This is a genomic window from Pseudoalteromonas sp. APC 3355, assembly GCF_030407615.1.
Taxonomy (GTDB): Bacteria; Pseudomonadota; Gammaproteobacteria; order Enterobacterales; family Alteromonadaceae; genus Pseudoalteromonas; species Pseudoalteromonas distincta.
Window position 1 is genome coordinate 1 of record NZ_JASDDB010000020.1, and the last position, 57,671, is coordinate 57,671.

The following is a 57,671-nucleotide window of genomic DNA, read 5'->3' on the forward strand; positions in this document are numbered from 1 at the left end:
GTCGCTTTAGCGTCTCAAGGGATGCGAATAATACACCCTTTATTTTTCGAGTCAACACTTTGTTTTAAACTTTCTTTCGATAATTTAAAACCGAAGTTTTATTTAACTCTCTGAGTAGTTCATGCCTCGCTATGCTTCAGCGTTTCCCGTCTCAGTGGGGTCGCATTATAGGGAGAACAGATTTTTACGCAAGTACTTTTTTAAAGAAAAAGTAAAAAAAGATGCTGTTCGGTCAGTATCTGAACTAAACCCCCTGAAACTGATAGTTTTGTAACCAAACGGTGCCTTTTATGGTACAAAAATAACCTTGCTGATACACTCAAAGCTAATAACTATTATCTAAAAGGTACTAAATATGGCAATCCGTTCTTATAAAGGTGTAACTCCTTCGTTTAATTCGTCTGTTTATATTGATGAGTCATCAGTTTTGGTTGGTGATATTACTTTAGGTGATAATAGTAGTGTTTGGCCTTTGGTAGCTGCCCGAGGCGATGTTAACTATATACGTATTGGTAAACGCTCCAATATACAAGATGGCAGTGTATTGCATTTATCTCGTGCAACTAAAAGCAATCCAGATGGTTATCCACTTATTATAGGTGAAGATGTAACTGTAGGTCATAAGGTAATGCTGCACGGATGTATATTAGGAAACCGTATACTTGTAGGTATGGGCGCTATTATTATGGATAACGTGGTTGTTGAAGATGATGTAATTATAGGTGGGGGATCTTTGGTACCACCAAACAAACGCTTAGAGTCTGGTTACTTATATGTAGGGAGTCCGGCTAAGCAAGCCCGCCCTCTAACGGAGCAAGAACTTGCCTTTTTAAAAATATCTGCCGATAACTACGTATCACTTAAAGATGAGTACTTAGCTGAAATAGCTAATTTAAGTTAATAAGCTTACTTCAATTTGGCCTGCCGAGTTATAGCTCTCTTCTTCGATAAGCTCCTCGGCACGTTCTTCGTAATCAAAACGATACTTTTCAAAATACTCTGTTGCATGGCTTTCGTCTGTTAATTTAAGTGTATTTACTTCTATTACACACTCCACCAGCATGCCACTAACTTGTGCAAAAAATACTAACTGATGATCGGGCTCTCTAAACTCTAGCCTATCTATAAATTGTATTGCCTGATTCATTTAAGCGTTCCTTGTTTGAGCGCATCAACGACGGGAAGTATTTTTGGCATTTTATTACGCCATACATAATATGCTTGAGCAGCTTGGCCAACTAACATGCCACTGCCATCTAAAAGCTTAGCGTTAATATTATGCTGTGCAACCCAATTCATAAAAATGGTATTTTGCAGTGAATAAAACATGTCATAAGCGACTTCACAGTTAGTTATGTGTTTTTTATCAAGTGCTGGAAGTTCGTTATTCATACTGCTAGAGGTAGAGTTTATAATTAGTGAGTAATCGCTTACTGGTAAATCATCAAAACCAAAACCAGATACTGGTCCATATTGGGTAAACAGCTCTGCGAGTTCTGTGGCTTTTTGTGCTGTGCGATTAACTATTATTATTTCCTGAGGGTTATGCTCTAACAAAGGCAAAATAACCCCTCGAGCAGCACCGCCCGCACCTATGATTAAAATGCGTTTATTAGTTATGGCTACTTCATTAGCGAGTAAATCATTTACAAAGCCCACACCATCGGTGTTATCACCGAGTAATGAGCCATCATTTCGTTTTTTTAATGTATTAACAGCCCCTACTATTTTGGCTAATGGGGTAAGCTCATCAGCCATTGCATAAGCTTGCTCTTTAAATGGCATTGTAACGTTAGCACCCACACCGCCTTGCTCAAAAAAAGACAATACTGTTTTTTCAAAGTTATCGATAGGTGCTAATATTGCGCGATAGTCGATTTGCTCACCCAGTGATACAGCAAATTGTTTATGTATCGCGGGGGATTTTGAATGTTTAATTGGATTTCCAAAAACCGCATATTTGTCCATTTTAAAGCAACCTCTTTGCAGCTATAAACTGCCTATTAACAATGATAAGTAATATGATTAAACGACTTTTTTCTAAATCTAAGCCGGCTCCCGAGCAACAGGCTCCTACTCCTGAAAAAACACCGTATGAAATAATAGGTGGAGAGAAAGGCGCGCGAGCTATCTCCAATCGATTCTACGACATAATGGAGTCAGATGAATACGCTAAACCGTTATATGATATGCATCCTCTGCCATTAGATCGAATTCGCCAAGTATTTTTTGAATTTTTATCTGGTTGGTTAGGCGGGCCAAACCTATTTACTGAAAAACATGGCCAGCCAATGCTACGTAAAAGACATATGCCTTTTACTGTAGATAAAGCATTGCGCGATCAATGGATGTACTGCATGAATAAAACGCTGGATATAGAAATAGACAATCCGTTGTTACGTGAAGGCTTAAAGCAATCATTCTCTCAACTAGCAACGCACATGATCAATCAGCATTAAATTTGTATTTAGCCACAATGCAAAAAGGCGCTAATTAGCGCCTTTTTGATTACTGTGTAACTGTTATAGTTGCCACTCTCTGGGTATCAGCTCACTTGGTTGACTCGTTAACCACTCTTGCGGGCGTAAGTAATACTGATATAGGTTAGCTTCTGGGCTACTTGGCTCTGGTTTATAGTTATATTCCCAGCGTGCAAGTGGTGGCATAGACATCAATATAGACTCAGTGCGCCCGCCACTTTGTAATCCAAATAAAGTGCCCCTATCCCATACTAAATTAAACTCAACGTATCGCCCGCGACGATAAAGCTGAAAATCACGTTGTTGCTCTGTGTATTCGTCATTTTTGCGACGTTCAATAATAGGTAAATAGGCATCTAAAAATCCATTACCCACCGATTGCATAAACGCAAAGCTTTGCTCAAAACCAAGTTCGTTTAAATCGTCAAAAAATAAACCGCCTACTCCGCGTGTTTCATCGCGGTGTTTGAGATAAAAATATTCATCGCACCATGTTTTATATTTTGGATAAACTTCACTACCAAATGGCGCACAAATGTCGTGAGCAACTTGATGCCAATGCTGTACGTCTTCTAATACTGGATAAAAAGGGGTGAGATCAAACCCGCCACCAAACCACCATATTGGCTCTTCGCCTTCTTTTTCGGCTATAAAAAAGCGCACATTGGCGTGACTTGTTGGTACATGAGGGTTTTTAGGATGAATAACTAACGACACACCACACGCATGAAAGCTGCGCCCTGCAAGCTCTGGCCTGTGCGCTGTTGCCGAACCAGGCATTGAAGCGCCAAATACATGAGAGTAATTAACTCCGCCTTGCTCTATCACAGTACCATTAGTGGTTACACGTGTGCGACCACCACCGCCTTCTGCTCGCTGCCAGTTATCTTCTATAAATTTAGCACTGCCATCTGCAGCCTCCAAACCTTGGCAAATAGTGTCTTGCAAAGCCATAAAGTATGCTTTTACTTGATTTAATAATTCGCTTTGCATATTAACCTCTAAATATTTTGCCAGTCATGGCATCTTTTATTGTGCTTGGTTGAGTATTACCACCTAACGGCTCGTCAACGTAAAAGCCAACTTGTTCTGCAAATTGCGCTTTGGCTTGCTCAATACTAATTACCGTTTCTTGACCGGTTAAGTTTGCACTGGTTGATACTAATGGCTTACCAAACTCTTGGCACAAACGCTTTACTGTTGGATGGTTTGTTACTCTTACCGCGATGGTATCAAACTGCCCTGTGAGCCATTTAGGCGTATTTTTAGATGCAGGCATAACCCATGTAATTGCAGCAGGCCAACTCGAAAAAATATCAGCGCGTTTATCCATTGGTATTTTTGCATCATCTACGTATTTTAATAATTGTCCGTAGTTATCAGCGATTAAAATAAGCCCTTTTTCAACCGGGCGCTGCTTAATAGCTAATAGTGCCTCAACGGCTTGTTGATTATCTGGATCACAACCTAAACCATATACAGCTTCTGTTGGGTATAAAATAACTTCGCCTTGCGTTAAGCATGTTATTGCAGTGGGCGTATTTGAAAGGTCTGACAAAGTAGTCTCCAGATATAATTAAACGTTATTCAGTTGGGGTGAGCTTATGCATGCAGCTTTTTTGTGGGCATTGCAATAATATGCCGTTTGCCATATTTCTTTCTATGACGATAGGCCAGTCACATTCAGGACACGGATGTTCAACCGGTTTATTATTAAGCGTGTATTTACAACTTGGGTAGCAATCACAAGAATAAAATACTTTACCAAACTTATTACTGCGCGCGACTAAATGACCTTTTTTGCATTTAGGGCAACTAGGCAAAGTATCTTCGCTTTGCTTTTCTTCATTTTCGTTAGCAATATAATGACATTCTGGATAACCCGTACACCCAATAAACATACCATAGCGGCCATTTTTAACCACCAGCGGTTTGCTACACTCAGGACATGCTGAATCTTCTAATATCTTGATTTCGTTACTGTCGTGGTGTGCCAGCGGCCTAATAAAGTCGCATTTTGGATAACTTGCGCATCCTAAAAAAGGGCCAGATTTACTATTGCGGATCACTAACTCTGAACCACACTGTGGGCATATCTCGTATTCTTTTTCGAGGGCGTGCTTGTTCGCCGAGAAAAGCGAATGGTCGATTTTACTCATGGTGATCCTAATAGGTTGGTGAATTTTCGCCTAATATACCCAAACCACTTAAAGATACAAGCAATGCCGTGCTTATCCTTTTAAGTAATTTGAGTACAATTAAGATAATTATCTCTAATGAAGAAGTTCGCTGGGTTCATCAAAAATCAAATCTTCCATTTGCTCATATGCTTCTTCAGAGCCAGGAACGTTAAACAAGATCATAAGTACAATCCACTTTAAGTCTTCTAGGCTTATAGTTGGTTTATCGAGAGAGGCTAAACAGTCCATTACCATTTCACGTGTTACATTGTTAATTACGCCTATTTGTTCAATAAACATTAAAAAGCCACGACACTCAGTGCTGAGCCTTTGGCATTCACTATCGGTAAATATACGCACAGCATCTTTAGGGTTAGCAATAAGATAAGGAGACTCATCGCTGTGTTGTAAATCGGCTAGTTGCTCTAACCAATCAAGAGCTTTAAATATCTCAGGCTTATTAAAGCCCGCACGCAGTAGCTCATCGGTTAACTCATTTTGCTCTGCAAATATATCCGCTTCGCTATGAATGTAATTTTCAAAAAGATACAAAAGAATATCAAACATATTACCTTCCTGCGCTTAACTTGATGTAACCATCTAACACTCGCTCAATCTGATCGTCTAATTCTAAATCGAGCAACCTACTGAGTACTTTATCTATTGGCCACTGCGCACGACGCACAATGTCATCTACACTGGTTACTTCAAAGCCAATACTATTTAAAACCTCACATTGAGAATTGGCTTGAATCGGCTGCTCTTTATTACATACATTATTGTCGTAAGTGAAACTCACCTCATCAAGAATGTCAGCCACGTTTTCTACCAGCTTAGCACCTTGCTTTATTAAAAAGTGACTTGCCTGCGCTAACGGGTTTTTAATAGAACCCGGTACTGCAAATACCTCTTTATTTTGTTCAAGCGCATAGCGTACTGTAATTAACGAACCACTTTTAATTTCAGCTTCAACAATAAGCACTCCTAACGATAACCCAGAAATAATACGATTACGGCGCGGAAAGTTGTGCGCATGAGCAGCTGTGCCTGGTAAAAACTCACTCACCAGCAAACCGCTTTCTAAAACTTGGTCTGTTAATAGTTTATGGCGTTTGGGATAGTAAATATCAACCCCAGTACCAAGCACCGCTATGGTTTTACCTGTACCAGCAAGAGAGCCTTTATGTGCTGCACCATCTATTCCCCGCGCCATACCTGAAGTAACTGTAATACCCGCCAAAGTTAACTCGTATGCAAATTCTGAGGCTATTTCAAGCCCGGTAGGTGTAGCATTACGGCTGCCAACAATTGCAATCTGTGGAGTTGATAATAACGAGACATCTCCCCTGCAAAATAGTAATAAAGGCGCACTGGCAATCTGCCGGAGATCTTCTGGGTAAAGCGCATCAAAAATACAGACAACAGTAATGTTGTTCAGCGCTATTAATTGCTCATAATGGCTGACTTGTTGCCAATTGGTGTTGAGTAAATTACTCGCTTGATTAGCGGTTAACCCAAGCTGTAAAAGCTTGTCATGAGATAAGTCGAATAACGACCCAAGGGAATAGTTTGTAGATAGTGCTAAAAGGGTTTTTATACCCAACCCTTTACACATATAAAAGGCAAGCCAGTGGGCTAGCTTGCCAGATGACTGATCCATGCTCTCTCCTAGAGCACCGACTCGCTACTTCTTAATGAATAACTGCAATATCTCCAATGCGAATTGGGTGCTGGTTTTTAGTTATTAATGCATAACTTACTTTGTCATACACTTTGAAGACAATTAGCTCACCAACTTTTTCTTTAGGCATGGTCCACGTTGTGTTTTGTTCGTCAGACTCATCACCAAATAATTGGCTCACATCAGATAAAAGCTTCTCATATTTACTAGAATCTTCTGGGTAACGAGGGCCACGAGGACCATCAATAACCGTTGGCGATTGACGCTCTAGATCTAATACATGACCCGCTTCTATATTTTGTTCACTGCCTAAGTTTAGCACCACAACATCCATTGTGCTGAATTCTCTAACTTCGCGTGGTGAAGCAATAATATTACCTGTTACAGGTTCTGAAGGACGGTGTATATCAAAGTACGCAGGAAGCATTTGGCCTTCCATTGCCGGCATTAAAAAATCACCTTGCTGAATTTCTCGTTTAACAGACTCAACACGTAATGATGAAGGCACGCCATTTTTCTCATCGCCCGCTCTAAAAGCACGTGCTATACCCACATAAGATGCACGCGTTGCTAACACTTCACCGGTTAAATCAGTGTAGGGGTCACCTTTATGGTAAATGGCATATGCTTTATGTACTTGTAAGTCGCCTTTAACATATAAAATATGGCCTAGCGTTTGTGTTTTAGTATTTTCGTTTGCACCTAAAATATAAGGTTTACCTTTAATATCGTCACTGTTCATTGCTTGCTCGTAACTGATATAAGGTTTGATCATTTCAAGCGGCAAAGTAGTTATAGCATCACGCCCTTTTGGTGTAATACGACCCTGAGGAGATAGCTTTCTATATCCTTTATTTATCACTAAACGTGGGTTTCCATCTGCATCGTATATCAACGCTAATGCATCACCGGGGTAAATTAGGTGTGGGTTGTCAATTTGTGGATTCATTTGCCAAAGTTCAGGCCATAGCCAAGGCTCATCTAAATAGATGCCAGAAATATCCCAAAGTGTATCGCCTTTTTTTACAACATACTGTTTTGGTGCGTCTTTTTTTATTTTAAGTACATCAGCAACTGCGGGAAACGCAGCGCTTAACGTAAGCATGATTGCAAGTAGTGGAGATTTCATCGAGCTTCCTTGTATTGTTTTTTCATTATTATTGCCCAAAACCTGTTAAAGGTGAACGCGAATGGCTAAAATAAGAGCATACAATACCCTAAATTAAGCACAAGTGAAAAAGGTAACTATGGCTAGGTTAGAAGTTTTAAGATTTCCAGATGAACGTTTACGTACTGTAGCAAAAGATGTTGTACAAGTTGATGACACAGTACGCCAAATTGTAAAAGACATGCTAGAGACAATGTACGATGAAAATGGCATTGGTCTTGCGGCCACGCAAGTAGATATTCATCAACGAATCGTTGTTATTGATGTATCAGAAGAGCGCAATGAGCCACTGGTATTAATTAATCCACAAATCATTAAAAAAGACGGCTCTACCGTTAGCGAAGAAGGCTGTTTATCAGTACCTAACTCGTATGCAAAAGTAGATCGCGCAGAAACAGTAACAGTCGCTGCACTTAACGAAAACGGTGAAGAATTTGTACTAGATGCAGATGAATTATTGGCTATTTGTATTCAACATGAACTAGATCACCTTCAAGGTAAGCTATTCATTGATTACTTATCTCCATTAAAGCGCCAACGTATTCGTAAAAAGCTTGAAAAAGAAGCCAAGTTTGCAGAACAGTAATAAGCACCTTAGGAAAACTCAGTGACTCAACCATTACGCATTATATTTGCCGGTACGCCGGACTTTGCCGCACGTCATTTACAAGCGCTGATACAAAGCGAACACCAAATAGTGGGTGTATATAGCCAGCCAGATCGCCCTGCAGGTCGTGGTAAAAAATTAAAAGCCAGTGAAGTGAAAGAGCTCGCGCTTGAGCACAACTTACCGGTTTTTCAGCCACAGTCATTAAAAAATGATGAAGCACTAGCTGAGCTAACAAGCTTAAATGCCGACATTATGATTGTTGTAGCATATGGCTTAATTTTACCTAAAGCTATTTTAGAAGCGCCACGTTTAGGTTGTTTAAATGTGCATGGCTCTATATTACCGCGCTGGCGCGGCGCTGCACCTATTCAACGCGCAATTTGGGCAGGTGATGAACAAACCGGCGTAACAATAATGCAAATGGATGAAGGGCTAGATACCGGCGATATGCTACATATAAGCCGCTGCCCTATTAGCACAACAGAAACTAGCGCAAGCTTATATACAAAGCTTGCTGAGCTAGGTCCAGATGCGTTAATTGAAACCATTAATAAATTAGCTAATGGTGAGATCACCCCTGAACCTCAAAACGATGAACTTGCTAACTACGCTAAAAAGCTTTCTAAAGAGGAAGCTTATATCGACTGGTCCATGAGTGCGCTTCAAATCGAGCGAAACATTCGCTCTTTTAATCCATGGCCAATGTGCTTTACCCAAATGGGTGGGCAAACAGTAAAGATTCATCAAGCGCAGGTTCTGCTGCAATCAGGTGATCCTGGGCAAATTTTATCAAGCGACAAAAATGGCGTAGTAGTGGCGTGTGGCGAACACGCTTTATGTATTACGCAATTACAGCCGCAAGGTAAAAAACCAATGGCAATTAACGACTTTTTAAATGGTCGTAGTGACTGGGTTACTCCTGGCACAATATTAGGCGAAAACAATGAGTAATGTTCCAAACGTACGAGCGCTTGCCGCTGAAACTTTATATAACGTAGTTGATAAAGGCGCATCGCTTAATCAAGAACTTCCATTTGCAAGCCAAGGCTTGCCGCCTAAAGATAAAGCGTTGCTACAGCAAATTTGTTATGGCGTTTTACGCTACTTACCGAGCCTTGAAAATTACTGCCAACACTTAGTAGAGCAGCCATTAAAAGGTAAACGTAGAATATTTCAGTTTTTATTATACGTAGGTATTTATCAACTGCAGCATATGCGCGTACCACCTCATGCTGCCATTTCAGAAACGGTTAACGCATTGACTCAACTACGCGCTTTAGGATTAAAAGGGCTGATAAACGCCATTTTACGTAGCTTTCAGCGTCAACAAGCTGAGCTTGAAGAAAAAGCGAAGCTTATTCCGGTATGTTTATACAACCATCCAAATTGGTTTATTAAACAGGTGCAAACAGCCTACCCAGATAGCTGGGAAGCACTACTTGAAGAAAACCAGCAACAAGCGCCAATGTGGCTTCGTGTCAATCAAGCCCAATTTAGCACGCAAGAATACAGCGACATGCTTAGCGCTAACGATATTGAACACACCTTAAACCCTGATTTTATTGATGGGATTAAGCTTGCCAAACCACGTGATGTATTTTCATTGCCTGAATTTGATACAGGTGCATGTTCAGTACAAGATGCTGCAGCACAGTTGGCAGCTCGCTTTTTAGAACCTAAAGCAGATGACTATATTTTGGATGCCTGCGCAGCCCCTGGCGGTAAAACATGTCATATTTTAGAGCTTGCTGATGCAGATGTACTTGCACTTGATAGCGACTCAACTCGTCTTGAACGTGTTAAGCAAAACTTAACTCGTATTGGCTTAGGTGCAGACCTACAATGTGGCGACGCATCACAACCACATACTTGGTGGGATGAAAAATTATTTGATCGTATTTTGCTTGATGTGCCTTGTTCGGCCACTGGCGTAATTCGCCGTCACCCTGATATAAAATGGTTACGTCGCGCATCAGATATCGAAGACTTAGCTAAGTTACAAAGCGATATTCTTGATAGCATTTGGCCACTGTTAAAACCAGGTGGCACATTGGTATATGCTACGTGTTCGGTTCTTCCACAAGAAAACCAACAGCAAGTTGCTAAGTTTTTAGCTAATAATGATGATGTAGAACATATACCTCTACACGAAAACGATACCGTAACAACGCCAGGTTTGCAGTTACTGCCCGGTGAAAGTGATGGATTTTATTACGCTAAGCTAGTTAAAAAAGCCTAATAGCCGTACACTAAATAGTTAGCCATTTATGAAACATTAAATGGCTATTTTTTTAATTAAATTATGATCAATACCACGGGTAAATAATGAAAATAATTATACTCGGTGCCGGGCAAGTTGGTGCTACGCTTGCTGAAAACTTAGTTGGCGAACAAAACGAAATTACCGTTGTTGATATAGACGGTAACCGATTACGTGAACTTCAAGATAAGTACGACTTACAAGGGGTTATGGGCCACAGCGCGCATCCTGATGTATTACGCCGTGCAGGTGCTGAAGATGCCGATATGATTATAGCGGTAACCAGTTCAGATGAAGTGAACATGGTTGCATGCCAAGTGGCATACAGTATTTTTAAAACGCCCACTAAAATTGCTCGTATTCGCTCAGAGCAATACTTAAAATACCGCGAAAAACTTTTTCAAAACGATGATTTACCAATCGATCATTACATTGCTCCCGAAGCACTGGTCACTAAGTATATTCGCCGTTTAATTGACTACCCTGGTGCTCTGCAAGTATTGCAGTTTGCTGATGGCATGCTCTCCTTAGTAGCCGTAAAAGCTTACTATGGCGGTTTACTTGTAGGTTATGCGTTATCTGCACTTAAAGAACATATTCCTAATGTAGAGACTCGTGTTGCCGCTATTTATCGTCAAGGTAAAGCAATAAAACCATTGGGTACCACCGTTATTGAAGCCGATGACGAAGTATTCTTTATTGCCGCTACAAAACATATACGCGCAGTAATGAACGAGCTACAAAAACTTGAGCGTTCGTACAAAAAAATTATGATAGCTGGTGGCGGTAACATTGGGGCAGGCCTTGCCCGCTCACTTGAAAAAAACCACACCGTTAAACTAATTGAACGCAGTAAAGAACGTGCCGAGCAACTCTCAGAAATGCTCGATAATACGGTCGTTTTTTGTGGTGACGCATCTGATCAAGAACTGCTCTCAGAAGAGCATATTGAACAAGTAGATGTATTTATTGCCGTAACCAATGACGATGAAGCAAACATTATGTCAGCCATGCTTGCAAAACGTATGGGCGCACAAAAAACCATGGTGCTTATCCAGCGTGGTGCTTACGTTGATTTGGTACAAGGCGGCGAAATAGATATTGCCATATCGCCACAACAAGCAACTATATCAGCGTTATTAACGCACGTACGCCGTGGTGATATTGTTAATGTGTACTCACTGCGTAAAGGTGCGGCAGAAGCCATAGAAGCGGTAGCTCATGGTGATGAAAACACATCTAAAGTGGTTGGTCGTGCGATTGCCGACATAAAACTACCTGCAGGTACAACTATTGGCGCAATAGTACGTAATGACGATGTACTGATAGCCCACGACGATACAATTATTATGTCGGGCGATCATGTCATTATGTTTTTAATCGACAAAAAACATATTACCGTTGTAGAAAAACTATTCCAAGTAAGTGCTATATTCCTTTAACTAGTTACGCTAATTAGTTAATTTAAAATACAAAAAAGCCGCTGACTAAGGCGGCTTAAGTGAAGTATCTTCGAATATTGATTACTGTACTTTTGAAAACTCTTCTTTAGAGATTTCACCATTTCCATCAGTATCTAAATCATCAAAAATCTTTACAAGTTGAGGGTTAACCTTCGCTTCTTCCATTGTAATCGCACCGTCGCCATCTGCATCAAAAGAGGCAAAATCTACTGCGGCATATGCTGCTGATGAAGATGCTAAAACGATAACTGCAAGTGTTGTATTGAATGTTTTCATAATAATATTCCTAGTAATATGGGAAGTCCTTTTCAAAGATCCCTGACTGTGAAAAATGTTTAATCTGAAAAAGGTTAGTTAACCTGTACTCTGGTTAAGAGATTTACTAATGTATTGAATCATGGTGATATTTAAATTTATTTTCTCTAGCCAGAGATTTTCAGTGAAAACAAGGCGAATTTACGCGTCAATAGCTGGCCTATTGCAAGTAAATTCAACGCAGTTAGCGCTGAAAATAGCTGCTAGAGATAGATTTATTATCCAGAGTTCAGGTTAGTTAGTAATTAGCGAATTCTTCTTTAGAAAGCTCGCCGCTACCGTCGGTATCTAGCTCAATAAATTCAGCCATTAAATCTGTATCGACTGCCGCTTCGCTTGGGCTAATTGTGCCGCTACCATCGATATCAAGGCTGTCAAAATCTGATGCTGCAAATGCAGCGGAAGAAGATGCTAGTACTATAAGTGCTAATGCTTTATTTAAATGTTTCATAACTTAATCCTTCAATGTTCTATCAAAAAAATTGCTTCGTTTAACTTAAAACGTAATTTTTAACTTCCTTGTTATCCTCTTTCGTAAGCTCCCTTGCCTACTTAGGTTGTCTTTGGCAACTCAGGATAAATACTTTTTAATTAAGCTTCTGAAAATTCTTCTTTTGATAACTCACCATTTTGGTCAGTATCAAGCTCAGAAAACATGCTCATTAATTTTGCGTCTACTGATGCTTCTGCTTGGCTAATTGTGCCACTGCCGTCTACATCAAGTGTGTCAAAATCTGTTGCTGCAAAAGCGGCTGAAGAAGATGCAATAGCGATAAGTGCTAAAGTTTTATTAATGCTTTTCATAATATGTATCCTTCAAATTTATGTGTGTGCGATTAAGTGTTTCACTTTGAATCACGATTTCGTTCAGTACACCCTGACTATTACAACTTAAATGCCAACATTGAAAAGCCATTAAATTTCAACAAGTTAAAAATAAAACATACAATAAGTAGGAGTTTTCAGAGTCATTACTGTTGCCTTTTCGCAACATGCTTTAGAGGTGAAAAACTAAAGTCATTAAAAACAAATAGTTATGTTTATATAAAAAGATACATTTTAAAATGTAGAGCTATAAAAGGAGGGATTTTAAAAAATAATTAAGGTTAATTTTAACGAAGTAGCTATAACAACAAAAAACAAGTCATAACAAAAAACACGTAAAGCATTGTTTTATTTGAATAATATTTTTAATTATATAAAAACAAAAAAATACTTTATAAATACCTCACGTAAAACGCCATTTTGTTGCAAATAAGCGAAAAACGATTTAGTCAACGGTGGGCTCAAGCGCAGATGGGTCTATAAAATGCTCTTTCATAAAGGTTTTCATTTCATCCTCGCTTGCTAGTAGCTTAATTCCGCAGTGCACACCTGCAGCATGCTCTTTAACACTGCAAATTTCACCTTCAAAATCTTTATCACTACTATTGAGGACGACAGTGCATTGCATATCTTTTATACCTTCAGCTTGCTGATCGCCTCTAATATCAAACATTACACCAGTGAGTGAAATGTCCTTAATAAGGCCTTCAAGCACTCTATCGTCACTTAGTTTTAGCTTTGCAGGTAATAAGGTAGGTATGCGTGTTTGCGAGCGTAGCGCAAATAGCTGCACTTGCTTAGGAAAATTAATAAAGACGAGTTTAGCAGGATGCGAGGCTACTGACATAATTTGCTGGCGAAACGCAATAACTTGCCCACCACTGCCTTCAATCAATGCTCTTACAACAACCATTACGCCATCACGTAAATAGTCACTCGCCGCAGGTAAACGCTTAGCATTGGGATAATTTAAAATAATAAACTGCTTATCGAGTAAACCAACTAATTCAGTTTTAACACGCTTACTGCTTGTAGGTGTTAATATTTCTAGGTCGACTAAGCTGCCTACACTTATATGCTTTAGCTTTTCTAAATTTGTTGGCATATCCCTTTCCCAATAGTTCGTAATTTAAAACTTAAGCCGCTCGTTTATCCACGCCAAAAAGTAGGCGTAAATAACACTAATAAAGTAAATATTTCTAGGCGACCAAATACCATTGCAATAGTAAGCAACCATTTAGCACCATCGGTTATGGCGCCATAATGCGACGCTACATCTCCTAAGCCAGGCCCTAAGTTATTTAAACAAGCAGCAGTGGCTGAGAACGCAGTTATGTTATCCATACCCGTGCCCATAAGCGCTAACATGATAATAATAAATACCAGCGCATAAGCAGAGAAAAAACCCCACACAGCTTCTACTACTTTATCTGGCAACGCCTTACGACCCAGCTTGATTGAATATATAGCCCGTGGGTGCACCAAACGATTAAGCTCACGCACGCCCTGCAAATAAAGTAAAAATACGCGCACTACTTTCATACCACCACCAGTAGAGCCTGCACAGCCACCAATAAAGCTCGAAAATATAAGTAAAATAGGTAAAAACAAAGGCCATGTTGAAAAGTTATCAGTAGCAAAGCCTGCTGTTGTACTCATTGAAACAGCTTGAAATAACGCCTGATCGAGGGTTTCATCGCCATTAGCAAATATTTCGTTAGAGGAAAGTACAGTAAAACAAATAACCACCAGCGCTAATTGAATACACAAAAACACCTTAAACTCAGGATCTCGAATATAAACTTGTATGTTTCGGCTCGCCACTGCGGCGTAATGCAGGGAGAAGTTAACAGCGGCAATAATTAAAAAGAACACACAAATAAAGTTAATTACAGGGCTGTCGAAGTGCCCCATGGAGGCGTCGTAAGTAGAAAAACCACCTATCGCCACCGTTGAGAATGCATGACATATAGCATCAAACCACTCCATTCCTGCAGCCCAATAAGCCAGCATACAAGTAATAGTCAACGACACATAAATATACCAAAGGTGCTTTGCAGTATCGGCAATTCGCGGGGTCATTTTAGAATCTTTTACAGGCCCTGGTATTTCAGCGCGGTACAACTGCATACCACCAACACCTAGCATTGGGAGTATAGCAACAGCGAGTACGATTATACCCATACCGCCAAACCACTGGAGTTGCTGGCGATAAAACAATACCGACTTGGGTAAATACTCAATACCGGTAAGCACTGTAGCGCCGGTGGTTGTTAAGCCAGAAAATGCTTCAAATACCGCATCGGCGAGCGATAAGTTAGGTTCTTGTAAAAAGATAAGCGGCAAGGAGGCAAACGCCCCAAGTACCAGCCAAAACAAAACAACAATTAAAAAGCCTTCACGTGCTTTTAAATCACCGTTTTCATGGCGGTTTGGGTAATAAGCCATCATGCCAATAACAACACTAAAGATAAATGCTAAAACAAAAGGAACACCACCACCGTCTTTATATATTAAAGACACCAGTGCCGGAGGCACCATGGTAATACTAAACAGCGCAACAAGTTGGCCAAGAATTTTTATGATGGTACGAAATTGCATTTAGCTTGTCGCTTTTATTATTAGTAAATTCAGGCTGAGTAGTATCAACCAAATTAAATAGGGTCAGTATGCATTATATGCAATTTGTGTAGGTTATTACTCTTTAATAGTTAACTCAACTGCGCCGTGACTTAAATCAAAAATATCTTTGATTGCTTGCTGAGCTTCACGGCTATCGATTGTAATCACCCACTCAATATTAGCAGTAAATTGCTTATCAATATTAAGCACTTGATACTTTGTTTTTAATAACTGCTCAATCGCGCCTTGCATGCTGTACTCGCTACTCCCTGTAATTTCAACACTGGGAACTTTAAGCACCGTTTGCAATTTTACTAGTGCATTATTTAATGAGCCACCATAAGCACGTACTAGCCCGCCGGTGCCTAATTTTATGCCGCCAAAATAACGTGTCACCACGGCAGTGATTTCGCCAAGGCCTGAACCCACCAGCACATTTAACATAGGTTTCCCCGCAGTGCCATTAGGTTCACCATCATCCGAAAAACCATAAACATGGCTGCCACCAGGGTTGCCTGCCACATGTGCCCAGCAGTTATGACGTGCATCGCTATACTTTTCTTCAATGCTTTTAATAAATGTTTTTGCTGAATTTAAATCGGGGGTATGTGCAATGTGAACTATAAACGTACTTTTTTTGATTTCTTCTTGATGAAAAACGTCAGCAGCGGGATATTTATATTCAGACATATTAAAAGCTCAATTAAAAATGGGGCCTAAAGGCCCCGTTCATATGCATATTTTAACGTTTATTCGCTAACTCGTCTTTATAGAAATTAATCGAGTTCTAAATTACGCGTCATATTCTCTAGGCTATCTTCGTGAACAATAATGTTATCTTCAATACGAATGCCGCCAAATGGTTTAAATGACTCTACCTTTTCCCAATTAATAAACTGCTTATTATCGGTTTGCGCTAAATCACCTAGCAGTGAATCAATAAAGTATAAACCTGGCTCAATAGTAAACACTTGGTTTTTTTCGATCAGGCGAGTACAACGCAAGAACGGATGCCCTTCAGGCGATGGTTGATGTGTGCCCTTTTCGTCACTCATAAAACCACCCATATCATGCACTTGTAAACCTAGGTGATGTCCTAGTCCATGCGGGAAGAAAGTAGATGTAATTTTACGCTCAACAATTTCCTCCGCGGGTAGGTTAACAATTTTAAAGTCACTAAGTATTTGTGCGATACGATTATGACATTCAACGTGTAAATCACCATAAAGCATACCCGGCTTTAAACCTTTACCTAACTCGATTTGTTGAACAGTCATCGCTTGTACAAGCTCAGCAAACTCACCCTGCTTTTTAAAATCATACGTACGAGTAATATCAGCAGCGTAACCATTAAAGTTTGCACCGGCATCAATTAAAAATGAGTTGTGGGTGTGTGGCACTTTTGGATCAAAGTGCGTGTAGTGCAAAATAGCGCAGTTTTCGTTAAGCGCAACAATGTTGCCGTACGGCATTTCATTTTCGCTTTGACGTGTCGCCATTAAGTACGCTTGTTGAATGTCGAACTCGCTACCACCATTAAAGAATGTATCGCGTGCAGCTTTATGCCCATCTACTGCAATACGGTTAGCGTTGCGTAAACATTCAAGTTCGTACTGCGTTTTATAAGCGCGGTGGTAATGAAAATAGTTAAGTACAGGCTCAGGGTTCATAATACTAAAACCAAGAGCTTGCGCTACTTCAATGTATTCACCCATGTAAGCATATTTAGCTTTATCGTATGGTAATAACTTTTCTACTTGATCAGGCTGAAGTAGTAGCTCTATATCAAAGTACTCAGCCCAAAAGTCGCGAGGCTCGTCTGGTACTTTATGCCAAAAATCTACTGGACGATAAAATATTAGCTTTGGTTTGTCGCTGCCATTTACCACAATCCAGCAATGAGGATTGTCAATAACCGGTAACCACGCTTTAAACTGTGGATTAACTTTAAATGGATAATACATATCATCTAAAAACTGGCGCTTAGCTTGGCCTGAATGAATTACTAATCCTTCTAACCCTTCGCTATTACAAATTGTACGAGTACGCTGTTGCAGTGTTGCAATATGTTCGGCGTATAAAACGGCTAATTTATCCATTGTTAATCCATCTGTTAAATTTAACTTGCTATGAGTCTATCACTTATACCAATTGCATTAAATTAATGATCTATTATAGCGATAAGAAAATAGCTTAATAACAAGGCTAAAATTATGATACATAGTTGTTCTATATAAATAATTTTTAACGCAGTTATTGAGTTATTTAATACGCTAGAATGATCATGTTTTTAATAAAATTGGTATTACCCTCAGCGCTCAAAAAAGGGGGATATTTAACATGTAAACATCCCCCTTATTAATACCTATAACTATCGTGTTAAGTTATTGGTCGATTGGTATCATATATTCAACCGCCCATTTTCATTTCGAGCAGCGGCGCTAATACATTACCTTCTCGGCCCATTCTTGTATGGTAAACCTGCCTGTACGCAAATACATTTTTTACGTAATCGCGGGTTTCGCGATACGGAATAAGCTCTACCCATAACTCAGCCGGAATAGCGTCATCAGGTAACCAACGCTTTATACGATGATAACCCGCATTATAAGAAGCCGTAGCCAGCACTTCATTGCCATGGTTTTTCTTTTTTAAGTATTGTAAGTAACTAGTACCTAACCTAATATTTGTTTTAGGTTGATATAAACGACTACTTGTCACACTGCCTTTATTTACATACTCAGCAGTACTAGGTAATAACTGCATTAAACCACGCGCATTAGCATGCGAGCGTGCATCTGGCGCAAAAGAGCTTTCGCGCCTTGCAATAGCAATACTCCAAGCAACATCTATCTTGCTACGTTTACTGTAGCGCTCAAAAACATCTTGAAACGCAAACGGAAAACGTTGCTCTACATTATCCCATGCTTTAATTTTTGCTAAAGTAAAAATAGTACTGTCGTGCCAACCTAAATCGGTAGATAACTGTGATGCTGCCAGCTTTTCTTCATCGCTGGAGGTATCCGTTAAGTAATTCCATTCACGGCGCGCCGACGTAAAGCGCTCAATATCATAAAGTGCTTTTGCACGCTTAAAGCCTGGTGCATTACTCACTTTATCTACAAGTACCTTATCGACTGCTAAAGGCTGATTATTTAAATCAACGGGCAACCCCAAACGTGCTGCGGCTAAAAAGCCGTAATAATCACGATTAGCCGCTACTTTCTTCCAAATGTCGTCTGCTTTTTGTTGCTCGCCACGTTGTGCATAGCTATAAGCTAACCAATATTGCTGACCAAGGCTTAAATTTTCTTTACCTGTAAAAAATGCAGCAATCCCTTCCCAATCTTGGGTTTTGAGCATATTGCCCAGTTGCCACTGAATAAGCTTGCTGTCTAGTCGCTCTTTTGGCACTTTATTTAGCCAAAAGCTCGCTTGTTTATGCCCGCTAGAGGCAAGTGACAATGCAAAGGTGTAATACACATCCGCTTTTTCTTCATCGCTGTACTTAAATATTTTTTCTAGCTTTTCCCATGCTTTTAAAGCTAGCTCTTTATCGCGCCAAACCAAACGCTTAACACCATAAATAGCTATTTGCCCTTCTTTAGCCGACTTGTTTTTATATCTATATAATCCAGCGGCTGCGCTTGGATCTTTTCGCACTTTTAAATATAAGTCAGCTAAGTAACGCTCCTTACTTGGTAATAAAGTTTTTAAGTAAGGTAATAAGCTTTGCGTTCCGCCTTGTGCAGCAAGTGTTACACGCTTCCAAACCGTTTCTTCTTTCATGTAGCCTTTTTTACGCCACGTAGAAAATAAACTATCACAACCATTAGGTTGCGATTTACCTACAGCCCATAAGTCGGTCACCTGATTTAGAATTGCCTTTTCGGGCGCACCTAAATCAAGCTGAAAATCTAAATAAGTACAAGTAAGCTCCGTATTAGACGTTTCACGATAGTTGCGGATATACGCCGCCTTTTCGTTGTTATCTTTTAAATACTCTAACCACGCTTTGCGCACCGGCCACTCAAGCGGCGTATGCTGGTATATATTTAAATATTCTTCTATTTCTGCCTGATGTTTAATGCTCGGATGGCGTTGCCAATACGTTTTTTCAACATAAGGTTTTAACGGATGATTTAGGTTACTAACCGCTTGTTTAAAGTCTTGGTAACTGCCGTACCTTACTTTTTTTTCGGCATCTAAAAATGCATCGTTATCGTTACTTGCCTCGGCAGAATGAAGAGGAAAAATGAATGCAGCTGCCGCAACACTTAGTAAATATTTTTTCATAATGTCCTTTAATAAAAATTAAAGTTGTGAATAAAAACTTTTCAACCACCTTAGCACCAAACCAGCTATATTTTAACCAGTCGATTGTAACCGAGTTAAATTTTTCGTTGCATTTTTAATTTAAAGCAAGCACACTGATTGAAATGCAAACTCATCGTACCAGTCTTAGTTCGTCAACTAGGGAGAATAATAATGTTATATAAAAGCGATTCCTTTGAAGTTAGCTTCCTGAAGGAAAACATCGCCGAGTTTAAGTTTTGTGTTGCAGGTTCTGTAAACACACTATCTCAAAAAACTCTTTCAGATTGCGCAGCAGCATTAAAAGAATTAGCCGCCAATACTGATATCAAAGGCATGATTTTTACCAGTGATAAAGACCACTTTATTATTGGTGCCGATATCTTCGAATTTTTACCTACATTTACTAAACCTGAAGAAGAATTAGTAGTGTGGATCAAAAACGCAACCGACGTTTTTGATGCAATTGAAGATTTACCATTCCCAACTCTAAGCGCTATAAACGGTATGGCACTTGGCGGTGGTTGTGAGTGGGCACTTGCTACCGATTATCGTGTGGCAAGCGAAACAGCTAAAATGGGCCTACCAGAAGTTAAACTTGGCATAATGCCAGGGTTTGGTGGCACAGTGCGCTTACCACGTATCATTGGCGCCGATAACGCGATGATGTGGATTACCTCAGGCGCAGAAAACCGCGCAGCAGATGCCCTTAAAGTAGGTGCGTTTGACGCGGTAGTTAGTGCTGACAAACTTCTAGAGTCAAGTGTATCAACACTTGAACTGGCGATTGCTGGCAAGCTAGATTGGCAAGCAAAACGCAACGTAAAACTACAGCCACTTAAATTAAACCGTGTTGAGCAAGGCATGAGCTTTGCTATGGCAGAAGGTATGGTAATGGGTAAAACCAAAGGCCACTATCCTGCACCGGTTATGGCTGTACGTACTATTAAAGCAGCGGCAAACTGTACTCGCGATGAAGCAATGGCAATCGAAAACGCTAACTTTGCTAAATTAGCACGTACACCAGAAGCAGCTGCACAAACTGGTATATTCCTAGCTGACCAATACATTAAAGGTAAAGCACGTAAATTTGCTAAGCACAGCGATGTAGAAATCAAACAAGCCGCAGTATTAGGTGCTGGTATTATGGGTGGCGGTATTGCATACCAGTCTGCTTATAAAGGCACACCTATTATAATGAAAGACATCCAACAAGATGCGCTTGATTTAGGTATGGGTGAAGCATCTAAGTTATTAGGTGCAAAAGTTAAGCGTGGTCACATGCCAATGGAAAAAATGTTGGCAACACTTAGCAAAATTAAGCCAACACTTAACGAGTCAGACCTACAAAGTGCCAACATCATTGTTGAAGCCGTTGTAGAAAACCCTAAAGTTAAGCAAGCAGTACTCGCTGATCTTGAAAAGAACATGCCAGAAGGCACTGTACTTACTTCAAATACATCGACTATTTGTATTGATTTACTAGCACAAGCGCTAGATAAGCCAGAAAATTTCTGTGGTATGCACTTTTTCAACCCTGTGCCAAAAATGCCATTAGTAGAAATTATCCGTGGTGCAAAAACCTCAGATAAAACAATTAATGCAGTAGTTGATTACGCGCTTAAATTAGGTAAATCGCCAATTGTTGTTAACGATTGCCCAGGCTTTTTTGTAAACCGTGTTTTATTCCCTTACTTTGCAGGTTTTAGCAAATTAGTGGTTGAAGGCGCTAACTTTGCAAAAGTAGATAAAGTAATGGAAAACGTATTTGGCTGGCCTATGGGTCCGGCTTACCTACTTGATGTTGTAGGTATTGATACAGCGTTCCATTGTACTGGCGTAATGGCTGACGGTTTCCCTGAGCGTATGGCTCGTGCTGATAAAGACCCTGTGACTATTTTTGCCAACGAAAAACGTTTTGGTCAAAAGAACAAAGCCGGTTTTTACAAGTACGAAACAGATCGTCGCGGTCGTCTTAAAAAGTCTCATGACGAGACAGCAATTGAGCTACTAAGCCCAATTACAGACGCACCAAAAGAATTTGATAAACAAGAAATCATCGACCGTTGTATGATTCCAATGATCAACGAAGTGCTACTGTGCTTGCAAGAAGGTATTGTTGCCTCACCGCAAGAAGCAGATATGGCATTAGTTTACGGTGTTGGTTTCCCTCCATTTAGAGGCGGCGCGTTCCGTTACTTAGATCAAACTGGTTTAGCTAACTTTGTTGCAGCAGCAGACAAATACGCTCACCTAGGTGCGATTTACCAAGTATCTGAACAAACTCGCAAGTGGGCCGAAGAAGGTCGTGTTTTCTATAAGGTGGAAGGTTAATATCATGAATAATCCAGTAATTGTAGATTGTATCCGCACACCAATGGGTCGCTCTAAAAGTGGTGTATTCAAACATAAACGTGCAGAAGACTTAAGCGCACATTTAATGAAAGGCTTACTAGATCGCAACCCAGCAGTTGATCCAGCATCAATTGACGATATTTATTGGGGTTGTGTACAGCAAACATTAGAGCAAGGCTTTAACGTAGCGCGTAACGCATCATTGCTTGCCGGTATTCCGCACAGCGTTCCTGCTGTTACGGTTAACCGTTTATGTGGCTCTTCTATGCAAGCATTGCATGACGCAGCACGCGCAATAATGACAGGCGCTGGCGACACTTACCTAATTGGTGGTGTTGAGCACATGGGTCACGTACCTATGACTCACGGCAACGACTTTCACCCAGGCTTAGCAACATCAATTGCACAAGCGTCTGGCTCTATGGGCTTAACAGCAGAATACCTTGCTACGCTTCATGGCATTAGCCGTGAGCAACAAGATGAATTTGCTTACCGTTCACATCAACGTGCACAAGCTGCAACTGTTGAAGGCCGCTTCCGTCGCGAAATTTTAGCAATGGAAGGTCACGATGCAGATGGTTCGCTTATCTTAGTTGAAGACGACGAAGTAATTCGCCCAGAAACAACAGTAGAAGGCCTATCAAAGCTTCGCCCTGTATTTAATCCTGCATCGGGTACGGTAACAGCCGGTACGTCTTCAGCACTTTCTGACGGCGCATCTGCAATGTTAGTAATGAGCGAAGAGAAAGCAAAAGAACTTGGTTTGCCAATTCGTGCGCGCATTAAAGCAATGGCAGTCGCTGGTTGCGATCCATCAATTATGGGTTACGGCCCAGTACCAGCAAGTAAAAAAGCACTTGCACAAGCCGGTATTACAATTGATGACCTAGGCGTAGTAGAACTTAACGAAGCTTTTGCAGCACAATCATTACCTGTAATGAAAGATTTAGGGTTAATGGATGTTGTTGACGAAAAAGTGAATTTAAATGGCGGCGCAATCGCACTTGGTCACCCACTGGGTTGTTCGGGTTCGCGTATTAGCACATCGCTTATTCACTTAATGGAAGACAAAAATGTACGATACGGTTTGGCAACTATGTGTATAGGTTTAGGCCAAGGCATTGCCACTGTATTTGAACGTGTTCAAGACTAATTAGTTTAAACATGTAAAACCATCTTGGTGATTAAAAAGGCGAACTGATTTTATTCAGTTCGCCTTTTTTATTAGCATCAATTTATAAAAACGTCCTTTTATCAAACAAGCATGTAACAGCGTAATTATGTGATCGGGCGTATTATTAAATAAAGCATTTTGAAACTGCTAAAAGCATTAAGTAAAATAGTTAAATTACACATAAAATTGCGTTAAACTGCCAAACTTATTAATTGCTATACCTAAGCACTCGCGTACACAGCAATCACTTTAATTAAACAGGCCAATTTATTATGAGCTTTGATAATCCCGATCACCAATTAGATGCTATAGGCCTTCGCTGCCCAGAGCCAGTAATGATGGTACGTGCTGCTATTCGCAAAATGAATGATGGTGAAACGTTATTAATAACCGCAGATGACCCATCAACCACACGCGACATTCCGAGCTTTTGTACGTTTATGGATCACACGCTGGTGGCTAAAGATGCAGAAGAAGCACCGTATAGATATGTGGTTAAGAAAGGGCTTTAAAATAACGTAGGTTGGGTTGAGTTTTACGAAACCCAACGTATCTTATAATAATCGAAATAATTTCACTCATCGTATATATCGTTTAACTTATAATCACTCCCTCAGTTACTCGGTAATTTTGAATCTTTGACATATCGATGAAAACTCGAAAAAGGCCAATTACTGGCTTTAGAAACATATTTATGTTTCACAGGGTTGTAGTGGATATAATTAATATGGTTATTTAAGTCTTCTTCATCTCTAATTTTATGCTCCCAATAACGGCGCTGCCAAATTCCACGCTCTCCCTTCGCTATTCGACTTTTATTACAAAATTCTGTTGCTGGAAGCTCTCGAGAAAAGCCTGATTTTATAAGCCGCCAACGCATTGCATAATTATTATCGCCTTTTGGTAATTGCCAAATAACATGAAGGTGATCGGGCATGATAACGATTGCAATCGTCTTTATTGGATGCTTTTTTGCCACCTTTGAATACACACGACGTAATAACTCTATATTTTCCACGAGCAAATGCTGAGATCTATCTTCTAAATTTACCGTAAAAAAATAACATGCGCCCGCCTCTAACATACGTTTATAACGCATATTTTTACCTATAGAATAAACAGATAAATAAGAGTATAGATTAGTTTTGTTAATTATAATCAAGACAATTTTAAGTCAAACTTATCCATGATATTGTTGCACGCTTATAGCAACCACATAAACTTGTGTCTGGCGTAGGTTGTTTAATAACCACCAAAATAGTTTTATTCGCCACACATGTTGGGTTTCGTTTCACTCTACCCAACCTACGACCCCCCCTTGGTGTTAATGCTGAATAAACACTACAACGTCCTTGTCACAAATCCATTAATTCACTCGGGCTGCTTTAAAAATACAGCTATCACTTCTTCGTTATCGTCACTTGTGGCTTATCGTAGTCACTGTAATCAATACTTACTATGTACGTGCCTTTTATTGCTGGTGTGAAACTAAAGTAGTTATAAATAGTATTACAGTCTGCGATAGCTGGCTGGCCGAGTGTTAGTTTTTGCCCTGCTGGTTGTGCATCGCTGTAACCACAGTTATAACCTTCACTAAAATCGGCATCGGCTATTTTAAATTCGTACACTTTACCTGGCGTACTAAATTTAACTTGTGCTTGATAAAGCGCAGGGCCAACTGGCGCAAACTGATACTGGGGTTCTGCATCCCACAATGTAAAGTCGCCACGTAAGTAAATTGTGCGGTCAAGCTCTTGCTGTGGCAATACATCGTTAATCGAAATTTGGCTTGTACAGGCAGTAAGTAAACCAGCAATTGCTAAGGTTAAAATTCGTTTCATAGAAATCATCAATGGGTATCCTTTGCATACAGTGAAAACTAAAAAGCCAGCAAAACGCTGGCTTTTAAAATTGCTAATCGGTGTTATTTTTGTAAAACAGAAATATCTGCAATACCTAAAAACAATCCGCTTAGCTGGCTTAATAGCGCAAGACGATTTTGCTTAACAGCTTCATCGTCGGCCATAACCATTACGTTGTCAAAAAAGTTATCAACACTTTCGCGAATACCTGCCAATTGGCTTAATGCTTCTTGGTAGTTTCCATCTGCGTAAAGTGGTGCAAGGTCAGTGGCAAATTTTGCTACTTGTGATGCTAATACTTTTTCAGCGTCGTCGCTTAATAAGCTCTCATCAACACTACCTTGGCTGGTAATGCCGTTTTTAGCCAGAATATTACCTACGCGCTTATTAGCCGCTGCAAGCGCTTCTGCTGCGTCTAATGTACGGAAGTGGCTTACGGCTTTAACACGGCGGTCAAAATCAACAGGTTTAGTCGGACGACGTGCAAGCACTGCTTGAATTACGTCTACTTCAATACCTTCGTCTTGATACCAAGCACGGAAGCGCCCTAGCATAAACTCAAATACGTCAGTTGATACATTTAAGTTAGTTAACTTGTCGCCAAACAATGTTTGCGATTTAGCTACTAGGTCTAAAATATCAAGTGGTAGTTCTTTTTCTACCATGATGCGCAGTGCACCAATAGCAGCACGACGAAGAGCAAATGGGTCTTTGTCACCTTTAGGTGCTTGGCCTATACCAAAAATACCCACCAGCGTGTCAAACTTATCAGCAATCGCTACTGCGCAGCTAATTAAGTTTGTTGGTAAGTTATCCCCTGCAAAGCGTGGCATGTACTGCTCGTTTTGCGCTACGGCTACATCTTCGGCTTCACCATCGTGGCGAGCGTAATGCATTCCCATTACACCTTGCACGTCGGTAAATTCCATAACCATTTCAGTCATTAGGTCAGTTTTACTTAATAAGCCTGCACGCTGTGCTAGGTCTTTATCAGCACCTAATTGCTCAGCAATATAACCTGCAAGTTCACTAATGCGCTCAGACTTATCTTTAAGCGTACCAAGTTGCTTTTGGAACAATACGCTATCAAGCGACTCTAATCGGCTTTCTAGGGTTTTCTTTTTATCTGTTTCAAAGAAGAACTGTGCATCGGCTAAACGCGGGCGCACTACTTTCTCGTTACCAGAAATAACCACACTTGGATCTTTACTTTCGATGTTAGATACAAACAAAAACTTATTTAAAAGTTTGCCGTTTTGATCTAATAACGGGAAGTATTTTTGATCGTCTTTCATGGTGTAAATTAACGCTTCGGCTGGTACATCTAAAAATGCTTCTTCAAATGTTGCCGTTAAAGTAACTGGCCACTCTACAAGTGATGTTACTTCTTCTAGTAAATCTTCATCCATTGCAACAACAGCGTTAACTGCGCTTGCAGCCTCTTCTATTTGTGCTCGAATTTGCGCTTTACGTTGTTCGTAATCAGCAATAACGTAAGCAGATTTAAGTACGTCAAAAACGTCATCTGCATGGTTAATGCTAATTTTTTCTGGGTGATGAAAACGATGACCCTGAAGCTGGTTAGTTATTTGCTTACCAAGAATTTCGCCTTCAAGTAGCTCATCACCAAATAAAATAGTGACTGTATGCACAGGACGAATAAATTGTGTTTTATTCGCGCCCCAACGCATTGGTTTAGGGATTGGTAATTTACTTAACGCTTTAGTGATAGCATCTGTCATTAGGGTTTTAGTTTCTTGCCCTGCTACTTTAGCAATGTGCAATAACCAAGCGCCTTTATCGGTTTCAAGTGTTTGTGCGTCTTTTACTTCAATACCACAACCACGTGCCCAACCCATTGCTGCTTTTGTTGGGTTACCTTCGCTGTCAAACGCTGCCTTTGTTGCTGGACCACGCTTTTCAACTTCTTTGTCTTGTTGCTTAGCTTCAAGCGCTTTTACTTGTAAACCCAAACGACGAGGCGATGCATACCAGCTTACGCCTTGGTGTGCTAATTCTAATGTTTCTAGCTCTTGAGTTAAGTTTGCAGCAAAGGCTTCTGCTAGTTTACGCAGTGCTTTTGGTGGTAACTCTTCAGTGCCAATTTCTACTAATAAATTTTGTGCTGACATTTTACTTATCCTTACACAGCGGGAAACCAAGCGCTTCACGTTTGTCATAGTAACTTTGTGCACACGCTTTTGATAACGCACGAACGCGTAAAATATAACGCTGACGTTCGGTTACCGAAATTGCGTGGCGTGCGTCTAGTAAGTTAAATGCGTGCGATGCTTTCATTACTTGCTCGTATGCAGGTAGTGGTAAGTTAGCTTCAATTAACTTTTGGCTTTCTGCTTCACACTTATCAAACTGTGCAAATAAGTCTTCTACGTTTGCATGTTCAAAATTATAAGTAGATTGCTCTACTTCATTTTGATGGAACACGTCGCCGTATGTTACGCGCCCTAGTGGACCGTCTGCCCATACTAGGTCGTAAATGCTATCTACGCCTTGAATGTACATTGCTAAACGCTCTAGGCCGTAAGTAATTTCGCCTGTTACTGGTGAGCACTCTAAGCCACCCACTTGTTGAAAGTAGGTAAACTGCGTTACTTCCATGCCGTTTAACCAAATTTCCCATCCCAAGCCCCATGCGCCTAGCGTAGGTGATTCCCAGTTATCTTCTACAAAGCGAACTTCGTGAGTAAGGGTATCAATACCCATTGCCGCTAATGAGCCTAAGTAAAGCTCTTGGATGTTATCTGGCGATGGCTTTAAAACTACTTGGAATTGGTAGTAATGTTGTAGGCGATTTGGGTTTTCACCATAGCGGCCATCCGTAGGACGACGACACGGCTGAACGTACGCGCTCGACATTGGCTCTGGACCAATAGACTTTAAAAATGTTTGTGGGTGAAATGTCCCGGCGCCCACTTCCATATCAAGTGGTTGAATAATGACACAGCCTTGCTGCGCCCAATAATCCTGTAAAGCCAGGATCAAACCTTGAAAGGTTTTTACGTCATATTTTTGCATATTTGGCTTTTTACTATCTAAGAAGTAGCGTGAAAATTACCCTTAGTATACCGTGTGTACACTCAGGTTTTAAGCAGTTTGTGTAATTGAAAAAATAAAAAAGGAGCCATTAGGCTCCTTTTTCGGTGTAAGTAAGATTTTTACACGTCTAGATTAACTACGCGTAGAGCGTTAGTTTCGATAAACTCTCTACGAGGCTCTACTTGATCACCCATTAAGGTGGCAAATAATTGATCCGCGCCAACAGCATCTTCAATCGTTACTTGTAACATACGACGAGCACTAGGATCCATTGTCGTTTCCCAAAGCTGGCTTGGGTTCATTTCACCCAGTCCTTTATAGCGTTGAATGTAGATCCCACGCTTAGATTCTGTGATCAACCATTCCAAAGCATCCACAAAGTTATCAACAGGTTTTGTTTTCTCACCACGTTGAATATAAGCACCTTCTTTTAGGATGTTTGCAATGTTAGTACCAGTCACAGCAATGCGTTGGTAGTCACGTGATGCAATAAAGTCATAATGAAGTACATGTGCTTTATCAACACCGTGCTGACGAATATTCACAACCGGGTAATACATATTACGCTCAGCGTCAAACTCTGTGCCTGCATGGAAAATAGTTGCATCTTCATCACGTGCAATCAGGTCATCAACTAACTCTTTTGTCCAAGCAATTACTTTAGCTTCGTTAGAAAGGTCATCAGTTTTCAACTCTGTTTGGTAGATTAAGCGTTCCATTACCGTGTTTGGATATTTACGCTTTAAACGCTCAATAACTTTAACTGTATTTTGGTAATCGTGAACGACTTTCTCTAGCGCTTCACCTTCTAGCGCAGAAGCATCTGCACTTGGATATAAAGCAGCATTATTAAGCGCAAGCGACGTTAAGTACTCTACTAATGCTGGATCATCTTTAATATAACGCTCTTGCTTACCTTTTTTCACTTTATAAAGTGGTGGTTGAGCAATATAAATATAACCGCGTTCTACAATTTCAGGCATTTGACGATAGAAGAATGTTAGTAGTAACGTACGAATGTGAGAACCATCCACGTCCGCATCGGTCATGATGATGATACGGTGATAACGTAATTTCTCAGGGTTATATTCGTCACGACCAATACCACACCCTAATGCAGTAATTAGTGTTGCTACTTCTTGCGAAGATAACATTTTATCAAAACGTGCTTTTTCTACGTTTAATATTTTACCTTTAAGCGGAAGAATAGCTTGGTTTTTACGGTTACGTCCCTGCTTGGCTGATCCGCCAGCAGAGTCCCCTTCCACTATATATAGTTCAGATTGGGCTGGGTCTTTTTCTTGGCAATCAGCTAGCTTACCTGGTAAGCCTGCTAAGTCCATTGCACCTTTACGTCGTGTCATTTCACGGGCTTTACGCGCCGCTTCACGTGCACGTGAGGCATCAATAATCTTACCTACAACAATTTTGGCATCAGTTGGGTTTTCTAGTAAAAACTCAGTGAATTTTTCAGCCATTGCTTGTTCAACAGCAGATTTAACTTCACTTGATACTAGCTTGTCTTTAGTTTGCGATGAGAACTTAGGATCAGGAACTTTAACACTAACAACAGCCGTTAAGCCTTCACGGGCATCATCACCGGTAGCATTGCTGGTTGTTTTAGCTTTTTTGTTAAAGCCTTCTTTTTCCATGTAGTTATTAAGTGTACGTGTTAGCGCTGATCTAAAACCGGCTAAGTGAGTACCACCATCACGTTGTGGAATATTATTTGTGAAACAGTAAATGTTTTCTTGGTATGCATCATTCCACTGCATTGATACTTCAACACTAATACCATCTTCTTCACGTTCGTGAGTAAAATGGAACACACCTTTATGTATAGGTGTTTTATTACGGTTTAAGTATTCTACGAAAGCTTGAATACCGCCTTCATATTTAAAGTGGTCAGATTTATTTTCTTCACGCTCATCATTTAAGATGATGCTCACACCTGAGTTCAAGAATGAAAGCTCGCGTAAACGCTTAGCTAAAATGTCGTAATGAAAATCTAAATTTGTGAATGTTTCAGCGCTTGGCCAAAAACGTAATTCTGTACCAGTTGTTTCTGAGTCACCAATTACAGCTAAAGGTGCATCTGGAACACCCATAGTATAAAACTGCTCATGAAGCTTACCTTCACGACGAACAGTCAGTTTTAGTTTTTCTGAAAGTGCATTTACAACAGAAACACCAACACCATGTAAGCCACCCGATACTTTATAAGAGTTATCATCAAACTTACCACCGGCATGAAGTACTGTCATAATAACTTCGGCTGCAGATACGCCTTCTTCTTCATGGATAGAAGTTGGGATACCACGACCGTTATCTCGAACTGAGACAGAACCGTCTAAGTGAATCGTTACATAAATATCATCACAATGACCTGCTAAGGCTTCATCGATCGAGTTATCAACGACCTCAAACACCATGTGGTGTAAGCCTGTGCCATCATCGGTGTCCCCAATATACATTCCAGGACGCTTTCTTACTGCGTCTAATCCTTTAAGTACTTTAATACTCGACGAGTCATAATTCTCAGACATGGTTAATCCCACTTATCTTGTTATTAGGTTGCCATGTTTCACGTGGAACATTTGTAGTTCTCGTTGCATGGGTTCCACCACAGCAGAAATACTTTCAGATAAAATTGAAGAGATAAAAATTTGAGAACTGCAGTGAGCAAGTAATTGTCCCACTTTCTCTTTTGTATCTTCGCCTAATTCTGAAGGTAGATCATCTATTAGCAATATAGATTGCTTATCTGTCTCTGACTCAATTAAGCTATTTTGCGTAACTTTCAACGCATACAATAATAGCTTCAATTGACCGCGTGAGAATGTATTCTCCACACTGTTGCCAGCGACACTAAAACTAAAATCGGCCTTATGAGGGCCTTTACTTGTAAACCCTTGGCGAGCATCTCGCTCAAAGTTTTGCTCTAACGCATCTGCAAGAGATTCAGTCTCTTTCCAGCCTGCGCTAAAGGTCATTTCTAAATCACGTACAAGCGTTAATTCTGCACACATTTTATCAAAAAATTGCTGCTTAAACCTACTTATATACGCCAATCTTAATTTATTTATTTCTTCAGCCAGTCTAACAAATTCTTTGTCCCAAAACTTAATTTGGTCAAAATAATTCTTGGGCTTAGTTTTTAATAATGCATTACGTTGTTTAAGTACTTTATTAAATGATTGCCACAAAAAAAAGAACTCATGTTCCACGTGGAACAAACCTAAATCTAAAAATTTTCTGCGCTCTTTAGGTCCACCAAAAAACAAAGAATAACTCTCTGGTGTAATAATTTGTACAGGCATAAGTTGAGCGAGTTCTGATATCTTACGGCTCGCCTTACCTTGAATTTTTAAATTGGTCTCACCCGTTTGCGTTTTACTAATACCAATTGGAATTGATAAATCGTGTATTGTTTTACGCCCGTGAATTACAAATTGCTCTTGCTGGTGCGCAATAATACTTTTGTGTTTTGGAGTACGAAAAGATTTGCCATGAGAAAGGTAATATATAGCCTCTAAAAGGCTGGTTTTTCCGCTGCCATTTTCACCATAAATTATATTAACGCCGTTGACTGGTTCTAGCGTCAGCGCCTCAATATTACGAAAATATTTGAGGCTCAAATGACTTAAGCTCATTATGTATTTATAGTCTTATAAACGCATAGGCATAACAACGTACATTGCTTCTTCATCGCCAGCACCTTCAATTAATGCACTGCTGTTTGAGTCGGCTAATGTAAATAGTACGTCTTCTGTTTTTAATGTGTTTAGTACATCTAATACGTAAGACACGTTGAATCCTATTTCTAGGTCCGCGCCTTCGTAGCTTACTTCAACAACTTCTTCAGCTTGTTCTTGCTCTGGGTTATTGGCAGTAATTTTTAATAAACCGTTTGATAGGTTTAAGCGTACACCACGAAATTTTTCATTCGATAAAATAGACACTCGTTGAAACGCATTTCGTAACCATTCTCGGTTAGCTGTAATTACTTTGTCGCCACCACGTGGTAATACACGACGGTAATCAGGAAAGCGTCCATCAACCAGTTTACTTGTAAATGTAAACTCAATATCAATAATACGGATATGGTTAGCACCAAACTGAATTGTTACCAATTCGTCGTCAGCTACCATAAGGCGCATAATTTCTTGCACACCTTTGCGAGGTATAATTAATTGACGTTGAGTGTTAAGCGATTGCGTTAATTGCTTTTGTGCAATAGCTAAACGGTGACCATCAGTTGCTACTGTTTTTATGTCTGTATTATCTACTTCAAACGACATACCATTTAAGTAATAACGTACGTCTTGATTCGCCATCGAAAAATGCGTGCTTTCAAGTAACTTACGAAGCTCTAAACGAGTTAGTTGAAATTCAACCTCACCATCCCACTGCTCTAAATTAGGAAAATCATCAGCTGATAAAGTCGTTAATGAAAAACGGCTTTTACCACTGGTTAAAAGTAATTGGTGCTCTTGCAAGCTTAAAGTAATGTCTGAACCATCAGGTAGACTTTTACAAATATCGAGTAACTTTTTAGCGGGTAACGTTAGTTTTGTATCGGCAATATCATCACCTACAAATACGCCAGAAACTAATTCAATTTCAAGGTCAGTACCCGTCATTGAAAGTTGTCCGTTTTCTACCACTAACAAAACGTTAGATAAGATTGGTAGCGTGTGTTTGCGCTCTATTGCACCCGACACTTGCACCAATGGCTTTAAAAATTGTTGTCTTGATATTGTTATTTGCATAATAAAGTCAGCCCTAAGATGACAATGTTCTTATTAAGTTTTGGTAATCTTCTTTAATTTCGTGGCTTTCGTCACGTAGTGATTTTATCTTACGACATGCGTGTAATACGGTCGTATGATCGCGTCCACCAAATGCGTCACCAATCTCAGGTAAACTGTGATTAGTTAATTCTTTAGATAATGCCATGGCAACTTGGCGTGGCCTTGCTATAGAGCGGCTGCGGCGTTTAGACAATAGATCTGACACTCGAATTCGGTAGTACTCAGCAACGGTGCGCTGAATATTATCTATCGTAACCAGCTTATCTTGCAAGGCAAGTAAATCGCGTAGTGCTTCTTTTACAAAATCAATCGAAATTGGACGACCTGTAAAATTAGCATTAGCGATTACACGATTAAGTGCGCCTTCTAGTTCACGTACATTTGAACGTAATTTTTTGGCGATAAAAAAGGCAACTTCATGTGGTAAGTTAATCTTACTTTGCTGTGCTTTTTTCATCAAAATAGCAACGCGAGTTTCAAGCTCTGGTGGCTCAATCGCGATTGTTAATCCCCAACCAAAACGTGACTTAAGACGGTCTTCGACCCCTTCAATCTCTTTTGGATAACGGTCAGAGGTTAAAATAATTTGTTGGTTGCCTTCAAGCAATGCATTAAAGGTATGAAAAAACTCTTCTTGTGAACGCTCTTTATTAGCAAAAAATTGAATATCATCAATCATTAATGCGTCAACACTGCGGTAATAACGCTTAAATTCTTCTATCGCATTATTTTGCAGTGCCTTTACCATATCTTGAACAAAGCGTTCTGAATGCATGTAAACAATTTTAGCATCTGGCTTGTTTGCCATAATGCCGTTACCTACTGCATGTAATAAGTGAGTTTTACCTAAACCAGTACCACCGTAAATAAATACAGGGTTAAAAGCAGAGCCAGGATTATCGGCAACTTGAGTAGCCGCTGCTTTTGCTAATTGGTTTGATTTACCCTCAACAAAGCTGTCAAAGGTATAATTTTCTTTAATGTTAGATTTGTAACCTGACTTAGGTGCAGGTTCAACAACAGGCTTTTGCTCACGAGGCTGTTGTTTTGTAGAAGCTTGTGGTGCTGATTGCGTTTCTATAACCGGTGCAGCTTGAGCATTTAATAAAGGCTTACTACCTACATCAAAACGTAGTTTTGGTGCTTCAACACCACAAATTTCTACTAATAATTCGTTAATTCTATTTAGGTACTTTTCTCTTACCCAATCAAGCACAAAGCGATTAGGTGCATAAATCGTCAAGGTATCTTCGGTACTTTCTGCTTGTAGTGGTCTTACCCACATACTGAATTGCTGCGAAGGCAGCTCATCTTGCAATACATATAAACAACTTTGCCAAACCGACAGATACACAGTTAAACTCCCAGAGATATAATTTTTATTCCCGCACATCATTAATGATTATAAATCATACATTTATTGCGTTCAAATGGTCCAATAAGCGACCCAAGACCGCGTATTATGAAGGCACTTTATCCACAAGTAAAAGATTGATTTTTATAAAATTGTTGATATCGATGTATAAAACCATTAACAACCTGATTTAAAACAGTTTTTATTTTAGAACCGAAGAGGAGATCATAACAAAATAACACCAAGATCGCGAACCAAATTTACGATCCAATTTTCTTTTCCCCCGCTTTTATTCACTTTTTATACAGGGGCTGTGGAAAACTTCTTATTTATGATGATCCTATCAGATCGCCCTACATGATCTCTTTATGGACCATAAGTAGGCTATATACTGCGAACGTAATTATGATTGACTTTACGTTACTTACTCTATAATATCTCGCGCTCGCAATGGCACCTATGCCAGGATCGCGACCTGTATAGGATGTTTTAACTTTAACCGATCGGATGAGATTGTTATGAAAAGAACTTTTCAACCTAGCGTTTTAAAACGCAAACGTGCACACGGCTTCCGTGCTCGCATGGCAACTGTAAATGGCCGTAAAGTATTAGCACGTCGCCGCGCTAAAGGCCGCAAAGTTCTTTCTGCTTAATTTATAAGTGGAAGACTTTAGCTTTGGCAGGGAGTTACGTCTGTTAACTCCCTCGCATTACTCTCGCATATTTAATGAACCCGCTCGGGCTGCAACTCCTTTCTTTACTCTATTAGCTAAACCAAATGACCAAGAAAAACCTCGGTTAGGTCTTACTGTTGCTAAAAAACGCGTAAAAAAGGCATGCCAACGAAACCGTATTAAACGTCTCGCTCGCGAAAGTTTTCGTTTAAATCAACACAGCATCGATAATATTGATATTGTGCTTATGGTGAAAAGTGGTATTGATGAACAGTCTAATGAAGAATTAACCAAACAACTTACTAAATTATGGCGAAAAATTAACGAACGCTGTAAACCAGGTGCACCTAAACCGCCACCTTTTAAGAAACGCCCAAACAAATCAGCTAAATCTAATAAACAAACCTAATTGCAATAGAATTGCAGGGTTAATTAATGTATCTTTAGCTCACCTTTTAATCATGCATTTAAAATTTCTAATTGAGTCTTTAAATACATGATATCTATCTCACTAAACTTAAGTAGGGGCATAAACATCATGAGGTTAATTAAACCACTTGTTGCTTTTCCTAAGATTTGTTTAGTGTTATTTATCCGCGGTTATCAAAAGTGGATTAGCCCGCTGTTAGGTCCGCATTGTCGTTTTAATCCAAGCTGCTCACATTATGCAATTCAAGCAATTAATTTGCATGGATTTATAAAAGGTAGTTGGTTAGCTTTAAAACGCATATTAAAATGCCATCCTTTACATTCAGGTGGAGACGACCCCGTACCTGAAAAATTAACCCATATTAACCACCAACACGAGAAATAAGAGCTGTTATGGAATCGCAACGCACGTTTTTATTAATTGGCCTAATGCTAGTGTCGTTTTTATTGTTCCAAGAATGGGATAATGATTACAACAAGCCTAAAGCCGATCCAAGTGCCACAACACAAACACTACAAGCAAATTCACCAGAGTCGGATGATTATATTCCTTCATCGTCAGATTCAGGTTTACCTGCTTCAGCAACTTTAGCTAAGCGTTCAGTTATTGAAATCACAACTGACGTTTTTAAAGTTAAAATTGACACCAAAGGCGGTGACATTGTTGAAACAGACCTTCTTCAATACGAAGAGACAAAAGGCAGTGAAACGCCTTATATGCTTCTTGGTCAGCTTGATGGTGGCAAACAATACTTTTCACAAAGTGGCTTAATTGGCTTAAATGGCCCTGACGGTTCAGCTAATGGTCGCCCTACTTATAGTACCGAACAAAAATCATATACCTTAACGGGTGATGAGCTTCGCGTTCCACTTCAGTTTACTGATAGTAATGGTGTTAGTTTTACTAAAACGTATGTATTCAAAAAAGGTCAGTATGACGTAGGCCTAGAATACAAAATTAACAACACTACCAGCGCACCTCTTCAAGTACAGCTATACACGCAAATTAAGCGTACCGTACAAGAAAAAGGTAGCATGGTTGATCAAAACTATTTAGGTGCTGCATACGGTACTGATGAAGAAAAATACGAAAAGTATAGTTTTTCAGATATGGCTGATAAAAACCTAAATAAAAGCACACAAGGTGGTTACGTTGCCTTTATTCAACATTACTTTGTAAGTGCTTGGGTTCCAATGCAGGATCAATCAAATACACTTTATAGCTTAATTACAAAAAGTAATGCCGCTATTATTGGTGCTAAAGATCCCGCTGTAAATATTCAAGCTGGTAGTGAGCAAACACTAACAGCTACTTATTATATGGGCCCGAAAGAGTCAGATATTCTTGAAGCGATTCACCCAGACCTAGACCTAACCGTAGATTACGGTTGGTTATTCTTTATCTCGCAACCTTTATTTGTATTGCTAAAATGGCTACACAGCATTTTAGGTAACTGGGGTGTAGCAATTATTGCCATCACTATTATCGTTAAATCGTTAATGTACCCACTTACTAAAGCGCAATACACTTCAATGGCAAAAATGCGTGCCCTACAGCCTAAAATGGCAGCCCTTAAAGAAAAGTTTGGTGATGACCGTCAAAAGTTCGGTCAAGCAACTATGGAAATGTACAAAAAAGAAAAAGTTAACCCAATGGGTGGCTGTTTCCCTATTTTGCTACAAATGCCAATTTTCTTAGCCTTGTTCTACGTATTCTTAGAGTCTACTGAACTTCGCCATGCTGAATTCATTTTTTGGTTAACTGACCTTTCTGCACAAGACCCGTACTACGTATTACCAATCTTATTTGGTGCGAGTATGTTTGTGACGCAAAAACTTCAGCCTATGACGGTAACTGATCCAATGCAGCAAAAAATGATGACCTTTATGCCGGTTATCTTCTCTGTATTCTTCTTATGGTTCCCATCGGGTTTAGTTCTTTACTGGTTAGTGTCTAACCTTATTTCTATTGTCCAGATGTTAATCATCTACCGTGGCATGGAAAAGAAAGGAATTAAAGTAAGAGGCTAGCGCCTATACCCAAGCCACATCAAGATGCAAAATTCAGCGTTTCACAGGGGCTTAAGATCAAGGCGTTACTTTGCAAGAATGGCAGTCCCTTTTAAAAAGTAACAACGATGAAATTAAGTACCTGTGAAACGCCCAAAGGGTTGGTTTAAAAGCGATTTATACTGCGTTATTGATTTTAACAATAGAACCACTATTATTCTCAATCAATGCCTTGCCTAAATAGCTTTTAACTCCAACTGAAACTCGCATCTTGAGATGGCTTGGGTATATTACTTATATAAAGGCGACTTCGGTCGCCTTTTTTATTGCCTGTTTTTCACCAGAGTATTCGCGAGTGTTTATTTCATAGGTTACAATACCGCCATAAAGTTACTCATCGTTGGCAAATTAATAGCATGATCAATCAAGATACAATTGCAGCACAAGCAACTGCCCCCGGACGTGGTGGTGTTGGTATTATTCGCGTTTCAGGCAGCCTTGCTAAAAGTGTCGCCGAAAAAGTAGTAGGTAAAATTCCTAAAGTTCGTTACGCCGATTACGTGCCATTTAAAAGCCTAGCTGGCGAGCAGCTTGACCAAGGTATTGCCATTTACTTTGCAGGTCCTAACTCATTTACTGGTGAAGACGTACTTGAATTACAAGGCCACGGCGGTCCTGTAGTACTTGATATGCTACTTAAAGAAATTAGTAAAATAGAGGGCGTTCGTTTAGCAAAGCCTGGTGAGTTTTCTGAACGCGCATTTATGAATGACAAGCTTGATTTAACACAAGCAGAGGCCATCGCCGACTTAATTAATGCTACAAGCGAACAAGCTGCCAAAAGCGCCCTACAGTCTCTCCAAGGTGAATTTTCTAAACACATAGAAACGCTTGTAGAAAAAGTAATTCACTTACGTATGTATGTAGAAGCGGCAATAGATTTTCCTGATGAAGAAATTGATTTTTTATCAGACGGTAAAGTATCAGGCGACTTAGACGCCATTATTACCCAGCTTAATACCGTAACCAACCAAGCAAAACAAGGTAGCATCATGCGCGAAGGTATGCGTGTTGTTATTGCTGGTCGCCCAAATGCCGGTAAATCAAGCCTACTAAACGCCCTAGCCGGTCGTGAAGCTGCAATCGTAACAGAAATAGCCGGTACCACTCGCGACGTACTACGAGAGCATATACATATAGATGGTATGCCATTGCATATTATAGATACCGCAGGCCTACGAGAGAGCCCAGATAGAGTAGAACAAATAGGTATTGAACGGGCGTGGGATGAAATAAACCAAGCCGATCGCGTTTTATTTATGCTTGATGGCACTGACACTATAGATACTGACCCGCATAAAATTTGGCCTGAATTTATGGCCAAATTACCAGAAGGTATGGGGGTTACGGTCATCAGAAATAAAGCTGATTTATCGGGTGATATAGTCGGAATGGAGCAAGAGCAACAATACCCGGTCATCAGCTTAAGTGCTAAAAATGCTGACGGTATTGAACTTGTTCGCGAGCATTTAAAAGCCTGTATAGGCTTTCAAGGCGCAACAGAGGGTGGCTTTATGGCGCGCCGTCGTCATTTGGATGCGCTAGAGAGTGCTGCGTATCATTTAGAAACAGGTAAAACACAATTAGAAATGCACATTGCTGGTGAAATATTGGCTGAAGAACTGCGTTTAACACAGCAGTATTTAAACGAAATAACCGGTGAATTTACCTCAGACGACTTACTTGGCAAGATATTTAGCTCATTTTGTATCGGTAAATAAGCACCTTATACAGATATATTTTTATTATAAGAGCACTTAGGTGCTCTTTTTTATGTAAAATATTCACTATAAAATATGTATTTATACCGTCAATCCCAGCCAGTTCTGCCAATAAAATCATACCCAAAGCGATAATTATTACCAGCCAGATCATGTAGATTAGACAGTGAAAAGAGCCTTTAAGTAAGGTATTAATAGCGCACGTAACACCCATTTTAAGGTCAAAACTGATACATATTTCAAACAAAAATACGTTTTAAAATAATTATCCTCCACACAAAAGTTAGTTATAAATAGCTTTTTTATAATTACCTAGCTCATAAAAACTGATGTTATTTGCTCAATTTAAGAGCTAAAACGTGAAGTTCAACACTCTAAAAAACCAACTTTATACAACATATGGACAGACGATCACTGCGGCTTTTTAATAAAAATGACTCGATATTTGAGTGCATCAAACTTTTGATCTACTAATCCATCAGCAAAATACATAAAAAAAGCAGCTATAAATACGCATTAAATTAAATATATTGAGATCACTTATCCACAAAACCTAATTTTTAGCTCAAATAAATAGTAAATTGAGCTACCACACTCGAAAAAACCTAATGCTCTATTAAAAATTATCTGTTTATAAGCTTATTTTTAATTAATTTCGTTAGATCAGCCCAATTAGATCATTTAATAAAATTATTTTCGATCTAAATTTAAGGTTATCAACAACCTTTATATCCACATTATGATCACCTTGTGCTTTTTATGCCTAGATTTACAATTAAGTCTCTCACTAAATAGTAATATCAATAACTTAGCGATTATTAAACAACCTAAAAGGTGTGTTTAAACAGAGCTTTCCCCACTGTTATCAACAACTTGATCAGAAGATTACATTTAAAGATATTTTGTTAAGCCTTATAATATCAACAACTTAAGTAGGCGCTTTAAAATAAGAGTAAAATTAGCACAAAAATAGTTATACAAAAAAGCACTCTTAACTTTACTGTTACTCACACTCAGTTATCATAGGCAGCAATTAAAACCAATGTGATCACTAATATTCATGAGTTCAGTAAATCTTATTGTTGGCAGCCAAATGGGATCAGCCGAGTATGTTGCAGAGCAACTAAGCGACGCGCTTAATAACCTTGGTATTACTACACAACTACATGATCAACCTGAATTTAGCGATATTGATCAGCAAAATACCATTTGGTTAATTTGCACATCTACTTATGGTGCAGGTGATTATCCTGAAAACTTTATTAGCTTTGTTGAAGATGTGACTCAAGCTAATGATTTATCAGAATTAAAATACTCAGTAATAGCTTTAGGTGATACCAGTTATGACACTTATAACCAAGCTGGACGTAATATAGATGCCTTATTATCTCAAAAAGGCGCTATAAAAGTAGCAGAACGCTTAGAGCTTAATATTCTCGATGAAGCACTACCAGAAGACACAGCATTAGCATGGTTAGACTCTTGGATAACCAAAACAGGCTTAAAATAGATAGATCAAGTAAAAAGTTATATATAAAGTTACCCACAATTTACTAATAATTTAATAGATTTTGTGGATAAAGATTGAATAAACTGCTTTTTAAAGCATGCTTATCCATGGGATAAGATCTAACTGATTCAGCCCTGTGCATAAGGTGCCTTTTTGATCAGAGCTTATTTGCTGGATGATCCGATCATATTAACACCTTTAGATCTGATCTAATTTCATGTTTTAAATGAAGATCTAAACCTTATCAACAGAAAAGCTGATCAGTAGTAGTAATAGTAATAAAAGATCTCTTTAAAAGATCCTTTATATTATTAGAGATCACATACTTAGATCTTGCTCTTTGTTTAATCATTTATCTTCTGCCAATTTCTAGGTAGAATACGCTCCCTTTTGAAGTTTACCGGTTTGATTTAAGTAGGATCCCATTAATGATTTTTCACGAAAATTTTGACGTTATCGTAGTAGGTGGTGGACATGCTGGCACTGAAGCCGCATTAGCAGCTGCCCGTATGGGGATGAATACCCTGCTACTGACTCACAATATGGATACCCTTGGTCAAATGTCTTGTAACCCAGCGATTGGTGGGATTGGCAAAGGTCATTTGGTAAAAGAAATTGATGCGCTTGGCGGTGCAATGGCACAGGCCATTGACAAAGGCGGGATCCAATTTCGCACACTAAACTCTTCAAAAGGACCTGCTGTTCGTGCAACTCGAGCACAAGCAGATCGCGCTTTGTACAAAGCAGCTATTCAAACAACATTACAAAATCAAGATAACCTTAAGATTTTTCAACAATCATGTGATGATCTTATTGTTGAAAACGATCGTGTTACTGGCGTAGTAACTCAAATGGGTTTACGTTTTAGTGCTCCAAGTGTTGTTTTAACCGTGGGTACTTTTTTAGGTGGCCAAATACACATTGGTTTAGAAAATTACAAAGGTGGTCGTGCTGGTGATCCACCATCAATTGCATTGGCTGAACGTTTACGCGAACACCCTTTTAGAGTGGATCGCTTAAAAACAGGTACTCCGCCACGTATTGATGCACGTACTGTTGATTTTACAAAAATGGAAGCACAGCCTGGTGATATGCCAACACCTGTATTTTCATTTATGGGTAAACAATCAGATCACCCACAACAAATACCGTGTTACATCACTTACACAAACGAAAAAACACATGATGTTATTCGTAAAAACCTACATCGCTCACCTATGTACTCAGGTGTTATTGAAGGTATTGGTCCACGCTACTGCCCATCAATTGAAGATAAAATTGTACGTTTTGCGGATAAAGATAAGCACCAAATATTTGTTGAACCTGAAGGCTTAACATCATACGAATTATATCCAAATGGTATTTCTACTAGTTTACCGTTTGATGTACAACTTGAGATTGTGCAATCTATTTCTGGTTTTGAAAATGCACATATTTGTCGACCAGGCTATGCAATAGAATATGACTACTTTGATCCACGCGATTTAAAACAGTCTTTAGAAACAAAATTTATCGAAGGCTTATTTTTCGCGGGTCAAATTAACGGCACTACCGGTTATGAAGAAGCGGGTGCACAAGGCTTAATTGCTGGTATGAATGCTGCGTTAAAAGTGCAAGGTAAAGAATCTTGGACGCCACGTCGCGATGAAGCTTACGTGGGTGTATTAATCGACGACTTAGCAACACTGGGTACGAAAGAACCGTACCGCATGTTTACTAGTCGTGCCGAATACCGTTTACTACTTCGTGAAGATAATGCAGATATTCGCCTAACTGAAAAAGGCCGTGAGCTGGGTTTAGTTAATGACGAACGTTGGCAGGCATTTAACGAAAAAATGGAAGTAATTGAGAAAGAAAAACAACGCATTAAAGATACGTGGATTCATAAAGATCACGTTGTTGTTGATCAAGTAAATGCATTACTAAAAACACCATTAACTCGTGAAGCAAGTTTAGAAGAATTACTTCGTCGTCCAGAGATTCGTTATAACGATCTTATGGCTATTGACGGTTTAGGATCTGAATTTACAAACGTAGCAGCACTTGAACAAGTTGAGATCCATACTAAGTACGCAGGCTATATTGCGCGTCAACAAGATGAGATCAATAAGCAGCTTCGTCATGAGCAAACAATTTTACCAAAAGAGTTTGATTACAAAACTGTATCAGGTTTATCAAATGAGGTTGTTGCTAAGCTTATTGAGTCACGTCCAGACACTATTGGCCAAGCATCGCGTATTTCTGGTATCACCCCAGCGGCGATTTCGCTATTATTAGTGTATCTGAAGAAGCAAGGCTTATTACGCAAATCTGCGTAACGATAAGGGTACATAGTGTTACAGCAACAATTAACTACATTGTTAGCGCAAACTGATATTGCGCTAACACAAAAACAACAGCAACAGCTAGTTCGTTACGTCGAGTTATTAGATAAGTGGAATAAAGCTTATAATTTAACTTCGGTACGCTTACCTGAAGAAATGATGATTAAGCATATTATGGATAGTTTAGTTGTTGCACCTCACTTACCCGGTCATCATTATATTGATGTTGGCACAGGGCCTGGCCTTCCGGGCATTGTATTAGCGATTGCATTACCTAACACACAATTTGTGTTACTAGATAGTCTAGGTAAACGCGTTCGCTTTTTAATGCATGTTAAACATGAGCTTGGCCTTGATAACGTAACACCTGTTCAGTCAAGAGTTGAAGAATATCAGCCAAGTGTTAAATTAGATGGCGTACTCAGTCGTGCATTTGCTTCATTACAAGATATGGTTGACTGGTGTTCGCACTTAATTGATCATTCGGGTAAATTTATAGCGCTTAAAGGTGTGTTTCCTAGTGAAGAGCTAGAGTCATTACCTACTGGCGTTAAGTTTGAGCAAAAAATTGCATTAGAAGTACCTAAGTTAGATGCACAACGACATTTAATTATTCTTTCTAAAGACTAGGGATCAGAGACACTGTGGCAAAAGTCATCGCATTAGCAAATCAAAAAGGTGGAGTGGGTAAAACTACAACCGCTGTAAACCTCGCTGCGTCTATGGCTGCAACGAAACGTAAAGTGCTGTTAATTGATCTCGATCCGCAAGGCAATGCGACTATGGGAAGTGGCGTAGATAAGTACGGCGACGTACCAACTATTTACGACTTACTCATTGAAGATAAACCTATAGAAGACGTTATTATCAAAGAAACGTCTGGCGAATACCATATGATTGCTGCAAACGGTGATGTAACCGCTGCAGAAGTTAAATTGATGGAATTATTTGCCCGTGAAGTGCGTTTACGTAACGCACTTGAAAAAATTCAGGATCAGTACGAATTTATTTTTATCGACTGTCCACCCTCTTTAAATATGTTAACTGTTAACGCAATGGCCGCAGCTGATTCTATTTTAGTGCCAATGCAGTGTGAGTATTATGCACTTGAAGGGTTAACCGCATTAATGGATACGATTACGCAGCTTGCTAAGTTAGTAAACCCTAGCTTACAAATTGAAGGCATACTTCGTACTATGTACGATCCGCGTAACCGTTTAGCGAATGACGTATCAGAACAATTAAAACAACATTTTGGCGACAAAGTATACCGTACGGTGATCCCGCGTAATGTTCGTTTAGCAGAGGCACCTAGTTTTGGTACACCTGCTATGTATTATGACCGGGCATCAAGTGGCGCTAAAGCATATTTAGCACTCGCTGGTGAAATGTTACGTAGAAAAGAAAAAACAGCGTCCGTTGTCGCCTAACTTTGAGGTAAAAAAATAACATGTCTGCTAAAAAACGAGGTTTAGGCCGAGGACTCGATGCACTTTTAAGTTCGTCAAAGCCTACACCGAGCGCAAGCAAGGAACAAGACACATCAAACGTGACTGAAGCTGTAAAAAATGCGGCTGGGCCAAATAACAGTGAATTACAAAAACTCCCAATCGAGTTTTTACACTCTGGTAAATATCAACCTCGTAAAGACATGTCCGAAGAGGCACTAGAAGAGCTTGCTAGTTCTATTCGCTCACAAGGTATTATTCAACCTATAGTCGTGCGCCCTATTGCACAAAATAGTTTTGAAATTATCGCCGGTGAGCGTCGTTGGCGTGCAGCGCAAATAGCTAAGCTTGAAACAGTACCTTGTATTATTAAAGACGTACCAGATGAAGCTGCAGTAGCTATTGCGCTAATAGAAAATATTCAACGTGAAGACTTAAATGCCATGGAAGAAGCGGTTGCGTTAAATCGCTTACTTAATGAGTTTGAACTAACACATCAACAAGTAGCAGATGCGGTTGGCAAATCACGCACTACAGTAACTAACTTGCTGCGTTTAAATAATTTAAACAGTGATGTAAAAATTCTGTTAGAACATGGCGACATTGAAATGGGGCACGCTCGTTGTTTATTAGCCCTTGAGGGAGAAGCACAATCAGATGCTGCTCGTTTAGCTGTCGCTAAAGCACTAACCGTTCGTGAAACCGAGAAGTTAGTTCGTTCAATTTTAGAACCAGTGCCAGCTAAAGAAATAGCTGAAAAAGATCCAGATGTTAAACAGTTAGAGCAACAACTCGCTGAAAACCTAGGTGCCAAAGTAGAAATAAATTACAACAAAAAAGGCAAAGGTAAGCTTGTTATTTCTTATACTAATTTGGACGAACTTGACGGCATTTTAAATCGCATTAATCAAGACAATACCCACCATTAGTTTTCTACATGTCTAAAAAGGGACATTTGTAGCTATTTCGTGTTACAAAGCGTCTACTCAAGTTGCAAAACTGGCAGGATTAAGTATAATTTCGCCAGTTTTCACACCCTAACAATTAGAACGCAATAAAGGTTAACTAAACGTGACTGATAAGTTAGCGAGTCCATATCGACTTGCCGTATTAAAGTTAATTTGCCTTCAGGGTGTTGTAGCATTAGTTGCTGCTGTAATTATTTGTTTTAGTTCGGGAGTCAATGCCGCGCTTTCATCACTCGCTGGTGGAGTTGTCGCAGTACTTCCGCACTCTGTATTTGGTCTTTATGCATTCCGACATATGGGTGCAAGTCGAGCAAATCAAGCGTATGCCTCGTTGAAACGCGGCAACGGATTAAAATTTATGCTAACAATTGTATTGTTTGCGCTAGTACTGAAGCATTTTCCGGTAATTTTATTACCCTTTTTTAGTACTTATATACTGGCGCTCTTTACTGGATTGTTCGCACCCGTTTTTTTTAAACATTAACTTTGGGATATAACATGGCAGCAGAAGAAGTTACTCTATCTGGCCATATCCAGCACCATTTGACCAATGCTAAGATGTGTTCGACCGATACAGGTCTCGCCTTCAATAAAGCATGTACGGATAGTGGTTTCTGGACATGGCATATAGATACCCTCGCATGGTCTATCGGTTTAGGTCTTATATTTTTATGGATCTTTCGTAGTGCCGCTAAAAAATCAACACTAGGTGTACCTGGAAAATTTCAATGTTTCATTGAAATGGTAGTAGAGTTTGTTGGTGACAACGTACGTGATACTTTCCATGGTAAAAGCAAGCTTATTGCACCATTAGCATTAACAATATTCGTTTGGATATTTTTAATGAACTTAATGGATTTAATACCGGTTGACTTTTTACCTGCATTAGCTGGTTTTGTTGGTGAAACTGCGTTTGGTATGGATTCACACGATGTGTACATGAAAATTGTACCAACGACAGACATTAATATGACTGCAGCGCTAGCGCTGGGTGTATTTATTTTAATGATAGGCTACTCAATTAAAATAAAAGGCATCGGTGGTTTTATTAAAGAGCTAACACTTCACCCGTTTAGTTCAAATAATACTGCACTACAAATCCTTTTAATCCCGTTTAACTTATTACTTGAACTGATTGCGCTGGTTTCTAAACCGTTTTCATTAGCGCTACGTTTGTTTGGTAACTTATATGCAGGTGAATTGATTTTCATCTTGATCGGCGCTATCGGATTTATGCAATTACCATTGCATTTTGTTTGGGCTGTATTCCACATCTTAGTAATTGTATTGCAAGCATTCGTATTTATGATGCTAACAATCGTATACCTAAGTATGGCAAGCTCAGATAATCACTAATTTTACAACCTTTAATATTTAACTTTAATTTACAATTGAAACTTTGGAGAAAAAAATGGAACTAGTATTAGGTCTTAAGTATATCGCAGTAGCTTTACTAATCGGCTTTGGTGCAATCGGCACAGCAATCGGTTTTGGTAACATGGGCGGTAAATTCCTTGAAGCATGTGCGCGTCAACCTGAGCTTGCACCTTCGCTACAAGTTAAGATGTTTATTCTTGCTGGTCTAATCGATGCTGTAGCAATGATTGGTGTTGGTATCGCTATGGTATTGTTGTTCGTACTTTAATTTTATTTTTTGAACAGCTTACTATTTAAGGAGGAGCGGTTGTGAATTTAAACGCCACTCTTATCGGTGAATTGATTGCGTTTACGGTGTTCGTATTATTTTGTATGAAATACGTATGGCCACCACTAAACGGTGCAATTGAAGCTCGCCAGAAAAAAATCGAAGATGGTTTAGCTGCCTCTGATAGAGCCGAAAAAGACTTAGAACTTGCGCAAAAGAAAGCTGCTGAACAGCTTAAAGATGCAAAAGCTCAAGCGGCTGATATCATTGATCAAGCTAAAAAGCGTGCAGTGCTAATTGTTGACGAAGAAACACTTCGTGGTCAGCAAGAGCGTGAAAGTATCATTGCTCAAGGGCACTCTGAAGTTGAGTCTGAACGTAATCGCATAACAGAAGAGCTACGTAAGCAAGTAGCAACTCTGGCAGTGATTGGTGCAGAACGTATTTTAGAGCGTGAAATTAATCAAGCCGCACATAGTGACATCGTTGAAAAACTTGTCGCTGAGCTGTAATTAGGAGGGTATGAGCATGTCTAATTTGACTACTATCGCTCGCCCATACGCTAAAGCGGCTTTTGAACTTGCCGTTGAGAAAGGCACTCTAGAAAGCTGGAATGATATGTTGTTCTTTGCAGGCCACGTAGCCAGCAATGAACAAGCATCATCTGCTTTAGCAGGTATGCCTACAGCTACTGCACAAGCTGAATTATTTATTCAACTTTGTGCTGAGCAGCTCAACGAACAAGGTCAGAACCTAGTTAAGGTGATGGCTGAAAATGGACGTTTGACAGCTCTACCTGACGTTGCTGAGTTATTTGCTGAATTTAAAGCAGAATACGATAAAGAAATCGAAGTAGATGTGATTTCTGCAACTCCTCTTGTTGCTGCGCAACAAGAGTCATTGGTAGCGGCACTTGAAAAACGTTTCGCACGCAAAGTTAAGCTGAATTGTAGTGAAGACGCGTCAGTGGTTGGTGGACTTATTATTAGGTCTGGCGACACTGTAATCGACGGTACTATTCGCGGTAAATTAAGCCGCTTAGCTACAACACTACAATCGTAATTGGGAAAAAGAGCATGCAACTTAATTCCACTGAAATTTCAGATCTGATCAAACAACGTATTGAGAAGTTCGAAGTTGTAAGTGAAGCTCGTAACGAAGGTACTATTGTATCTGTTACTGACGGTATCATCCGCATCCACGGTCTTGCTGACTGTATGCAAGGTGAAATGATTGAGCTTCCTGGCAGCCGTTATGCTATCGCACTAAACCTTGAGCGCGACTCAATTGGTGCAGTAGTAATGGGTCCGTACGCTGACCTTACTGAAGGCGTAAAAGTATATACAACTGGTCGTATTTTAGAAGTTCCTGTTGGTCCTGGTCTACTTGGTCGTGTTGTAAACACACTAGGTGCTCCAATCGATGGTAAAGGCGCTTTAGATAACGACGGGTTTGAACCTGTAGAAAAAATTGCACCAGGTGTAATCGAGCGTAAATCAGTAGATGAGCCAGTTCAAACTGGTTATAAATCTATCGATGCGATGATTCCAGTTGGTCGTGGTCAACGTGAACTTATCATCGGTGACCGTCAAACAGGTAAAACTGCACTAGCAATCGATGCAATCATCAATCAAAAAGACACAGGCGTTAAGTGTGTGTACGTTGCGATTGGTCAAAAAGCATCTACTATTGCAAACGTAGTTCGTAAATTAGAAGAGCATGGTGCACTAGCAAATACTATCGTAGTTGTTGCATCTGCTTCTGAATCTGCGGCACTTCAGTACTTAGCACCGTTCGCGGGCTGTACTATGGGTGAATACTTCCGTGACCGTGGTGAAAACGCATTAATCGTATATGATGATTTGTCTAAGCAAGCAGTTGCTTACCGTCAAATTTCATTACTACTTAAGCGTCCACCAGGCCGTGAAGCATACCCAGGTGACGTATTCTACCTTCACTCTCGTCTTTTAGAGCGTGCATCGCGTGTAAACGCAGATTACGTTGAAAAGTTCACTAATGGTGAAGTGAAAGGTAAAACTGGTTCATTGACGGCATTGCCAATCATTGAAACTCAAGGCGGCGACGTTTCTGCGTTCGTACCGACTAACGTTATCTCTATCACCGATGGTCAGATCTTCTTAGAAACTGACTTATTCAACTCAGGTATCCGTCCGGCAGTAAATGCTGGTATCTCGGTATCGCGTGTTGGTGGTGCTGCACAAACTAAAATCGTTAAGAAACTAGGTGGCGGTATTCGTCTAGCCCTAGCTCAGTACCGTGAATTAGCTGCGTTCTCGCAGTTCGCGTCTGACCTTGATGATGCTACTCGTGCTCAACTTGAGCATGGTGAGCGTGTAACAGAGCTAATGAAGCAGAAACAGTACGCGCCAATGTCTGTTGCTGAAATGTCTTTGTCGTTATTTGCTGCTGAAAAAGGCTTCCTTCAAGACATCGAAATTTCGAAAATCGGTGACTTTGAAGCAGCTTTACTTTCGTATGCAACTAGCACATACGCAGAGCTTGTGGCTCAAATCAATGAAACTGGTAACTTGAATGCCGAGATCGAAGCGCAGCTTAAAGAACTTCTTACGAAGTTCAAGTCTACGCAAACTTGGTAATTTAGTTATTAATGGTGCGCTTTAGGAAACTAAAGCACACCTTGATTCGGAGAGAGAGTCATGGCCAGCGGAAAAGAGATTAAAAGCAAGATCGGGAGTATTAAAAATACTCAAAAGATCACTAGCGCAATGGAAATGGTTGCTGCGTCTAAAATGAAAAGGGCGCAAGAACGCGTTGCTTCAAGCCGTCCATACGCTAATAAATTACGTGAAGTAATTGGTCGTGTTGCTCAAGCAAATCTTGATTTTACTCACCCGTTCTTAAAAGAACGTGAAGTGAAACGAGTTGGTTATATTGTTATCTCTACAGACCGTGGTCTGTGTGGCGGTTTAAACTCAAACGAGTTTAAGAAAGTTGCACTTGATGTTAAAGCGTGGAAAGAGAAAGGTGTTGATGCTGAATTTGCTACTTTAGGTAGTAAGGCAGCAGGCTTCTTTCAACGTTTTGGTGGTCAACTACTCGCTAAAAAAGCGGGCCTAGGAGATAAACCTTCAGTACAAGACGTTATTGGTCCTGTAAAAATTATGCTTGATGCATTTTCTGAAGGCAAAATAGACCGTTTATTCTTGGTATATAACAAATTCGTTAATACCATGAAGCAAGAGCCAATTATAGATCAGTTACTCCCTTTGCCAAAAGCTGAAGAAGAAGTATCTGCTCACACATGGGATTACTTATACGAGCCAAACCCAGAGGCTATTTTAGAGTCTTTGTTAGTACGCTTTATTGAGTCTCAAGCATACCAAGGTGTGGTAGAAAATGCTGCCTCAGAACAGGCTGCTCGTATGGTTGCAATGAAAGCTGCAACTGATAACGCAGGTGACCTTATGGACGAGCTACAGCTTGTTTATAACAAGGCTCGCCAAGCAGCAATCACACAAGAAATTAGTGAGATTTGTTCTGGCTCAGCAGCAGTTTAATGCTTCGGGTAAAGATTAACGAGAGGAATAGACATGAGTTTAGGTAAGGTCGTCCAAATTATCGGCGCCGTTGTGGATATTGAATTTCCACAAGATAGCGTGCCAGCGGTATACCACGCACTAAGAGTAACAGATGGCGATTTAGCTGGTTTGACTTTAGAAGTTCAACAACAGCTAGGTGGCGGTGTAGTGCGTACTATCGCTATGGGTACTACTGATGGTTTACGTCGTAGTGCTTTAGTTATGAATACAGGTGAATCGATTCAAGTTCCAGTTGGTAAAGCAACACTTGGTCGTATCATGAACGTACTTGGTGAGCCAATCGATGAAGCGGGTCCAATCGGCGAAGAAGACCGTATGTCTATTCACCGTGCAGCGCCTTCATACGAAGAGCAATCAAGTTCAGTTGAGCTTTTAGAAACTGGTATTAAGGTTATCGACCTTGTATGTCCATTTGCTAAAGGTGGTAAAGTTGGTTTATTCGGTGGTGCCGGTGTTGGTAAAACTGTAAACATGATGGAACTTATCCGTAACATCGCAATCGAGCACAGCGGCTACTCAGTATTCGCAGGTGTTGGTGAGCGTACACGTGAGGGTAACGATTTCTACCATGAGATGAACGATTCAAACGTACTTGATAAAGTATCGCTTGTATACGGTCAGATGAACGAGCCTCCAGGTAACCGTTTACGCGTAGCGTTAACAGGCCTTACTATGGCTGAAAAGTTCCGTGATGAAGGTCGCGATGTACTTTTCTTCGTAGATAATATCTACCGTTATACACTTGCTGGTACAGAAGTATCTGCACTTCTTGGTCGTATGCCATCAGCGGTAGGTTACCAGCCTACACTTGCTGAAGAAATGGGTGTGCTTCAAGAGCGTATCGCTTCAACTAAGACTGGTTCAATTACATCAATCCAAGCGGTATACGTACCTGCGGATGATTTAACGGATCCATCTCCAGCAACTACCTTTGCTCACTTAGACGCAACAGTAGTACTTTCACGTGATATCGCATCACTTGGTATCTACCCAGCGGTAGACCCACTTGATTCATCTTCACGTCAACTTGACCCACAAGTAATTGGTCAAGAGCACTACGATACAGCACGTGGCGTTCAAACAGTTCTTCAGCGTTACAAAGAACTTAAAGACATCATTGCAATCCTAGGTATGGACGAGCTTTCTGACGAAGATAAGCAACTTGTATCTCGTGCACGTAAAATCCAACGTTTCCTATCTCAGCCATTCTTCGTGGCAGAGGTGTTTACAGGCGCGTCTGGTAAATACGTATCACTGAAAGATACAATTGCTGGCTTCAAAGGCATTTTAAATGGCGAGTTTGATGAGCTTCCAGAGCAAGCGTTTTACATGGTTGGCTCTATCGAAGAAGCTCAAGAAAAAGCCAAAGGCATGTAACTAGGAGGGTAGTATGACAGCTATGACTGTACATCTTGACGTAGTAAGCGCAGAGCAGAGCTTGTTCTCTGGTCTTGTTGAATCGATTCAAGTATCTGGTAGTGAAGGCGAGCTGGGTGTAAACCTAGGTCATGCTCCACTACTAACTGCCCTTAAACCTGGTATGGTACGTTTAGTTAAGCAATATGGTCACGAAGATGTGTTATATGTTGCTGGCGGTACATTAGAAGTTCAACCAAATCACATCACGATTCTTGCAGATACTGCGGTTCGTGGTGAAGATTTAGATGAAGATTCTGTACAAAAAGCTAAACGTGAAGCTGAAGAACATATGGCGAATTCGTCAGCTGTTGAGTTTGATTATCAACAAGCGGCTACGCGACTGGCAGAAGCAGTTGCTCAGTTACGCGTAATTCAGCAATTACGTCACAAGTAAGCCTATCTGGTTTTGAAAAGCCCACTTTATGTGGGCTTTTTTGTGTCTGTAATTTAAACATGGTGTATCGCTTACTTATAATTGTTAAATAACAGGTCTATCAGACTATTATCTGTGCTTTATCACTTATATCCTTCACCAATCCTCGCTACAATAACGTCATCCAATTAAGTGTGTTTTTCAGTCAAGATTCAGTACGAATAAACTAACCTACTGAGTATCTGCACAAGAAGTGATCTACGTAATCTTCTGCACAAACATAATACTTATTTAGCTAAAACAACGGAAAAAGGAAATTGTTTTAATGGCTCTAACAACTGTTATTCTTGCTGCGGGTAAAGGTACTCGTATGCGCTCTGCTCTACCTAAAGTTTTGCACAATGTTGCAGGTAAACCAATGGTACAGCACGTTATTGATAATGCGATGGCATTAGGTGCAACGACTACAAACTTAGTTTACGGACACGGCGGCGAACTATTACAACAACAACTTGCCGATAACGATGTAAATTGGGTACTTCAAGCAGAACAACTCGGTACTGGTCACGCAGTAGCGCAAGCCAACTCTCATATTAACGATGAAGACACAGTATTGATTTTATACGGCGATGTACCGCTAACAAAACAATCAACTCTAGAGCGTTTATTAGCTGCAACACCTAAAAATGGTTTAGCGGTATTAACGGTAAATTTGGTAAACCCAAATGGCTATGGTCGCATGCTTCGTGTTGGTGGTAAGTTAGTCGGTATTGTTGAGCAAAAAGATGCAAGCTCAGAGCAGTTACTTATTAACGAAGTAAATACAGGCATTATGGCTGTGAACGGTAAGCTATTAAAAACATGGTTAGGTAACTTATCTAACAATAATGCACAAGGCGAGTACTACTTAACAGATATCGTTGCAATGGCTCACAGTGAAGGCGTAGAGATCGCTTCAGCGCAACCAGATCATGCAATGGAAGTTGAAGGCGCAAATAACCGTGTACAACTTGCAGGCTTAGAGCGCGCTTACCAAGTATGGCAAGCAGAAGAGTTAATGTTAAATGGCGCAACACTGGCCGACCCTGCTCGTATTGATGTTCGCGGAAATGTTAAAACAGGCGAAGACGTATTAGTTGATATAAACGTTATCTTTGAAGGTAATGTAACCCTTGGTAACAATGTACAAATAGGCCCTAACTGTGTACTTAAAAACTGTACCATAGGCGATAACGTGGTAATAAAGGCGAATACCTTAATTGAAGATGCAAGCGTAGCTGCTAAATGTACGTTGGGCCCTTATGCTCGCCTTCGCCCTGGCGCTGTTATGGAAGAAGACTCACACATTGGTAACTTTGTTGAGATGAAAAAAACCCGTTTAGGCAAAGGCTCAAAAGCCAACCACTTAAGTTACTTAGGTGATGCTGAAATTGGTGAAAAAGTGAATATTGGCGCTGGTACTATTACCTGCAACTACGATGGTGTTAATAAATCAAAAACTATTATTGGCGATAATGCTTTTATTGGCTCTAATTCATCACTCGTTGCCCCAGTAAATATAGGTGCAACTGCAACAATTGGTGCAGGCTCTGTGATCACCAGTACCGTTGAAGATGACCAATTAGCAATAGCACGCTCTAAACAGCGTAATTTAACGGGTTGGAAACGCCCAGTTAAAAAATAACATAGAGGCTACTTAGGTAGCCTTTTTTATTTTAGTTGAAGTTTAAAGTGCTCTTTATAGCGTCTAGATAGGTTTAGTACTTTACCTGTTGTTAATTTTATTTCACTGTCGCCACTGGGTAGTGGTGTAATAGACTCCACTTTATCGAGTTTTACGCCATGGCTGCGGTGAATTCTACAAAACCCCTGCACTTCAAGTTGTTTACTTAATGCTGTAAGCGTTGCCCTTAACGGATATATACGTGAGCCTATATGTAGGTTTACATAATTACCCGACGATTCAAGCCAATCAACATCCTCTATTTTTATAATGAATTCTTTTCCGAGCTTTTTAACTAATAGGCGGTTTATGGTCGATGTTGTTTGCTGCTCACTTTCTTCAATTGAAGAGGCTTCACCTAGTAACTGCTGCACCACATATTGATATACTTTGATAAGTACGATGAAAAACACAAAGCTTATAGCGTCTTTCTGGTATTCATAAATAAGCTCAAACCAGCTAAGTCCAAAGTTGTAAGACCCCTCATTCAACAAATATATGAATTTACGAACCCCTACCATAATACCAACGTGTAACACGCTAAATATAATAGAGGCACCAAAGTACATACCTAATGAAGCCGTAATATTTTGCCAATTAAAAGATAAGTGTCTTAAAAACCAAATTAAAATAGGGAATATAAGCAAAGTACTCAAGGCACTTGAATACTCCCAAACAAATGGCTCCCACATTAAAAAAGTTAAAGCCCCTTCTCTTTGGGCTTCCATTATTTGGGTTGTAGCGTTTACTGTATTATTAATTAATACGTAAGCACACAGTAATACTGATGCGTAAATACTTTGAAAACGTTGAAAGTGCTGTAGGTTCATAAATGTATGCTTATTGCTGACATGGCACGCTTATCCCTGTATACCACCTTTTATCACTATTGCTTGTAATATAAGCACTTGTAGATAGTTTTAGCGAGAGCTTTAGGTATGAATAACGCATAACATACATAAAGTAGTAAAAGCATGAGCACTCAAGTACAACAACCTTCATTAGTTAATCCGCGTAAATATTACCTTGATTGGCTTAGGATAATCGCATTTGCGTCGCTAATTTTTTATCACATTGGCATGTTGTATAGCGAAAACTGGGGATTTCATTTTAAAAGTAATTATACATCACAGTATGTTGAATATTTAATGTTGGTGTTTTCACCTTGGCGCATGTTGCTCATTTGGTTTATATCGGGCGTAGCACTGCGTTTTATGATTGATAAAGTACGCAGCTTTAAGTCTTGGTTACATTTCGCCTTATACCGCTCTATTTTTTTACTATTACCCTTGCTGGTGGGGTTATGGTTAATAGTGCCTTTACAGCTGTTTGCAGAAATGTCGCAGCACGATGTTATTGATATTAGCTATTGGCAATTTTATTTAGCTTTTATAGAGACTAACAATACGCTTTTTGATAATTATCAGTCTGGAGTGTGGCCGAATGTGGATGTAAATCACTTATGGTATTTGCGCTCGTTGTGGCAATTTATGCTGATCATTATTGTTTTAACTCTTTTTGCACGCTTGCCTTTTATTACGCCTTTAAAAACATTTGTTAAAGGGGATATGTCATTTGGGCTTTTAATTACCTTGCTCACTATTGCCGTACTATTTACAAGCCATTACTTAATTGGCGATTCAATTAGAGAGACTAACGGCTTAATACTGCTACTCGCAGGATACATACTTGCCAAAAACACTTACTTTTGGAACTGCTTAAATAAAAAATTAGTATTACTAGCTTTGAGTTTTGCGGTTTTGTTTGTACTTATAATATTAAGTTATCAGAAGGTGTTTACTCTTCCTCATTTTATTTTAAGCGCTAGCTACAATATTCAACGTGTTGTAGGTGTATTTTTTGTACTTGCGCTCGCTCACCGATTCTTAAATTTTAATACTTACTATTTAAAACAGCTCAATGTATGGGTGTTTCCCTTTTATTTATTGCATCAAAGCATTTTGATTATTTTGTGTTTTTTACTACAGCCTTTAAGTTTAGGGCCTGTTGCTGAACCATTCATCATTATTACAGGGACTTGGTCTTTTTGCGGCGTTATTACATGGGGTATTACACGTATTGATGTACTTAGACCTTTGCTAGGGGTTGCAATTAAACGAGATTATTCCCCGACTGTAAAAATGCTTGGTTATACGGCCGCTTTAATTTTAATTACTCCGCTAGCGTATAAGCTAATTAATTAGGCTAAGAGGCTGTATTAAAACTGCCATAATCTTGTCATGCCTGTGTGTTGATATTTAGCAAATACAATACTAAGGAAAATCACATGTTTAAAAAATCAATTATTGCGCTGTCACTTATATCTGTTCTTACTGGTTGCTCACTTGATGGTGACGATGGCCAAAACGGCCCTCAAGGATTACAGGGAGAACAAGGCACAACTGGAACTAATGGGATAAATGGTGTAAATGCTAATTCAGTATTAAATATTAGCCTCGTAGGAAGAGGAGTATTAAATGCACAAAGTCCAGAAGGTGCCGCTGAAATAGTTGCTTACCAAGCATCTAAAAAATGGATTTACGCTATTAACAGTTCAGGCGATGACGCTGTTATTAATATTTTACCCGCCGATACCTTTGATACTGCCGCACTCGTTAAAGATAACGAAGGGGTTATCAGCGCCACAAATTTAACGTCCGTTATTACGTTGTCTTTAAACGAGCATACCCAAGGCGATGCAAACAGCATTGCTATTGATGAAAATAACAACCTACTTGCAGTGGCAATGGCTGCTGAAAGCACGGGTGATACAGGTCAAATTGCTTTTTACGATATAAGCGGCGACTCACCTGTATTTATTAAAAATATTACAGTCGGATTTTTACCAGACATGGTGACGTTCACCCATGATGGCGCAAAGGCAGTGGTTGCTAACGAAGGTGAACCAAGTGGCGACTACAGCGTAGATCCTGAAGGTTCTATTAGTATTATCGATATAACAAATAATGTAATAGCCGATACAGCAATAAATATTGATTTTAAAGCCTATAACAACAAACAAGCCGAACTAGAAGCGCAAGGGGTCGTTTTTGCAAACCCAAATGGTCGTACTATTAACGGTAATCTAATAAATACTACAGTAGCTATGGATTTAGAACCCGAGTACGTTAGCATTTCTAAAGATAACAAATATGCTTATGTATCTATTCAAGAAAACAATGCACTTGCAATAGTTAACCTACAAGACAACAGCCTTGAGCTAAAGGGCTTAGGCTTTAAAGATTGGTCAAG

General features: G+C 39.7%; 56 protein-coding genes (1 of these 56 running past the window's edge). 31 read left to right on the forward strand and 25 right to left on the reverse strand.

Features of this window, described 5'->3' with window-relative positions; all coding sequences use genetic code 11:
• Positions 1-355: 355 nt before the first annotated feature.
• Complete coding sequence (locus tag QMA08_RS19030; RefSeq protein WP_290175243.1) at positions 356-901, forward strand: gamma carbonic anhydrase family protein; 546 nt, start codon at positions 356-358, stop codon at positions 899-901.
• Here QMA08_RS19030 and QMA08_RS19035 read toward each other — a convergent pair.
• Together QMA08_RS19035 and aroE are read right to left on the reverse strand one after the other, a co-directional pair.
• Positions 893-1,147, reverse strand: a complete 255-nt coding sequence (locus QMA08_RS19035) for a DUF1488 family protein (RefSeq protein WP_004335144.1) — start codon at positions 1,145-1,147, stop codon at positions 893-895. The genes QMA08_RS19030 and QMA08_RS19035 overlap by 9 nt on opposite strands.
• On the reverse strand, positions 1,144-1,968 hold the full coding sequence (gene aroE / locus QMA08_RS19040) for a shikimate dehydrogenase (RefSeq protein ID WP_004335145.1): 825 nt from the start codon (positions 1,966-1,968) through the stop codon (positions 1,144-1,146). Before aroE ends, QMA08_RS19035 begins: the two co-directional genes overlap by 4 nt.
• Positions 1,969-2,021: 53 nt before the next feature.
• Between aroE and QMA08_RS19045 the strand changes: the two genes are divergently transcribed.
• On the forward strand, positions 2,022-2,459 hold the full coding sequence (locus tag QMA08_RS19045) for a group II truncated hemoglobin (protein ID WP_004335148.1): 438 nt from the start codon (positions 2,022-2,024) through the stop codon (positions 2,457-2,459).
• Positions 2,460-2,522: 63 nt separating this feature from the next.
• On the opposite strand, the gene hemF is transcribed toward QMA08_RS19045, so the two are convergent.
• The 6 genes from hemF to QMA08_RS19075 form a co-directional block, all read right to left on the reverse strand.
• Entirely contained in the window at positions 2,523-3,473 is a 951-nt protein-coding gene (gene hemF / locus QMA08_RS19050) for an oxygen-dependent coproporphyrinogen oxidase (RefSeq protein WP_290175244.1), read from the reverse strand.
• Position 3,474: 1 nt separating this feature from the next.
• Positions 3,475-4,038, reverse strand: a complete 564-nt coding sequence (locus tag QMA08_RS19055) for an L-threonylcarbamoyladenylate synthase (protein ID WP_004335153.1) — start codon at positions 4,036-4,038, stop codon at positions 3,475-3,477.
• Positions 4,039-4,063: 25 nt separating this feature from the next.
• Complete coding sequence (locus QMA08_RS19060) at positions 4,064-4,639, reverse strand: topoisomerase DNA-binding C4 zinc finger domain-containing protein (RefSeq protein ID WP_004335155.1); 576 nt, start codon at positions 4,637-4,639, stop codon at positions 4,064-4,066.
• Positions 4,640-4,753: 114 nt separating this feature from the next.
• On the reverse strand, positions 4,754-5,227 hold the full coding sequence (locus QMA08_RS19065) for a DUF494 family protein (RefSeq protein WP_039486485.1): 474 nt from the start codon (positions 5,225-5,227) through the stop codon (positions 4,754-4,756).
• Between the two features lies 1 nt (position 5,228).
• Positions 5,229-6,320 (reverse strand): DNA-processing protein DprA, encoded by a 1,092-nt coding sequence (dprA, locus tag QMA08_RS19070; protein WP_033040315.1) that lies wholly within the window; start codon positions 6,318-6,320, stop codon positions 5,229-5,231.
• Positions 6,321-6,351: 31 nt separating this feature from the next.
• A complete protein-coding gene (locus QMA08_RS19075) occupies positions 6,352-7,470 on the reverse strand; it encodes a LysM peptidoglycan-binding domain-containing protein (protein WP_004335161.1) in 1,119 nt (372 codons plus the stop codon).
• A 118-nt stretch (positions 7,471-7,588) separates the two neighbouring features.
• On the opposite strand from QMA08_RS19075, the gene def reads away from it, so the two are divergent.
• The 4 genes from def to trkA all read left to right on the forward strand — a co-directional run bounded on the left by def (position 7,589) and on the right by trkA (position 11,821).
• On the forward strand, positions 7,589-8,095 hold the full coding sequence (def, locus tag QMA08_RS19080; protein WP_004335162.1) for a peptide deformylase: 507 nt from the start codon (positions 7,589-7,591) through the stop codon (positions 8,093-8,095).
• Positions 8,096-8,116: 21 nt separating this feature from the next.
• Complete coding sequence (gene fmt, locus QMA08_RS19085) at positions 8,117-9,070, forward strand: methionyl-tRNA formyltransferase (RefSeq protein ID WP_290175245.1); 954 nt, start codon at positions 8,117-8,119, stop codon at positions 9,068-9,070.
• Positions 9,063-10,358 (forward strand): 16S rRNA (cytosine(967)-C(5))-methyltransferase RsmB, encoded by a 1,296-nt coding sequence (rsmB, locus tag QMA08_RS19090; RefSeq protein WP_290175246.1) that lies wholly within the window; start codon positions 9,063-9,065, stop codon positions 10,356-10,358. Before fmt ends, rsmB begins: the two co-directional genes overlap by 8 nt.
• 86 nt (positions 10,359-10,444) lie before the next feature.
• Positions 10,445-11,821, forward strand: coding sequence for a Trk system potassium transporter TrkA (gene trkA / locus QMA08_RS19095; RefSeq protein ID WP_004335170.1), 1,377 nt, complete (start codon positions 10,445-10,447; stop codon positions 11,819-11,821).
• 81 nt (positions 11,822-11,902) lie between these two features.
• On the opposite strand, the gene QMA08_RS19100 is transcribed toward trkA, so the two are convergent.
• The 8 genes from QMA08_RS19100 to QMA08_RS19135 all read right to left on the reverse strand — a co-directional run bounded on the left by QMA08_RS19100 (position 11,903) and on the right by QMA08_RS19135 (position 19,900).
• A complete protein-coding gene (locus tag QMA08_RS19100; RefSeq protein WP_024597191.1) occupies positions 11,903-12,118 on the reverse strand; it encodes an EF-hand domain-containing protein in 216 nt (71 codons plus the stop codon).
• 277 nt (positions 12,119-12,395) lie between these two features.
• Positions 12,396-12,608 (reverse strand): calmodulin, encoded by a 213-nt coding sequence (locus QMA08_RS19105; RefSeq protein WP_004335174.1) that lies wholly within the window; start codon positions 12,606-12,608, stop codon positions 12,396-12,398.
• Positions 12,609-12,748: 140 nt separating this feature from the next.
• A complete protein-coding gene (locus QMA08_RS19110; protein ID WP_004335175.1) occupies positions 12,749-12,961 on the reverse strand; it encodes an EF-hand domain-containing protein in 213 nt (70 codons plus the stop codon).
• Positions 12,962-13,427: 466 nt separating this feature from the next.
• Positions 13,428-14,087 carry a flagellar brake protein gene (locus QMA08_RS19115; RefSeq protein ID WP_149601907.1) on the reverse strand — a complete coding sequence of 220 codons (660 nt, stop codon included), beginning with the start codon at positions 14,085-14,087 and terminating at the stop codon, positions 13,428-13,430.
• Between the two features lie 44 nt (positions 14,088-14,131).
• Positions 14,132-15,583, reverse strand: coding sequence for a TrkH family potassium uptake protein (locus QMA08_RS19120; protein WP_004335179.1), 1,452 nt, complete (start codon positions 15,581-15,583; stop codon positions 14,132-14,134).
• 96 nt (positions 15,584-15,679) lie between these two features.
• Positions 15,680-16,294, reverse strand: a complete 615-nt coding sequence (locus tag QMA08_RS19125) for a YigZ family protein (protein ID WP_004335181.1) — start codon at positions 16,292-16,294, stop codon at positions 15,680-15,682.
• Between the two features lie 86 nt (positions 16,295-16,380).
• Complete coding sequence (gene pepQ, locus QMA08_RS19130) at positions 16,381-17,703, reverse strand: Xaa-Pro dipeptidase (protein ID WP_024597188.1); 1,323 nt, start codon at positions 17,701-17,703, stop codon at positions 16,381-16,383.
• Positions 17,704-18,013: 310 nt separating this feature from the next.
• Entirely contained in the window at positions 18,014-19,900 is a 1,887-nt protein-coding gene (locus QMA08_RS19135) for a transglycosylase SLT domain-containing protein (RefSeq protein ID WP_149601906.1), read from the reverse strand.
• 192 nt (positions 19,901-20,092) lie between these two features.
• On the opposite strand from QMA08_RS19135, the gene fadB reads away from it, so the two are divergent.
• From fadB to tusA, 3 genes are all read left to right on the forward strand, one after another.
• Positions 20,093-22,252 carry a fatty acid oxidation complex subunit alpha FadB gene (gene fadB / locus QMA08_RS19140; RefSeq protein WP_138489862.1) on the forward strand — a complete coding sequence of 720 codons (2,160 nt, stop codon included), beginning with the start codon at positions 20,093-20,095 and terminating at the stop codon, positions 22,250-22,252.
• A gap of 4 nt (positions 22,253-22,256) precedes the next feature.
• A complete protein-coding gene (gene fadA, locus QMA08_RS19145; RefSeq protein ID WP_024597185.1) occupies positions 22,257-23,426 on the forward strand; it encodes an acetyl-CoA C-acyltransferase FadA in 1,170 nt (389 codons plus the stop codon).
• A 293-nt stretch (positions 23,427-23,719) separates the two neighbouring features.
• The gene (tusA, locus tag QMA08_RS19150) at positions 23,720-23,959 is read left to right on the forward strand and encodes a sulfurtransferase TusA (protein ID WP_004335190.1); all 240 of its coding nucleotides are present in this window, start codon (positions 23,720-23,722) and stop codon (positions 23,957-23,959) included.
• Positions 23,960-24,060: 101 nt separating this feature from the next.
• On the opposite strand, the gene QMA08_RS19155 is transcribed toward tusA, so the two are convergent.
• The 8 genes from QMA08_RS19155 to dnaA all read right to left on the reverse strand — a co-directional run bounded on the left by QMA08_RS19155 (position 24,061) and on the right by dnaA (position 34,534).
• The gene (locus QMA08_RS19155; protein ID WP_200219689.1) at positions 24,061-24,546 is read right to left on the reverse strand and encodes a transposase; all 486 of its coding nucleotides are present in this window, start codon (positions 24,544-24,546) and stop codon (positions 24,061-24,063) included.
• A gap of 301 nt (positions 24,547-24,847) precedes the next feature.
• On the reverse strand, positions 24,848-25,297 hold the full coding sequence (locus QMA08_RS19160) for a hypothetical protein (RefSeq protein ID WP_004335197.1): 450 nt from the start codon (positions 25,295-25,297) through the stop codon (positions 24,848-24,850).
• A gap of 74 nt (positions 25,298-25,371) precedes the next feature.
• Positions 25,372-27,441 (reverse strand): glycine--tRNA ligase subunit beta, encoded by a 2,070-nt coding sequence (glyS, locus tag QMA08_RS19165; RefSeq protein WP_290175247.1) that lies wholly within the window; start codon positions 27,439-27,441, stop codon positions 25,372-25,374.
• 1 nt (position 27,442) lies between these two features.
• Positions 27,443-28,345, reverse strand: a complete 903-nt coding sequence (gene glyQ / locus QMA08_RS19170; protein ID WP_004335201.1) for a glycine--tRNA ligase subunit alpha — start codon at positions 28,343-28,345, stop codon at positions 27,443-27,445.
• 140 nt (positions 28,346-28,485) lie between these two features.
• On the reverse strand, positions 28,486-30,912 hold the full coding sequence (gyrB, locus tag QMA08_RS19175; RefSeq protein ID WP_290175248.1) for a DNA topoisomerase (ATP-hydrolyzing) subunit B: 2,427 nt from the start codon (positions 30,910-30,912) through the stop codon (positions 28,486-28,488).
• 12 nt (positions 30,913-30,924) lie between these two features.
• On the reverse strand, positions 30,925-32,019 hold the full coding sequence (gene recF, locus QMA08_RS19180) for a DNA replication/repair protein RecF (protein ID WP_024597182.1): 1,095 nt from the start codon (positions 32,017-32,019) through the stop codon (positions 30,925-30,927).
• A 15-nt stretch (positions 32,020-32,034) separates the two neighbouring features.
• Positions 32,035-33,138, reverse strand: coding sequence for a DNA polymerase III subunit beta (gene dnaN, locus QMA08_RS19185; protein WP_004335206.1), 1,104 nt, complete (start codon positions 33,136-33,138; stop codon positions 32,035-32,037).
• A gap of 13 nt (positions 33,139-33,151) precedes the next feature.
• Positions 33,152-34,534: a chromosomal replication initiator protein DnaA gene (gene dnaA / locus QMA08_RS19190; protein ID WP_004335207.1), complete on the reverse strand. Its 1,383-nt coding sequence runs from the start codon at positions 34,532-34,534 to the stop codon at positions 33,152-33,154.
• Positions 34,535-35,052: 518 nt separating this feature from the next.
• Between dnaA and rpmH the strand changes: the two genes are divergently transcribed.
• From rpmH to glmU, 20 genes are all read left to right on the forward strand, one after another.
• Positions 35,053-35,187: a 50S ribosomal protein L34 gene (gene rpmH / locus QMA08_RS19195; RefSeq protein WP_004335215.1), complete on the forward strand. Its 135-nt coding sequence runs from the start codon at positions 35,053-35,055 to the stop codon at positions 35,185-35,187.
• A 7-nt stretch (positions 35,188-35,194) separates the two neighbouring features.
• Entirely contained in the window at positions 35,195-35,617 is a 423-nt protein-coding gene (gene rnpA / locus QMA08_RS19200; RefSeq protein WP_004335217.1) for a ribonuclease P protein component, read from the forward strand.
• Between the two features lie 129 nt (positions 35,618-35,746).
• Entirely contained in the window at positions 35,747-36,022 is a 276-nt protein-coding gene (gene yidD / locus QMA08_RS19205) for a membrane protein insertion efficiency factor YidD (RefSeq protein ID WP_004335219.1), read from the forward strand.
• An 8-nt stretch (positions 36,023-36,030) separates the two neighbouring features.
• A complete protein-coding gene (yidC, locus tag QMA08_RS19210; protein WP_290175249.1) occupies positions 36,031-37,668 on the forward strand; it encodes a membrane protein insertase YidC in 1,638 nt (545 codons plus the stop codon).
• 395 nt (positions 37,669-38,063) lie between these two features.
• On the forward strand, positions 38,064-39,428 hold the full coding sequence (mnmE, locus tag QMA08_RS19215) for a tRNA uridine-5-carboxymethylaminomethyl(34) synthesis GTPase MnmE (RefSeq protein WP_007584209.1): 1,365 nt from the start codon (positions 38,064-38,066) through the stop codon (positions 39,426-39,428).
• Positions 39,429-40,488: 1,060 nt separating this feature from the next.
• A complete protein-coding gene (gene mioC / locus QMA08_RS19220) occupies positions 40,489-40,938 on the forward strand; it encodes an FMN-binding protein MioC (RefSeq protein ID WP_024604761.1) in 450 nt (149 codons plus the stop codon).
• A 428-nt stretch (positions 40,939-41,366) separates the two neighbouring features.
• Positions 41,367-43,256 carry a tRNA uridine-5-carboxymethylaminomethyl(34) synthesis enzyme MnmG gene (gene mnmG / locus QMA08_RS19225; protein ID WP_193225434.1) on the forward strand — a complete coding sequence of 630 codons (1,890 nt, stop codon included), beginning with the start codon at positions 41,367-41,369 and terminating at the stop codon, positions 43,254-43,256.
• A gap of 15 nt (positions 43,257-43,271) precedes the next feature.
• Entirely contained in the window at positions 43,272-43,892 is a 621-nt protein-coding gene (gene rsmG / locus QMA08_RS19230) for a 16S rRNA (guanine(527)-N(7))-methyltransferase RsmG (RefSeq protein WP_039488568.1), read from the forward strand.
• Between the two features lie 14 nt (positions 43,893-43,906).
• A complete protein-coding gene (locus QMA08_RS19235) occupies positions 43,907-44,692 on the forward strand; it encodes a ParA family protein (protein ID WP_004335235.1) in 786 nt (261 codons plus the stop codon).
• 20 nt (positions 44,693-44,712) lie between these two features.
• Positions 44,713-45,639 carry a ParB/RepB/Spo0J family partition protein gene (locus tag QMA08_RS19240; protein WP_039488567.1) on the forward strand — a complete coding sequence of 309 codons (927 nt, stop codon included), beginning with the start codon at positions 44,713-44,715 and terminating at the stop codon, positions 45,637-45,639.
• A 142-nt stretch (positions 45,640-45,781) separates the two neighbouring features.
• A complete protein-coding gene (locus tag QMA08_RS19245) occupies positions 45,782-46,162 on the forward strand; it encodes an ATP synthase subunit I (RefSeq protein ID WP_290175250.1) in 381 nt (126 codons plus the stop codon).
• Positions 46,163-46,176: 14 nt separating this feature from the next.
• Positions 46,177-47,034: a F0F1 ATP synthase subunit A gene (atpB, locus tag QMA08_RS19250; protein ID WP_024597178.1), complete on the forward strand. Its 858-nt coding sequence runs from the start codon at positions 46,177-46,179 to the stop codon at positions 47,032-47,034.
• Between the two features lie 55 nt (positions 47,035-47,089).
• Positions 47,090-47,323: a F0F1 ATP synthase subunit C gene (atpE, locus tag QMA08_RS19255; RefSeq protein ID WP_004335261.1), complete on the forward strand. Its 234-nt coding sequence runs from the start codon at positions 47,090-47,092 to the stop codon at positions 47,321-47,323.
• Positions 47,324-47,364: 41 nt separating this feature from the next.
• Entirely contained in the window at positions 47,365-47,835 is a 471-nt protein-coding gene (gene atpF, locus QMA08_RS19260; RefSeq protein ID WP_004335264.1) for a F0F1 ATP synthase subunit B, read from the forward strand.
• Positions 47,836-47,851: 16 nt separating this feature from the next.
• Positions 47,852-48,385, forward strand: a complete 534-nt coding sequence (gene atpH / locus QMA08_RS19265; protein WP_004335267.1) for a F0F1 ATP synthase subunit delta — start codon at positions 47,852-47,854, stop codon at positions 48,383-48,385.
• 14 nt (positions 48,386-48,399) lie between these two features.
• A complete protein-coding gene (gene atpA / locus QMA08_RS19270) occupies positions 48,400-49,941 on the forward strand; it encodes a F0F1 ATP synthase subunit alpha (RefSeq protein WP_024597177.1) in 1,542 nt (513 codons plus the stop codon).
• Between the two features lie 60 nt (positions 49,942-50,001).
• Positions 50,002-50,862 carry a F0F1 ATP synthase subunit gamma gene (gene atpG / locus QMA08_RS19275; RefSeq protein ID WP_024597176.1) on the forward strand — a complete coding sequence of 287 codons (861 nt, stop codon included), beginning with the start codon at positions 50,002-50,004 and terminating at the stop codon, positions 50,860-50,862.
• Between the two features lie 33 nt (positions 50,863-50,895).
• Positions 50,896-52,281: a F0F1 ATP synthase subunit beta gene (atpD, locus tag QMA08_RS19280; protein ID WP_004335274.1), complete on the forward strand. Its 1,386-nt coding sequence runs from the start codon at positions 50,896-50,898 to the stop codon at positions 52,279-52,281.
• Positions 52,282-52,294: 13 nt separating this feature from the next.
• Complete coding sequence (locus QMA08_RS19285; protein ID WP_004335277.1) at positions 52,295-52,717, forward strand: F0F1 ATP synthase subunit epsilon; 423 nt, start codon at positions 52,295-52,297, stop codon at positions 52,715-52,717.
• Positions 52,718-53,021: 304 nt separating this feature from the next.
• On the forward strand, positions 53,022-54,380 hold the full coding sequence (gene glmU / locus QMA08_RS19290) for a bifunctional UDP-N-acetylglucosamine diphosphorylase/glucosamine-1-phosphate N-acetyltransferase GlmU (RefSeq protein ID WP_290175251.1): 1,359 nt from the start codon (positions 53,022-53,024) through the stop codon (positions 54,378-54,380).
• Positions 54,381-54,406: 26 nt separating this feature from the next.
• Here glmU and QMA08_RS19295 read toward each other — a convergent pair whose 3' ends face one another.
• On the reverse strand, positions 54,407-55,249 hold the full coding sequence (locus QMA08_RS19295; RefSeq protein WP_290175252.1) for a LytTR family DNA-binding domain-containing protein: 843 nt from the start codon (positions 55,247-55,249) through the stop codon (positions 54,407-54,409).
• 144 nt (positions 55,250-55,393) lie between these two features.
• Here QMA08_RS19295 and QMA08_RS19300 point away from each other — a divergent pair, with 144 nt between their 5' ends.
• Together QMA08_RS19300 and QMA08_RS19305 are read left to right on the forward strand one after the other, a co-directional pair.
• Positions 55,394-56,623: an acyltransferase family protein gene (locus QMA08_RS19300; protein WP_290175253.1), complete on the forward strand. Its 1,230-nt coding sequence runs from the start codon at positions 55,394-55,396 to the stop codon at positions 56,621-56,623.
• Positions 56,624-56,706: 83 nt separating this feature from the next.
• Positions 56,707-57,671, forward strand: partial view of a choice-of-anchor I family protein gene (locus QMA08_RS19305; RefSeq protein WP_290175254.1) — the 5' portion only. It continues 829 nt past the right edge of the window; the window shows 965 of its 1,794 coding nt (coding positions 1-965); it begins with the start codon at positions 56,707-56,709; the stop codon falls past the right edge of the window.

Bases quoted from the DNA above. Each gene is read 5' to 3' on its own strand.
- aroE (WP_004335145.1), bottom strand. From the start codon at position 1,968: ATGGACAAATATGCGGTTTTTGGAAATCCAATTAAACATTCAAAATCC.
- QMA08_RS19100 (WP_024597191.1), bottom strand. From the start codon at position 12,118: ATGAAAACATTCAATACAACACTTGCAGTTATCGTTTTAGCATCTTCA.
- def (WP_004335162.1), top strand. From the start codon at position 7,589: ATGGCTAGGTTAGAAGTTTTAAGATTTCCAGATGAACGTTTACGTACT.
- QMA08_RS19045 (WP_004335148.1), top strand. From the start codon at position 2,022: ATGATTAAACGACTTTTTTCTAAATCTAAGCCGGCTCCCGAGCAACAG.
- dprA (WP_033040315.1), bottom strand. From the start codon at position 6,320: ATGGATCAGTCATCTGGCAAGCTAGCCCACTGGCTTGCCTTTTATATG.
- QMA08_RS19300 (WP_290175253.1), top strand. From the start codon at position 55,394: ATGAGCACTCAAGTACAACAACCTTCATTAGTTAATCCGCGTAAATAT.
- yidC (WP_290175249.1), top strand. From the start codon at position 36,031: ATGGAATCGCAACGCACGTTTTTATTAATTGGCCTAATGCTAGTGTCG.
- QMA08_RS19030 (WP_290175243.1), top strand. From the start codon at position 356: ATGGCAATCCGTTCTTATAAAGGTGTAACTCCTTCGTTTAATTCGTCT.
- QMA08_RS19115 (WP_149601907.1), bottom strand. From the start codon at position 14,087: ATGCCAACAAATTTAGAAAAGCTAAAGCATATAAGTGTAGGCAGCTTA.
- QMA08_RS19035 (WP_004335144.1), bottom strand. From the start codon at position 1,147: ATGAATCAGGCAATACAATTTATAGATAGGCTAGAGTTTAGAGAGCCC.
- QMA08_RS19160 (WP_004335197.1), bottom strand. From the start codon at position 25,297: ATGATTTCTATGAAACGAATTTTAACCTTAGCAATTGCTGGTTTACTT.
- mnmG (WP_193225434.1), top strand. From the start codon at position 41,367: ATGATTTTTCACGAAAATTTTGACGTTATCGTAGTAGGTGGTGGACAT.
- rpmH (WP_004335215.1), top strand. From the start codon at position 35,053: ATGAAAAGAACTTTTCAACCTAGCGTTTTAAAACGCAAACGTGCACAC.
- atpA (WP_024597177.1), top strand. From the start codon at position 48,400: ATGCAACTTAATTCCACTGAAATTTCAGATCTGATCAAACAACGTATT.
- QMA08_RS19105 (WP_004335174.1), bottom strand. From the start codon at position 12,608: ATGAAACATTTAAATAAAGCATTAGCACTTATAGTACTAGCATCTTCT.
- fadA (WP_024597185.1), top strand. From the start codon at position 22,257: ATGAATAATCCAGTAATTGTAGATTGTATCCGCACACCAATGGGTCGC.
- QMA08_RS19155 (WP_200219689.1), bottom strand. From the start codon at position 24,546: ATGCGTTATAAACGTATGTTAGAGGCGGGCGCATGTTATTTTTTTACG.
- hemF (WP_290175244.1), bottom strand. From the start codon at position 3,473: ATGCAAAGCGAATTATTAAATCAAGTAAAAGCATACTTTATGGCTTTG.
- trkA (WP_004335170.1), top strand. From the start codon at position 10,445: ATGAAAATAATTATACTCGGTGCCGGGCAAGTTGGTGCTACGCTTGCT.
- pepQ (WP_024597188.1), bottom strand. From the start codon at position 17,703: ATGGATAAATTAGCCGTTTTATACGCCGAACATATTGCAACACTGCAA.
- rsmB (WP_290175246.1), top strand. From the start codon at position 9,063: ATGAGTAATGTTCCAAACGTACGAGCGCTTGCCGCTGAAACTTTATAT.
- tusA (WP_004335190.1), top strand. From the start codon at position 23,720: ATGAGCTTTGATAATCCCGATCACCAATTAGATGCTATAGGCCTTCGC.
- QMA08_RS19110 (WP_004335175.1), bottom strand. From the start codon at position 12,961: ATGAAAAGCATTAATAAAACTTTAGCACTTATCGCTATTGCATCTTCT.
- glmU (WP_290175251.1), top strand. From the start codon at position 53,022: ATGGCTCTAACAACTGTTATTCTTGCTGCGGGTAAAGGTACTCGTATG.
- dnaN (WP_004335206.1), bottom strand. From the start codon at position 33,138: ATGCAAATAACAATATCAAGACAACAATTTTTAAAGCCATTGGTGCAA.
- QMA08_RS19125 (WP_004335181.1), bottom strand. From the start codon at position 16,294: ATGTCTGAATATAAATATCCCGCTGCTGACGTTTTTCATCAAGAAGAA.
- recF (WP_024597182.1), bottom strand. From the start codon at position 32,019: ATGAGCTTAAGTCATTTGAGCCTCAAATATTTTCGTAATATTGAGGCG.
- QMA08_RS19295 (WP_290175252.1), bottom strand. From the start codon at position 55,249: ATGAACCTACAGCACTTTCAACGTTTTCAAAGTATTTACGCATCAGTA.
- QMA08_RS19060 (WP_004335155.1), bottom strand. From the start codon at position 4,639: ATGAGTAAAATCGACCATTCGCTTTTCTCGGCGAACAAGCACGCCCTC.
- atpE (WP_004335261.1), top strand. From the start codon at position 47,090: ATGGAACTAGTATTAGGTCTTAAGTATATCGCAGTAGCTTTACTAATC.
- fadB (WP_138489862.1), top strand. From the start codon at position 20,093: ATGTTATATAAAAGCGATTCCTTTGAAGTTAGCTTCCTGAAGGAAAAC.
- atpB (WP_024597178.1), top strand. From the start codon at position 46,177: ATGGCAGCAGAAGAAGTTACTCTATCTGGCCATATCCAGCACCATTTG.
- QMA08_RS19120 (WP_004335179.1), bottom strand. From the start codon at position 15,583: ATGCAATTTCGTACCATCATAAAAATTCTTGGCCAACTTGTTGCGCTG.
- QMA08_RS19075 (WP_004335161.1), bottom strand. From the start codon at position 7,470: ATGAAATCTCCACTACTTGCAATCATGCTTACGTTAAGCGCTGCGTTT.
- glyS (WP_290175247.1), bottom strand. From the start codon at position 27,441: ATGTCAGCACAAAATTTATTAGTAGAAATTGGCACTGAAGAGTTACCA.
- mnmE (WP_007584209.1), top strand. From the start codon at position 38,064: ATGATCAATCAAGATACAATTGCAGCACAAGCAACTGCCCCCGGACGT.
- mioC (WP_024604761.1), top strand. From the start codon at position 40,489: ATGAGTTCAGTAAATCTTATTGTTGGCAGCCAAATGGGATCAGCCGAG.
- QMA08_RS19240 (WP_039488567.1), top strand. From the start codon at position 44,713: ATGTCTGCTAAAAAACGAGGTTTAGGCCGAGGACTCGATGCACTTTTA.
- atpD (WP_004335274.1), top strand. From the start codon at position 50,896: ATGAGTTTAGGTAAGGTCGTCCAAATTATCGGCGCCGTTGTGGATATT.
- QMA08_RS19285 (WP_004335277.1), top strand. From the start codon at position 52,295: ATGACAGCTATGACTGTACATCTTGACGTAGTAAGCGCAGAGCAGAGC.
- atpH (WP_004335267.1), top strand. From the start codon at position 47,852: ATGTCTAATTTGACTACTATCGCTCGCCCATACGCTAAAGCGGCTTTT.
- QMA08_RS19065 (WP_039486485.1), bottom strand. From the start codon at position 5,227: ATGTTTGATATTCTTTTGTATCTTTTTGAAAATTACATTCATAGCGAA.
- QMA08_RS19135 (WP_149601906.1), bottom strand. From the start codon at position 19,900: ATGAAAAAATATTTACTAAGTGTTGCGGCAGCTGCATTCATTTTTCCT.
- atpG (WP_024597176.1), top strand. From the start codon at position 50,002: ATGGCCAGCGGAAAAGAGATTAAAAGCAAGATCGGGAGTATTAAAAAT.
- glyQ (WP_004335201.1), bottom strand. From the start codon at position 28,345: ATGCAAAAATATGACGTAAAAACCTTTCAAGGTTTGATCCTGGCTTTA.
- gyrB (WP_290175248.1), bottom strand. From the start codon at position 30,912: ATGTCTGAGAATTATGACTCGTCGAGTATTAAAGTACTTAAAGGATTA.
- yidD (WP_004335219.1), top strand. From the start codon at position 35,747: ATGAGGTTAATTAAACCACTTGTTGCTTTTCCTAAGATTTGTTTAGTG.